This is a genomic window from Paenibacillus sp. LT-B23, assembly GCF_059417685.1.
Genome location: NZ_JBSQBM010000015.1, coordinates 1 through 57,538, shown reverse-complemented (window position 1 = coordinate 57,538; position 57,538 = coordinate 1). Strand labels below are relative to the sequence as shown.

59 protein-coding genes, 3 pseudogenes and 1 riboswitch (1 of these 63 cut by a window edge) are annotated in these 57,538 nt (G+C 47.9%); of the genes and pseudogenes, 16 read left to right on the top strand and 46 right to left on the bottom strand.

All coding sequences use genetic code 11. From position 1 onward, the window contains the following. From ACWXW9_RS18960 to ACWXW9_RS18820, 29 genes are all read right to left on the bottom strand, one after another. Nucleotides 1-415 carry the 5' portion of a THUMP domain-containing class I SAM-dependent methyltransferase gene (locus ACWXW9_RS18960; RefSeq protein ID WP_494930664.1) on the bottom strand. It extends 575 nt beyond the left edge of the window, so only the first 415 of its 990 coding nucleotides appear in the window; the start codon lies at nt 413-415; the stop codon falls past the left edge of the window. A 13-nt stretch (nt 416-428) separates the two neighbouring features. Beyond that, nucleotides 429-1,373, bottom strand: coding sequence for an MsnO8 family LLM class oxidoreductase (locus tag ACWXW9_RS18955; protein WP_494930663.1), 945 nt, complete (start codon nt 1,371-1,373; stop codon nt 429-431). Between the two features lie 70 nt (nt 1,374-1,443). After that, entirely contained in the window at nt 1,444-2,859 is a 1,416-nt protein-coding gene (locus tag ACWXW9_RS18950; RefSeq protein WP_494930662.1) for a deoxyguanosinetriphosphate triphosphohydrolase family protein, read from the bottom strand. A 315-nt stretch (nt 2,860-3,174) separates the two neighbouring features. Next, complete coding sequence (gene nikC / locus ACWXW9_RS18945; RefSeq protein ID WP_494930661.1) at nt 3,175-4,086, bottom strand: nickel transporter permease; 912 nt, start codon at nt 4,084-4,086, stop codon at nt 3,175-3,177. A 35-nt stretch (nt 4,087-4,121) separates the two neighbouring features. Further along, nucleotides 4,122-5,126 carry an ABC transporter permease gene (locus ACWXW9_RS18940; protein ID WP_494930660.1) on the bottom strand — a complete coding sequence of 335 codons (1,005 nt, stop codon included), beginning with the start codon at nt 5,124-5,126 and terminating at the stop codon, nt 4,122-4,124. Between the two features lie 39 nt (nt 5,127-5,165). Further along, entirely contained in the window at nt 5,166-6,821 is a 1,656-nt protein-coding gene (locus ACWXW9_RS18935; RefSeq protein ID WP_494930659.1) for an ABC transporter substrate-binding protein, read from the bottom strand. Nucleotides 6,822-7,570: 749 nt separating this feature from the next. Then, nucleotides 7,571-8,536, bottom strand: a complete 966-nt coding sequence (locus tag ACWXW9_RS18930; RefSeq protein WP_494930658.1) for a glycoside hydrolase family 25 protein — start codon at nt 8,534-8,536, stop codon at nt 7,571-7,573. 134 nt (nt 8,537-8,670) lie between these two features. Continuing rightward, on the bottom strand, nt 8,671-9,117 hold the full coding sequence (locus tag ACWXW9_RS18925) for a phage holin family protein (protein ID WP_494930657.1): 447 nt from the start codon (nt 9,115-9,117) through the stop codon (nt 8,671-8,673). 275 nt (nt 9,118-9,392) lie between these two features. Next, nucleotides 9,393-10,937, bottom strand: coding sequence for a pyocin knob domain-containing protein (locus ACWXW9_RS18920; RefSeq protein ID WP_494930656.1), 1,545 nt, complete (start codon nt 10,935-10,937; stop codon nt 9,393-9,395). Continuing rightward, a complete protein-coding gene (locus tag ACWXW9_RS18915; RefSeq protein WP_494930733.1) occupies nt 10,938-11,513 on the bottom strand; it encodes a YmfQ family protein in 576 nt (191 codons plus the stop codon). It lies immediately after the preceding gene. A gap of 40 nt (nt 11,514-11,553) precedes the next feature. Then, on the bottom strand, nt 11,554-11,682 hold the full coding sequence (locus ACWXW9_RS18910; RefSeq protein WP_494930655.1) for a hypothetical protein: 129 nt from the start codon (nt 11,680-11,682) through the stop codon (nt 11,554-11,556). Nucleotides 11,683-11,724: 42 nt separating this feature from the next. Further along, nucleotides 11,725-11,991 carry a hypothetical protein gene (locus ACWXW9_RS18905; protein ID WP_494930654.1) on the bottom strand — a complete coding sequence of 89 codons (267 nt, stop codon included), beginning with the start codon at nt 11,989-11,991 and terminating at the stop codon, nt 11,725-11,727. A gap of 59 nt (nt 11,992-12,050) precedes the next feature. Next, nucleotides 12,051-12,662: a hypothetical protein gene (locus tag ACWXW9_RS18900; RefSeq protein ID WP_494930653.1), complete on the bottom strand. Its 612-nt coding sequence runs from the start codon at nt 12,660-12,662 to the stop codon at nt 12,051-12,053. Between the two features lie 13 nt (nt 12,663-12,675). After that, nucleotides 12,676-15,285, bottom strand: a complete 2,610-nt coding sequence (locus tag ACWXW9_RS18895) for a hypothetical protein (protein WP_494930652.1) — start codon at nt 15,283-15,285, stop codon at nt 12,676-12,678. 1 nt (nt 15,286) lies between these two features. Next, nucleotides 15,287-15,889, bottom strand: coding sequence for a YmfQ family protein (locus tag ACWXW9_RS18890; protein ID WP_494930732.1), 603 nt, complete (start codon nt 15,887-15,889; stop codon nt 15,287-15,289). 7 nt (nt 15,890-15,896) lie between these two features. After that, the gene (locus tag ACWXW9_RS18885; RefSeq protein WP_494930651.1) at nt 15,897-17,048 is read right to left on the bottom strand and encodes a baseplate J/gp47 family protein; all 1,152 of its coding nucleotides are present in this window, start codon (nt 17,046-17,048) and stop codon (nt 15,897-15,899) included. Next, a complete protein-coding gene (locus tag ACWXW9_RS18880; protein ID WP_494930650.1) occupies nt 17,048-17,506 on the bottom strand; it encodes a DUF2634 domain-containing protein in 459 nt (152 codons plus the stop codon). The genes ACWXW9_RS18885 and ACWXW9_RS18880 overlap by 1 nt, the downstream gene beginning before the upstream one ends. Then, nucleotides 17,499-17,906, bottom strand: coding sequence for a hypothetical protein (locus ACWXW9_RS18875; RefSeq protein WP_494930649.1), 408 nt, complete (start codon nt 17,904-17,906; stop codon nt 17,499-17,501). The genes ACWXW9_RS18880 and ACWXW9_RS18875 overlap by 8 nt, the downstream gene beginning before the upstream one ends. Then, nucleotides 17,899-18,876, bottom strand: coding sequence for an XkdQ/YqbQ family protein (locus tag ACWXW9_RS18870; RefSeq protein WP_494930648.1), 978 nt, complete (start codon nt 18,874-18,876; stop codon nt 17,899-17,901). Before ACWXW9_RS18870 ends, ACWXW9_RS18875 begins: the two co-directional genes overlap by 8 nt. Then, a complete protein-coding gene (locus tag ACWXW9_RS18865; RefSeq protein WP_494930647.1) occupies nt 18,873-19,514 on the bottom strand; it encodes a LysM peptidoglycan-binding domain-containing protein in 642 nt (213 codons plus the stop codon). Before ACWXW9_RS18865 ends, ACWXW9_RS18870 begins: the two co-directional genes overlap by 4 nt. A gap of 37 nt (nt 19,515-19,551) precedes the next feature. Next, nucleotides 19,552-21,318 (bottom strand): glycine zipper domain-containing protein, encoded by a 1,767-nt coding sequence (locus tag ACWXW9_RS18860; protein WP_494930646.1) that lies wholly within the window; start codon nt 21,316-21,318, stop codon nt 19,552-19,554. A 21-nt stretch (nt 21,319-21,339) separates the two neighbouring features. After that, a complete protein-coding gene (locus ACWXW9_RS18855; RefSeq protein ID WP_494930645.1) occupies nt 21,340-21,471 on the bottom strand; it encodes a hypothetical protein in 132 nt (43 codons plus the stop codon). Between the two features lie 23 nt (nt 21,472-21,494). Beyond that, nucleotides 21,495-21,929 (bottom strand): phage tail assembly chaperone, encoded by a 435-nt coding sequence (locus ACWXW9_RS18850; protein WP_007429164.1) that lies wholly within the window; start codon nt 21,927-21,929, stop codon nt 21,495-21,497. A 75-nt stretch (nt 21,930-22,004) separates the two neighbouring features. Next, on the bottom strand, nt 22,005-22,412 hold the full coding sequence (locus ACWXW9_RS18845) for a phage tail tube protein (protein ID WP_014280216.1): 408 nt from the start codon (nt 22,410-22,412) through the stop codon (nt 22,005-22,007). 63 nt (nt 22,413-22,475) lie between these two features. Then, complete coding sequence (locus tag ACWXW9_RS18840; RefSeq protein ID WP_494930644.1) at nt 22,476-23,942, bottom strand: phage tail sheath family protein; 1,467 nt, start codon at nt 23,940-23,942, stop codon at nt 22,476-22,478. Nucleotides 23,943-23,944: 2 nt separating this feature from the next. Further along, a complete protein-coding gene (locus ACWXW9_RS18835; protein ID WP_134910845.1) occupies nt 23,945-24,163 on the bottom strand; it encodes a YqzN/YkzM domain-containing protein in 219 nt (72 codons plus the stop codon). Nucleotides 24,164-24,173: 10 nt separating this feature from the next. Next, nucleotides 24,174-25,037, bottom strand: a complete 864-nt coding sequence (locus tag ACWXW9_RS18830; RefSeq protein ID WP_494930643.1) for a hypothetical protein — start codon at nt 25,035-25,037, stop codon at nt 24,174-24,176. Next, nucleotides 25,034-25,168: a hypothetical protein gene (locus ACWXW9_RS18825; protein WP_494930738.1), complete on the bottom strand. Its 135-nt coding sequence runs from the start codon at nt 25,166-25,168 to the stop codon at nt 25,034-25,036. The genes ACWXW9_RS18830 and ACWXW9_RS18825 overlap by 4 nt, the downstream gene beginning before the upstream one ends. 339 nt (nt 25,169-25,507) lie before the next feature. Further along, on the bottom strand, nt 25,508-25,984 hold the full coding sequence (locus ACWXW9_RS18820) for an ArpU family phage packaging/lysis transcriptional regulator (protein WP_494930642.1): 477 nt from the start codon (nt 25,982-25,984) through the stop codon (nt 25,508-25,510). A gap of 399 nt (nt 25,985-26,383) precedes the next feature. Here ACWXW9_RS18820 and ACWXW9_RS18815 point away from each other — a divergent pair, with 399 nt between their 5' ends. The 4 genes from ACWXW9_RS18815 to ACWXW9_RS18800 all read left to right on the top strand — a co-directional run bounded on the left by ACWXW9_RS18815 (nt 26,384) and on the right by ACWXW9_RS18800 (nt 30,288). Beyond that, nucleotides 26,384-26,854, top strand: a complete 471-nt coding sequence (locus ACWXW9_RS18815; protein WP_404580741.1) for a helix-turn-helix domain-containing protein — start codon at nt 26,384-26,386, stop codon at nt 26,852-26,854. 11 nt (nt 26,855-26,865) lie between these two features. Then, a complete protein-coding gene (locus ACWXW9_RS18810; RefSeq protein ID WP_494930641.1) occupies nt 26,866-27,291 on the top strand; it encodes an ImmA/IrrE family metallo-endopeptidase in 426 nt (141 codons plus the stop codon). Nucleotides 27,292-27,484: 193 nt separating this feature from the next. Next, a complete protein-coding gene (locus tag ACWXW9_RS18805) occupies nt 27,485-29,371 on the top strand; it encodes a 5'-nucleotidase C-terminal domain-containing protein (RefSeq protein WP_494930640.1) in 1,887 nt (628 codons plus the stop codon). Nucleotides 29,372-29,616: 245 nt separating this feature from the next. Further along, on the top strand, nt 29,617-30,288 hold the full coding sequence (locus ACWXW9_RS18800) for a 3'-5' exonuclease (protein ID WP_134910851.1): 672 nt from the start codon (nt 29,617-29,619) through the stop codon (nt 30,286-30,288). A 45-nt stretch (nt 30,289-30,333) separates the two neighbouring features. Here the strand turns inward: ACWXW9_RS18800 and ACWXW9_RS18795 are convergent, their stop codons facing one another. From ACWXW9_RS18795 to ACWXW9_RS18785, 3 genes are all read right to left on the bottom strand, one after another. Continuing rightward, the gene (locus tag ACWXW9_RS18795) at nt 30,334-31,317 is read right to left on the bottom strand and encodes a helix-turn-helix transcriptional regulator (RefSeq protein ID WP_494930639.1); all 984 of its coding nucleotides are present in this window, start codon (nt 31,315-31,317) and stop codon (nt 30,334-30,336) included. 71 nt (nt 31,318-31,388) lie between these two features. After that, nucleotides 31,389-32,156: a hypothetical protein gene (locus tag ACWXW9_RS18790; RefSeq protein WP_494930638.1), complete on the bottom strand. Its 768-nt coding sequence runs from the start codon at nt 32,154-32,156 to the stop codon at nt 31,389-31,391. A 225-nt stretch (nt 32,157-32,381) separates the two neighbouring features. Continuing rightward, nucleotides 32,382-32,537 (bottom strand): hypothetical protein, encoded by a 156-nt coding sequence (locus tag ACWXW9_RS18785; protein ID WP_187644853.1) that lies wholly within the window; start codon nt 32,535-32,537, stop codon nt 32,382-32,384. 304 nt (nt 32,538-32,841) lie between these two features. On the opposite strand from ACWXW9_RS18785, the gene ACWXW9_RS18780 reads away from it, so the two are divergent. From ACWXW9_RS18780 to queF, 6 genes are all read left to right on the top strand, one after another. Continuing rightward, nucleotides 32,842-33,282: an SH3 domain-containing protein gene (locus tag ACWXW9_RS18780; protein WP_494930637.1), complete on the top strand. Its 441-nt coding sequence runs from the start codon at nt 32,842-32,844 to the stop codon at nt 33,280-33,282. Nucleotides 33,283-33,307: 25 nt separating this feature from the next. Continuing rightward, nucleotides 33,308-34,012 (top strand): AIM24 family protein, encoded by a 705-nt coding sequence (locus ACWXW9_RS18775; protein ID WP_494930636.1) that lies wholly within the window; start codon nt 33,308-33,310, stop codon nt 34,010-34,012. 70 nt (nt 34,013-34,082) lie between these two features. Further along, nucleotides 34,083-34,126: riboswitch (PreQ1 riboswitch) on the top strand. A gap of 133 nt (nt 34,127-34,259) precedes the next feature. Further along, on the top strand, nt 34,260-34,943 hold the full coding sequence (gene queC, locus ACWXW9_RS18770; RefSeq protein WP_494930635.1) for a 7-cyano-7-deazaguanine synthase QueC: 684 nt from the start codon (nt 34,260-34,262) through the stop codon (nt 34,941-34,943). Beyond that, nucleotides 34,936-35,427, top strand: coding sequence for a 6-carboxytetrahydropterin synthase QueD (queD, locus tag ACWXW9_RS18765; protein WP_494930634.1), 492 nt, complete (start codon nt 34,936-34,938; stop codon nt 35,425-35,427). Before queC ends, queD begins: the two co-directional genes overlap by 8 nt. Beyond that, the gene (gene queE, locus ACWXW9_RS18760) at nt 35,420-36,298 is read left to right on the top strand and encodes a 7-carboxy-7-deazaguanine synthase QueE (protein WP_494930633.1); all 879 of its coding nucleotides are present in this window, start codon (nt 35,420-35,422) and stop codon (nt 36,296-36,298) included. Before queD ends, queE begins: the two co-directional genes overlap by 8 nt. Before the next feature lie 434 nt (nt 36,299-36,732). Continuing rightward, entirely contained in the window at nt 36,733-37,230 is a 498-nt protein-coding gene (gene queF / locus ACWXW9_RS18755) for a preQ(1) synthase (protein WP_494930632.1), read from the top strand. Nucleotides 37,231-37,399: 169 nt separating this feature from the next. On the opposite strand, the gene ACWXW9_RS18750 is transcribed toward queF, so the two are convergent. Beyond that, a complete protein-coding gene (locus ACWXW9_RS18750; RefSeq protein ID WP_494930631.1) occupies nt 37,400-39,169 on the bottom strand; it encodes an acid phosphatase in 1,770 nt (589 codons plus the stop codon). A 376-nt stretch (nt 39,170-39,545) separates the two neighbouring features. On the opposite strand from ACWXW9_RS18750, the gene ACWXW9_RS18745 reads away from it, so the two are divergent. Further along, complete coding sequence (locus ACWXW9_RS18745; RefSeq protein ID WP_494930630.1) at nt 39,546-40,814, top strand: MFS transporter; 1,269 nt, start codon at nt 39,546-39,548, stop codon at nt 40,812-40,814. A gap of 112 nt (nt 40,815-40,926) precedes the next feature. On the opposite strand, the gene ACWXW9_RS18740 is transcribed toward ACWXW9_RS18745, so the two are convergent. Then, nucleotides 40,927-41,841 carry an EcsC family protein gene (locus ACWXW9_RS18740; protein ID WP_494930629.1) on the bottom strand — a complete coding sequence of 305 codons (915 nt, stop codon included), beginning with the start codon at nt 41,839-41,841 and terminating at the stop codon, nt 40,927-40,929. A gap of 192 nt (nt 41,842-42,033) precedes the next feature. On the opposite strand from ACWXW9_RS18740, the gene ACWXW9_RS18735 reads away from it, so the two are divergent. Then, nucleotides 42,034-42,552 (top strand): GNAT family N-acetyltransferase, encoded by a 519-nt coding sequence (locus ACWXW9_RS18735; protein ID WP_494930628.1) that lies wholly within the window; start codon nt 42,034-42,036, stop codon nt 42,550-42,552. A 55-nt stretch (nt 42,553-42,607) separates the two neighbouring features. Here ACWXW9_RS18735 and ACWXW9_RS18730 read toward each other — a convergent pair whose 3' ends face one another. Beyond that, nucleotides 42,608-43,036 carry an Lrp/AsnC family transcriptional regulator gene (locus tag ACWXW9_RS18730; RefSeq protein ID WP_494930731.1) on the bottom strand — a complete coding sequence of 143 codons (429 nt, stop codon included), beginning with the start codon at nt 43,034-43,036 and terminating at the stop codon, nt 42,608-42,610. A gap of 162 nt (nt 43,037-43,198) precedes the next feature. Between ACWXW9_RS18730 and ACWXW9_RS18725 the strand changes: the two genes are divergently transcribed. Both ACWXW9_RS18725 and ACWXW9_RS18720 read left to right on the top strand, forming a co-directional pair. After that, nucleotides 43,199-43,951 (top strand): MBL fold metallo-hydrolase, encoded by a 753-nt coding sequence (locus ACWXW9_RS18725; RefSeq protein ID WP_494930627.1) that lies wholly within the window; start codon nt 43,199-43,201, stop codon nt 43,949-43,951. A 122-nt stretch (nt 43,952-44,073) separates the two neighbouring features. Continuing rightward, nucleotides 44,074-44,973 (top strand): SDR family oxidoreductase, encoded by a 900-nt coding sequence (locus ACWXW9_RS18720; RefSeq protein ID WP_494930626.1) that lies wholly within the window; start codon nt 44,074-44,076, stop codon nt 44,971-44,973. Between the two features lie 105 nt (nt 44,974-45,078). Here the strand turns inward: ACWXW9_RS18720 and mmsB are convergent, their stop codons facing one another. From mmsB to ACWXW9_RS18700, 4 genes and pseudogenes are all read right to left on the bottom strand, one after another. After that, the gene (gene mmsB / locus ACWXW9_RS18715; protein ID WP_494930625.1) at nt 45,079-46,242 is read right to left on the bottom strand and encodes a multiple monosaccharide ABC transporter permease; all 1,164 of its coding nucleotides are present in this window, start codon (nt 46,240-46,242) and stop codon (nt 45,079-45,081) included. Then, nucleotides 46,226-47,776 carry a multiple monosaccharide ABC transporter ATP-binding protein gene (mmsA, locus tag ACWXW9_RS18710; RefSeq protein WP_494930624.1) on the bottom strand — a complete coding sequence of 517 codons (1,551 nt, stop codon included), beginning with the start codon at nt 47,774-47,776 and terminating at the stop codon, nt 46,226-46,228. The genes mmsB and mmsA overlap by 17 nt, the downstream gene beginning before the upstream one ends. A gap of 34 nt (nt 47,777-47,810) precedes the next feature. Further along, nucleotides 47,811-48,896: a multiple monosaccharide ABC transporter substrate-binding protein gene (gene chvE / locus ACWXW9_RS18705; protein WP_494930623.1), complete on the bottom strand. Its 1,086-nt coding sequence runs from the start codon at nt 48,894-48,896 to the stop codon at nt 47,811-47,813. Nucleotides 48,897-49,285: 389 nt separating this feature from the next. After that, nucleotides 49,286-49,407: pseudogene (locus ACWXW9_RS18700) on the bottom strand (DUF255 domain-containing protein); the annotation flags it as partial. A gap of 250 nt (nt 49,408-49,657) precedes the next feature. On the opposite strand from ACWXW9_RS18700, the gene ACWXW9_RS18695 reads away from it, so the two are divergent. Beyond that, complete coding sequence (locus ACWXW9_RS18695; protein ID WP_494930622.1) at nt 49,658-50,689, top strand: FUSC family protein; 1,032 nt, start codon at nt 49,658-49,660, stop codon at nt 50,687-50,689. Here ACWXW9_RS18695 and ACWXW9_RS18690 read toward each other — a convergent pair. From ACWXW9_RS18690 to ACWXW9_RS18660, 7 genes and pseudogenes are all read right to left on the bottom strand, one after another. Further along, nucleotides 50,647-51,288, bottom strand: a complete 642-nt coding sequence (locus ACWXW9_RS18690; RefSeq protein ID WP_494930621.1) for a nucleotidyltransferase family protein — start codon at nt 51,286-51,288, stop codon at nt 50,647-50,649. The genes ACWXW9_RS18695 and ACWXW9_RS18690 overlap by 43 nt on opposite strands. Further along, on the bottom strand, nt 51,275-52,324 hold the full coding sequence (locus tag ACWXW9_RS18685; RefSeq protein ID WP_494930620.1) for an XdhC family protein: 1,050 nt from the start codon (nt 52,322-52,324) through the stop codon (nt 51,275-51,277). Before ACWXW9_RS18685 ends, ACWXW9_RS18690 begins: the two co-directional genes overlap by 14 nt. Before the next feature lie 15 nt (nt 52,325-52,339). Beyond that, entirely contained in the window at nt 52,340-52,840 is a 501-nt protein-coding gene (locus ACWXW9_RS18680) for a (2Fe-2S)-binding protein (RefSeq protein ID WP_494930619.1), read from the bottom strand. A gap of 3 nt (nt 52,841-52,843) precedes the next feature. Then, on the bottom strand, nt 52,844-53,677 hold the full coding sequence (locus tag ACWXW9_RS18675) for an FAD binding domain-containing protein (protein ID WP_494930618.1): 834 nt from the start codon (nt 53,675-53,677) through the stop codon (nt 52,844-52,846). After that, entirely contained in the window at nt 53,664-55,991 is a 2,328-nt protein-coding gene (locus tag ACWXW9_RS18670) for a xanthine dehydrogenase family protein molybdopterin-binding subunit (protein WP_494930617.1), read from the bottom strand. The genes ACWXW9_RS18675 and ACWXW9_RS18670 overlap by 14 nt, the downstream gene beginning before the upstream one ends. Before the next feature lie 235 nt (nt 55,992-56,226). Beyond that, nucleotides 56,227-56,532: pseudogene (locus ACWXW9_RS18665) on the bottom strand (hypothetical protein); the annotation flags it as partial. Nucleotides 56,533-56,569: 37 nt separating this feature from the next. Next, entirely contained in the window at nt 56,570-56,740 is a 171-nt protein-coding gene (locus ACWXW9_RS18660; protein ID WP_494930616.1) for a DUF255 domain-containing protein, read from the bottom strand. 57 nt (nt 56,741-56,797) lie between these two features. Here ACWXW9_RS18660 and ACWXW9_RS18655 point away from each other — a divergent pair. Further along, nucleotides 56,798-57,538: pseudogene (locus tag ACWXW9_RS18655) on the top strand (IS3 family transposase); the annotation flags it as partial.

Here is a 57,538-nt window from a genome sequence, read left to right as displayed (position 1 = left end):
CCCGTACGACACCCAGGGTGACATCCGGTTCCTTCATTTGCGCCTGCCCCCGAATACGTGCGCCAATGCGTCTTTCTATACCTCGTCGCTCGTCATAGTCGGCCACGTTGTCGCCTTCCTTAAGGCACAGGACCTTGAAGGTCTTCCCTTCTTCAAGTTGAATTGCGGAAGCTGCCTCGCATAGCTCATCCAAAGTACCCGCATCTGCAGTCACATCCAGCCGAAGATGGATGAACGGGCTGATGCCCGGCTCTAACCGCCGATGGGACAGCAGCATGGAATCATGCGCAGGCGGCTGGCCGAACAAGCTTTTCAACTCCAAAAGACACAGCTCTCGCTCGGTTTCATGACACGCGTAGGTATATATGTATCTTTGCATATTCATAGCAGAACTATTTATTTCATGTCGGTTCATGTCAGATCTCTTTTCATTTGGAATCACCGCTAGATTTTATGGCCTCCGCTATAAGACGGTAGGATTGAAGCCGCTGCTCATAATCGGGAATGGGGGTAACCAGCAGAAATTCATCATTATCATACTCAACCTGCAAGCTGTGCAACCGTTCGGCAACATCCGCTGGTGTTCCCACCAGCCAATTAGCCCGCATCGCAGGGTCACCCATCGTAATCTGTGCAGCCCACCGCTGCGCCTGTTCATTCGTTGAGGAACATATGGCCCCTACAGCAACCATCGTCCGGGGCTTGTCCATTCGTTTGGACGGCTGAAAGCCGGAACGGTACATGCTCAGCATTTCTCCCGTATCCTGCTCACTCATAAATTGACCGAACACATAGCCAGTTGAATACCGGGCGGCGTATTCGGCACTTTTACGATTTGTACCCAGCATCCACAGCGCAGGTGGCTGTTCAGGCATTGGACGGGCAAACACGGGCACCTGCTCATACTCGTAGGTACCTTCCAGCAAAGCCAGCAGCGCTTCCATCGTCTGTGGCAGTTCAGCCACATGCTGGAGAAAGTTGCCGCTCAGCGCCATCGACGCATGTGGTCCTCCACCGGGTGCTCTCCCGAGACCCAGCTCGACTCTGCCCGGATATAGAGCCGCCAGCAGATGAAACCATTCTGCGACCTTGACCGGACTATAATGCGGAAGCAAAATAGCGCCTGCCCCCAGCTTGATTTTCCGGGTCACCGCCCCGATGTGAGCCAGCAACACTTCCGGACTGGAGGAAGCCAGCCCCTCCATATCATGATGCTCCGAAGTCCAATAGCGCGTATAGCCCCACGCTTCCGCACGTCTCGCCAGCTCTCCTGCCCATTGAACGGCCTGCTCCGGTCGGTTTCCGGGTAGCAACGGCACCATATCAAGTACCCCCAGCTTCAGTGATTGGGCAGGTATAGACTGAGAACCCATAGATATCCCCCCCTTCTTTTCCATACTTAAAAACCAGTTTCTTCTACTATATGGGGTTCAGCATGAATCGTTAGTCCAGATCATAAATGGAACCCACCTTCAAACCATACAGCTCATTATAGATTTTCTCGGCAAACGCATCGGTCATCCCTGCAATATAATCAATGACCATATGCTCCCAAGTCCAAATCGGTTTTGCCTTGGCCTGATCACGTTCAAAGCGCTGAAGCCAATCACTCGGAATAATGGACTTGGATGTCTCTGGATCGAGAAAAGCCAGCCACAGCCGTCTGAGCATCCATTCACTCCGTTTTTGCAGCCGTTGTACGCGCAGATCACGGATCATCGTGACCCAGGCAAAGCTTTTCAGCACACTCACGGTACGAAGCATATCGAGATCCTCGCTTCCATCCCGCACAAAAGTAACCTTTTTCCAATCACCCACATCAATTACACCCAAGCTGCTGACGAACAGACTGACCCAGTACGCTTTCACCTCACGACGGGTACGGGAATAATCGTGTTCACACATTGGCATCTTGCCATTCCATACCTTCAAAAAATCACTGAGCACAGCCGCCACCTTCTGTTCGATCTGAGCCAGTTGCCAGCCTTGCCAGAAGCTATCCTCCAACGTGGTGATTTTTTCTGTAATCAGACGGATCAAATACGGATCATATAAAAAATGCTCGTGCACCTCAATTTTCCCTGCCTTAATACCGTCCTCCAGATCATGCGCGGAATACGCAATATCGTCGCACAGGTCCATAAGCTGGGCCTCCAGCGTCTTTTGACCATCAGGAATTCCCCAATCCTCGCGGATGGAACGAATGTATTCCCACTCATGCAGATACATCCCTTTTTTGTTCAAAATCCCCGGATACGGATACTTGTTGATCCCCAGTAAAACAGCGTCCGACAAATTCAGACCATCCACGTTCTCACGCTTCTCCAAAAACATAATCAGTCGGAAATTGTGTGCGTTCCCCTCAAAATGCTCGTAGATTCGCCGCTCATGTGCATATGCCTCCAGTCCCTGCTTGGAATCAGGCGTGAAGCCTCCAGCGGCCGCTATCTTTTTCACCTTCGTCTCGATCAACTGATCCAAAATGCCGTCCAGTACCTCTTCGCCCTTGTGCCCGAACGGTGGATGACCAAAATCATGCGCAATAGACGCACATTCCACCACCTCGGGATCAATAATGAGCCCGGCGTTATCCGCCTGCCCCAGCTCCACCTCGGGATGCCGCCGCAGCAAGCTGCGTGCCGCTTCACGTGCAATCTGTGCTACCTCCAGCGAATGCGTCAGCCGTGTGCGATAATAATCGCCCGTGCCTGCGCCAAATACCTGTGATTTGCCTTGCAGCCGACGAAAGGTCGGTGAATGGATCAATCGGGAGTAATCCCGTTCATATGCTGCCCGTGAAGCATCGCTTCGTGTTTGTTCCGGAAACTGCCGATGCTCTCTCTTGTTTTGCCATGTCATAAATCCCACTCCCAACGTACTCAATTGGAGTGATTATACATTTTTTTCACGTCTCAGGAAAGCTGACATGATTTTAAGCTTATAGCTGTACGTAAAAGTTGCTTTTAGCTCCACTGCGCAGTCGGATTGTGCTTCCCATCACCACCGCCCCCGGATTACTTGAATAAGGCAATGGTCAGGGGAGAAATCCGGGGAGGAGATGCTTTAAAAATCTCATATAAAAAAAGTGCTCCTCCAGCCACTAGGATTCTGGCCGGGGAACACCTTTTTATTCTTTTAAATAGAAATATAAGAAAATACCTCACTACTTTTGTTCTAGCGCTTCGCCCTCGGGTCCAGCACATCCCGCAAGCCGTCACCCATCAGGTTAAAGCCCAATACAGTCAGCATAATGGATATACCCGGAAAAATAACAGTCCATGGTGCATTCTGGATGTATTGGCGTGAATCCGACAGCATTTTCCCCCACTCCGGTTGAGGAGGTTGTGCGCCCAAGCCGAGAAATCCAAGCGCCGCCGCTTCAATGATCGCCGTTCCAATTCCCAGCGTGCCCTGTACGATGATCGGTGTCAGGCTGTTCGGCAAAATATACCGGAGTATGATTCGTACATTATTCGCCCCAAGCGCTCTGGCAGAAGTGATATATTCCTCGGTTTTGACACTGAGCACCTTGGAGCGTACCAATCGTCCATACGTTGGCACATTGACAATCGCAATGGCATACAGTGCATTTTCCAATGAAGGTCCTAAAATAGCCACAATGGCAATCGCCAGCAAAATCCCCGGAAACGCCAGTAAAATGTCGAACAGCCGCGAGATGATCATATCTGCCCATTTTCCATAAAATCCCGCAATTAAACCCAAGGCCGTTCCTACGATCATTGAACCAATGACGGACAGAAAACCGACCCACAACGAGATTCTGGCTCCATACAGCGTACGGGTCAGCAAATCCCGGCCGAGATCGTCCGTCCCGAACCAGTGCTCTGCGGAAGGGGGCTGCAAGCGATCCACCAAATTCTGCGCTTTATAGTCAAACGGAGCAATCCACGGAGCGATCAAAGCGATAATGACAAAGAAGATAATAATGCTGAGGCCGACGAGCGCCATTTTATTGTGTTGGAAAGCCCTCCACGCGTCTCTCCAAGGGCCGGAAACGACAGGCACATGCGCCAGCGTATGGCGTGTCGTCGGTATATTGTTGGGTTCCATCGAAAATTGTGACATCGGACAAGCTCCCCCTTGACCCATTGACGACTTGATTACTGATAACGGATACGCCGGTCCAGAACCGCGTACAGCAAATCGACAATCAGATTAATGATGACGAACAGGAACGCAATGATCAGAATCCCGCTTTGAATGACAGGATAGTCACGCGAGCTAATCGCTTCAAAAATGTACCGTCCGATGCCGGGCCATGCAAAAATGGTCTCTGTCAGCACCGCGCCGCCCAGTAGCGAGCCCGTCTGAAGACCGATGACGGTAAGCACGGGGATGGCGGCATTTTTAAGTGCATGCTTGTACACGACTTGAAAAGATGCCAATCCCTTCGCCCGCGCCGTGCGAATATAATCCGAATCCATAACCTCCAGCATGCTGGAACGGGTAATACGCGCAATGACCGCCATCGGGATGGTTCCCAGTGCGATGCTGGGCAAAATCAAATGCTTGATGACCGTCCATACCTGCTCCATACGTCCACCAATCATTGCATCAATAACCGCCAAATGCGTCACCGCCTCCACCGGATCACGGGAATTCATGCGTCCGATAGAAGGAAGCCAATGCAGCTTATTGGCAAAAATCCATTGCTCCATCAAGCCCAGCCAGAAAATGGGCATCGACACCCCGACAAGGGCAATGACCATGCTGACATAATCGAACCATGAATTTCGCTTCCAGGCGCTCACGATACCCGCGTTCATTCCAACAACAACGGCAAAAAACATACTCGCCACCGTCAACTCCAGCGTAGCCGCCAGATAAGGCAGCATTTCCCGGGCAATCGGCTGTCTGGTGCGGATCGAATCACCCAAATCGCCATGGGCCAGCTCCCCCAGGTAAGTTCCATATTGCTGCAACCACGGCTTGTCCAGCCCCAACTGCTCACGTAGTGCCTGTTTGGACTGCTCTGTGGCCTTGTCTCCCAGTATCGTTTCCGCCGGATCCCCCGGAATGGCATGAATAATCGAAAAAACGATAAGCGTCATGCCCAGCAATACCGGAATCAATACGGCCAGTCTTTTTATAATATATGAGTTCATACCAGAATCACCGCCTGCTTGCGTATGTTGCTATTTGGGCTATTCAAAATAAACGTTGCTATACGATTCAATACCTGCCGGAGCAGGCACGAAGCCCTTGAGGTTCACTTTACCTGCCATCAGCGGTGTGCTGTGAACCAGTGGAATCCACGGCGCATCCTGTTTAATAATCACTTGTGCTTGTTTGTACAGCTCAGCACGCTTGTCCTGATCGACCTCAACCTGAGCTTTTACCAATATTTTATGCAGCTCCTCATTGACATAAAAGCTACGGTTATTACCCGGAATCGTATCCTTGTCCAGCAGGGTGTACAGGAAGTTGTCTGGATCGCCATTATCTCCGTTCCAACCCAGCATGTATAAATCATCTTTCTGGCCGGCCTTAACATCATCCAGATAAGTAGCCCATTCCGGCGATTGAATATTTACTTTAACACCTATTTTTTCAAAATCAGCTTGAATGGCTTCCGCTACCTTTTTACCGTCAGGCATATACGGACGAGATACAGGCATCGCGTAAAAGGTTAACGGCTCAGTAAGCCCATTAGGGTAGCCCGCTTCTGCCAGCAAGGATTTAGCCTTGTCCAGATCGTAGGTATAATCCTGAATGCTATCGTTATATCCCCATAATGTAGGCGGCATCGGATTGACCGCAGGCTTGGCCTCTCCCGCAAACAATGCATCAATAATGGCCTGCTTGTTCACCGCATGATTAAGCGCCTGCCGCACCTTGGGATTATTGAATACCTTTTTCTTCAAATTAAATCCGATATACGCCACATTAAAGGATGGGCGTTCGATTTTTTGCAGTTCATTATTGCCTTCCAGTTGCTTCGCATCGTCCGGGTTCAGATCCTCCATCAGATCAATTTCTCCGTTTTGCAGAGCATTAAATCGCGCGGTATTGTCGGGAATAGAACGAACAATGATCTTGGCCAGCTTCGGCTGTCCCTCTTTCCAATAGTTTGGATTTTTCTCCAGCGTGATGGTATCGTTCCGCTTCCATTCCTTAAATACAAAGGGTCCCGTACCGACCGGATTGCTCTTGAAATCAGCCTTTTTCTCCTGAATAGCCTTAGGGCTGGCGATACTAAAGGATGGCATAGCGATATTTTGTAAAAAAGGCGCCTGCGGCTTGGTCAGTGTAAACTGAACAGTGTTCGCATCTACCGCTTTGACCTCCTTAATCACCCGACTCCCTTCTGGGCCGAACATGGAATCATAATAATCATACGAGTCCCCTTCAAATTTGTATGGACTTTTCGGATCAGACCAGCGGTTAAAGTTAAATACAACAGCTTCTGCATTAAAGTCGCTTCCATCATGGAATTTTACACCTTGACGCAGCTTGAACGTATAAATCAGTCCGTCCGGTGATACTTCCCAGCTCTCTGCAAGCCCCGGCTGAATCTCCGTGGTGCTCTCCTTGTATTCCAGCAAGGTATCGAACACCTGCATTCCAATTTTTAGCGATTCACTTTCGGTCACAATCGCCGGGTCCAGCGCCACGGAATCGCCACCGCGTCCATAAATTAATGTATCCTGCGCGCCCCCTCCTGCGCCTCCTGGCGTTTTTCCTGCCTCCGGTTTTGCGCCTTCATTGGAACCTCCACATCCCGAAAGTGCCAGAACAGCCCCCAATGCAAGCACCAGCAGGACGGTCCAGGCTTTGTTTTTTGCATACTTTTTGCTCATGCAGCAGACCCCTTTCACACCTCGTATATTGTTAGTTCGTTGATACCGGATGAATGCCCAGATAACCTCTATGATCTAATGGACACAGCGTCCACATTAAATCTCATGACACACAGATACGTAAGCTTATACAGCAAATAGCTGCCACATATCGTAAGGTATAAGCGAATGATGGAGCTGAACGGCTAAACCGAATAACCCCTTTATATTCAGCAGAAAGAACTGCTTCCGGGTCGCATGTGCATTATTTCGAGTAAGTCTAATGGAATCAAGCTGATTTGAAATCGCTCTTGGGATTGTTGCAAAATGCTCAAGTAGGAGGTGTGTAAGGTAATTTTATATGTAGAAGTAGATATCAACACCTGTGGTTCAATTCAATCGGCCTCCGTGATGTATGCCTAAAGTTTCGTACCCGATGCGAAGGTCTGTGAGGTTATGAGGAAGATTGCTGTCTCCAAGCATTCAGCTTTTGTTGAATCATAGTGAAAAATGTCATATATACTCACAGTATATACAAGCGATTACATGAATGGAGAGTGATTACTGGATACTTTACTATAAAATGAGGTGGTAGACAAGAGCGTTTTCATAGATTTTTTTAAAATTCCCACACGTTTTCGGAAAGCAATGTTAGTTAATGTCACAGGAAAATAACTACAAATATATGAAAAAGAACGCGGCTCTACCATCTGCTCGCGTCCTCTTTGCAAGATCCAATTTCCTCACTTGGCTCCTGTTTCTTCAGTTGTTTACGACGATTTCTTAAACACACCCAGACGGTTCAAGACTACAAGCAGGCGATAAAAATCATAGCTGCTCGGCTGCTTGGCATCCACAATCGGACTCGACGGATTAAAAGCAACGGCTGCGGCTACGGCTTCCTTTGCCCAAGCTGGCACTTGCATCGTCTGGCGCGCCTCCAGGTCACCTACTCGCTGATCCACTTTTTTAATATAAGCGGTCTGTTCGTTCAATGTCTGTTTGAGCACATCCTTACCGTTTTCAAGTGCGGCAACCTGCTGCTGCAAGGCTTTAAATGCTGCTTTTTCCTCTGCTGTCATCGGCTCATCCCCCTCTTCTCCTGCAAAAGCTTGGCGCAGCTCTGCCTCTGTTCCTGCGTATACATTCAGGTCAACGGGCCCTTGAATCCCATCAACTCGTCCGCTGTCGCTGTATTGCCAGAAGTCCCACAGCCTCCATGCTGTGGTATCGTTGGGCACTCGTGTGCTGTAACGCGCGATCCATAGCTTGTAGGCTCCCAGCGGCGCTTTAAAATGGGCCGCAAAAGCGTTTCCCGTATATACCATCGGCTTGCGACCACCTACCCTTTCAAATTCCGTCAAAAACGCCATGGCTACTTCATGGATCGCGGCAGAGCTAAGTCCACCCGGATTGTTCTCATAATCCATGACCGCTGGAAAGTCAAGCGCTTCTGCACCTCCAACCCGATCCAGCACCTCGGCAAAATGTCTGGCCTCCGCTTTGGCCGCGTCAACGCTGGTTGCATCTACAAAATGGTAAGCCCCCAGCAATACCCCTGCTGCCTTGGCGCCTTTTGCGTTAGTGATAAATGTCGGATCGACGTAACGCTGCCCCTGACTCGCTTTAATAAAGGCAAACGATTTGCCATCGGCTCGTACACGTTTCCAATCAATATTTCCCTGGTATCGGGACACGTCAATGCCCTCGGCAGCGTTAGGACTGCGATTTTGCATAAGGCGATCCCTCCTTGTCATTCATAATGTTGTAACCGATGATGTTACTGTTATAACTATGCTTGGACCATTGACGTGGTCCGGGCTTTTCCAACTTGGTGCTGAAAATGGGGCAAAGGTGCATTCTGCTCACCTTATAAAGCTTTATTTCCTTTGTCGGAGGGGTCTGCTTGCTTTTTCTTTTCCCCATTCGACTTGGATTCAAAAATGGCTACCGCATTTCGCAAAATATCCGGCATTGGCACTCCCATTCGGCCCACATTTTCAATAATCGACAATAGCTCGTTCGCCAAATAAAAGAAAACGACGGCATCCCGGAAATAATGTGCATCCCCCAGAATACCGTCGATCAGATGAGCTACCGTAATCATCAAAAACACCGTAACCTTGCGGAAAATACCGTAATAGCCCTCTCGGCTTTTCAATGCTCCGTTAATCCAGGCCGCCGCCCAGCCGGTAAAAAAGTCGATAATGACCATCCATAACAACAACGTCAACATCGTCGTCCACCCTCCGAAAAAATAACCGATCAAGGTCCCCGTGGAAAACCCCAGCCAAATCTGATCGACCTTTTCATGCATGCTTGTTCCCCCTTTTGAACCAAGGTGTAAAATGAATGTCCCCTTGAGGTAATCAAGGGCACAAAAAGACACACTCCGTTGTGAGGCGTATCTGTTATTGTTATATTTTGTTTAGTTGCTAATTTTTTTAAATTTATGGATGCTGAAATCTATGCCCAACATATTGAAAGCTTAATCATCACTATTGCTGCCACTAGCTGGCCACTTCATTGATGGCATATTTAAATATACATTTTAGAAAAAAATCCTATTTTATTATTTGTAATCATTTAAACCTACATATACAGTAGATTGCCTTTCAACGCTGAGCCATAAACCGTTGGAGTGTCTGGATTCCTACTATCAACTGATCCCATAATAGCGCCTGGTAATAAATAAAATTCTTTATTAATATTAAAGTTTCCAGGTACTCCGAAAACCGACACTCTAGGCTCATACCAAACTATTGTAATTTCCCTTGCCCTTGCATCAAATGTCCATGATCTGATTGCTGTTCTAAGTTCATCTTCAGTACCTCCTTTAGCAATTGTTAAGATATCGAATGTAATTCCGTTAGAATCCATCATTCTTATCACTGGGGTTCCCCCATCAAAAGCTCCCGATTTTCTTCGTATAAATTCATATGAGCCTGTCGTATCCGTAGCTGTGAATGAAATCATAGTTGTGTTTGCCGGGAAGGTAAACCATCTCGGACCGTAATACACACTACCTGCTTCTTGCTTTCTATTCGCTATTTCATACGACTGGTTTATACTGGATTTGACTGGGGATATATTTTTTACTGCATCTACAATTTGCCCCCAGTCCATTGCGGTGGATGCACTTCCTCTTTTGGCGTTAATGCTATCCACCACGGACTGTTTCGCATTAGCGCCAGATTGCTTTACCGTTTGTATCGCTTGTTTTAAACTTTCGAAATTACCGTCTGTGTTTTTAAATTGAAAGTCGCCACCTACCAGTCGGGCTGGTACTTGTGAATTTGAGTATAAGTCAATTTGCCCATCAGCAACCCAATCAAAGCCTGTATCGTTATCTCCTATAGGAACTTTCAAGTTAGATGTAGCGCCAAAATTCGTATTTTGAGCAATCCAAACTTGTCCTGTTGTAACCACACGTCCTGCTTGTAAAGTTAACTCTCCTTCCCCTACTTGCTTCGTCCCATTAGATGCGATAATACGTGAGTCAAAATCCACATCATTACCGCTAGTGTGAAAGTCAATATAAGCAGGACCTGCTGTAGTTGCACCCTTACGCATCTCCAAATAGGAGGTATTATTATACATTATTTCATTCCATGGACCCCATCTATTATCGTAGGAGTAGAAACTACGCGTGAAAAGTCTTTGATTGTTGGGAGGAAACGTGGAGAAAAATTGAATAGCTCCTGCGGCAGGACTAACCTTTAAATAAAAAGCTTCTTTTACCGGGATATTGCCCATTGTGGACGCATCGGCACTGATTGGGCAATAATATTCTCCCTCCGACTTGTAATTGTTTAAATCCACATTTGGCGGAATAAGCGTAGCCTTCTTTAAACTACCATTCACAGCGTCCATCACTGATTTTATCGCCTTCGACGTAGCAGCTAATTGCTCCGACGAACTATCCGTAGCATTGCTCAACTGCACTACACCTTTATTAGTAGTGGTCGCATCTGGAATTTCCGGGTCCAGATGTGCAACTTCCTCCTTCAATGCCCCGACTGCACCATCAATTTTATCCCAGTTATCATTCAACATAGTTTGAATATTAAAAGTCTCGTTACCATCAATAACAGGGTCCTTTTTGAGTAGTTTCAAATAGTCTGTATTACTAGCCACTTATTGAACACCTCCTGCAAATTTAGACAATATGGTCTGTTCCATTTCCCTCAAAATCTTCTTCTCATGAATATCTCGAATTAACAAATATCTAAACTCATATTCTACAGACAAATGAGCCGGCTTAATCTCTTCAATTGCTGCTTTAAGATCCTCTAGGTTTGGAGGAATACCAGTAGTATCTATAAATTTGACCGTGAATCCCCATTCAGTGTGTCGAAAGGTAACATTCACGGCGCCACCGTCATACGCCTCAGCTACATTTTTAACAAGTCGACCCGAAAATTTGCCGCTCCCACGAAGCTTCGATTCTACGACCGAACGTCTCTGCTCCAGGGGCTTTTTCAAATCAATAGGAATACCAAGTTCATTCTCCCAGCGATCCAGCGCCCATGTAGAAGTGCGAACAAAAAACTGGGCCAGTGTCTCATCCAATGCAAAATATAGAGCATCCAATTCACTACCCTTTGCGTCCATATCAGCTTGCATAACACGGGAGATTTCGTAATAGGCAGGCAAATAGGAGAATAGCTCGCGTCCCAGCAAACTGCTCCTTTGACTTTTGTTATCCTCCATTACACTCTGGATATCGAGTTGATTATTGTTCAATCCATCACTATACACTGACGATCACCATCCCTAGCACCGTCGCTTGACCAAATTGAATTCTTTTATGCTGATTACTCCATCTATTCATTTTCAGCTCGGAACGTTCAGTCAGGGTCGGATTCATTCTTTTACACATGCTCGTTCCCCCTTTGGGTTCAGGTTGTTTTTGCTCTATTCTTTACACTGTTTTCTTGCGGAAAATAGAGCTATACCATTTAACCGTTTCTCCCCGATTATTCGTAACATCCACAGATGACGAATCTTCTACGTTACCCTTCATCACATCAGAACGTTTGGATAAAATAATCTCCATTACCTTGCCACACTGTTGTTCATCCAAAACATAGCTTCCAATGATCGTAGCTACATTGCCCTCTCCCCGATCATAGCGGGTGATGCAGGCATGAGCACAAATACGCAATTGAGCCTCTGTTAAAGCTGCCATGATGATAACTTCACCTCTTTTATATAGATTTTTGCTACTTATAGAATAGTCAGTACACGTTATTTTCCTGTGTTACCAAACATGAGTTGGGTCAGCGTTACTTCCAGATCTGCAATACGCTGCTTCAATTGGTCTGCCTCGCTTGGCTGTTGGTCCGTTTTTTGTGTCAGCTCCTTGATCGCTTCGCCACTTAATCCTTCACTCCAGAATTTCGTTGGGTCTTTTCGTTCTGGAGTTGTAAAATTTGATGCAGAATATACGGGTTCTTTCCCACGTTCGTTTTCTGGCTCGCTTTGCCATTCATCATGCAGCTTCTGAAATGAAGCATGAGATTCCTTGTTCAACTGCTCGTGCGCGTTCTGTGCTTCAATCAGCTTTTCGCCATATTCTGCCTCATAGGTCAACCAGCCTTGAATGTCAAAACGAGGATGGTATAAACCAGGTGGCACTGGAATACCAACGGTATAGCCAACAGGAATGGTTTTTGAATTCGTTTCATCTATGACACTCGAACTACCGTCAGTAAGCTGATAGGTGTCTAACTGCTTGTCCGTATCAGATATTGTGAGTGAAGATGGATTATAAAAAGGGACGACACCCGAAAAGGCATCGTCCACCAACTCGTCCTCCAGATAGAGCCCGTCTGTATTTACTTTGGGTGCTGATTTCATGTGTTGTCCTCCTTTATTGTTCGGCTAGAAAACTTATTTGATATAGTGACAAATTTCCACCCGAAACTGCGTCCACTGCTACTGTACCATCCAGGTTAACGACAATGGCAGATGTTTTAAGGTTAGTGCCCGCCAAGCTAGAATCGTAGCAAACGAATAAACTTCGCTGTGACGGTCTATACCCTTGAGGTAGCCTGAAAATAGATGTAGTCTGTGCCGTTGCCCCTCCAGTCAGCCAGCCCCTCATATGAATAAAACCTGAACTGTCTTTGTAGTATCCTGCGGTATATGCTTGTAAACCTACTACAGCAGTCCAGCCATTCAGTAGCGTCGGCGTAATCCACGCTGGACTATCTTTCTCCGCTTTCTTATTCTCCAGTACAGACACACGAGCCGTATTCTTTTGCACACTGCCTACCAAGTCCAGTAGCAACGTTTTTTCGTTCGCTGCGTAGGAGCCGACAAAAGAGGCAGCGGGTGAAGTGTCTACGGTAAAGTAAGTAATGCTGTAGGATGATTCCAAGTCTTTACTCGTCGCATAAATCATTTGTGTCAGCGCCCCGGCACTGGTTGTCCATCTCGAACTTTTACGCCATCTTCGGTCCGATAAACCATCCTTGTATACATCCAACAAACGAACGGTACGGTTTTTGAGCAAAGGCGCACCAAAACTAGCATTGTTAATGTTCATGCACCATCCGTATTCGGAGGCAGTCTCGGTATAGATACTTGCTCTCTCTCTCAACACAATGCCCGTACCAATCTCAACCTGATTATCTCCCTCAGTGAACGTAAGCTGTCCCTCGGATAAGATAGGCTCGACGGTAGTCGTGGCAAGTTGGTATACGAGTTGGTATGCTGTCTCGCCATTCAATGTGTACGCCAGAGGCCCCTCAGTCGAAATTCGGTCAATGGCTTTAACTTCTCCGATATAAGTAGGAGTCTTTCTGGCGTATACCTGCTCAACCCATGCCTTTTCACCTATGCCATTATACGTTGAGCTGGCGACCTGACCGGATATTTTCATCTTCCAACCGTTAAAATACGCCTTTATCTCATCTGCTGACGGTGTGTAGCTGTCTCCCCATCCACTATCTGCGCTGGAAATAGATACATCAAATGCATCCTTAGTCGTCTGATTACGGAAATAGGCGTTATCAGCCGCTGTCATTGCTGAATTATGTGTCAGAATCCTCCCATCGTACTTAGCAACATATAGCGAATCATACGCTTTAGCTGGACCTAACCCGGATATTCCTGCAACTTTATAGCCTGGATAGCTACCCGGAAGCGTCCAGACGAACGATCCATCCAGCGTCACATTGTTCCATTTTTTAGCCTTGAAATACTGCCCATCATGCTCTAAAACCGTATCAGCATTTTCACCTGTAATCGGGTCTGCGTACAAGTCCGTCTGCAGGGCAAGCATGGAATCCTCACGTGGCTTAAATGGTTTGTCGGTGCTGCCGATGTTGAGCATGGGATCAGTAAATGTCACAGTACCACTCGCTCCATTGAGTGTGTACATAACTACCCGTATTACAGCCGTACTCGATGGTGCCGTGAATTGGCAAAGGTTATCATTTTTAATTACGGGACTACCCACGCTCACAAGGTTCTTATCGTAGAACTGAATTTCACACGTTGCCGCTTCATCACTATTAACGGTAAATGTGTAAGCCTGCCCACTTACACCCGTAACATCTACATACACGTTTTGCCCTGAGCCTGCGCGTGTGAAAGTCGCATTATATGAGGTGTTAACAATCAGTTTTGCGGTTCCATAACTCCACTCATAGAACGGCGGCAACAAATTTTCACCATACCGAATTGCATACGGATTCCGCACAGGCGTTACACTTTCTACATACGGATACTTCGTCGCCACCTGTTCTAGCGTCATACTGGCAAGTGCTGTGTATTCAGCATCAGAAATCTCATATAATCTAAGTGCGTCTGCATAGCCAACTTGACCGGCTGTTGTAACAGTTAGTCGCGCCATCGCTTGGGTGTTATTAACATCTACTGAAGTTGAAAATGCTACATAAGTGAACTCCCACTGGTTCTTGGAAGTAACCAACGGACTTGAAAAGCTAGTTCCCTGAATAACGATGCGCATGTTACTACCAGATTCGTTGTACAAATTCCCAAGAGCAATATACTTTTTGCCCGCTTTTATTGTAGTGGTTGTATTACCAAAACCATCAGCAATAGCATTGGCAAGTTCCGATGTTATTTTTAAAGAACCGCCTCCTACTATGCTTTTTGTAACATCAATATTCAACGCAGACTGAAAGCGTCCGAACCTCGAAAGGGTTTTCGATGCTCCCCAATCTCTACCCAACAAATTCACCAACGTACGCCCGCTCAGCCCCGTGAGCGAGAACGGTGCGGCCTTTTCCGCATGAACAATCTGCACCCCAGGTTCCAGGGTTACCGCCTTACGCTCCGTCGTATCCAACCGCTTCTTGATCGCATCCACACCATCATTCACATCACCTGCAAAATTATCTACAGCGCGCCAGTTTTGATCCAAATACTTCTCCAAATCAAAATACGTTGTTTTGGGCGATGTACGGTCAATTTGATTTAAGCCCAGATTTGGTGTTTTCTCACTTGCCATGTTATGCGCCACCTCCTAAATATCTATCCTGTGTTGTATGTTCATTTTCATAGATGGTCATAGATTCGACTTCAGCAATGGTCAGGTAGCGTAGTTTATATTCAACCGCCAAATGAGCCGGCTTGATCTCCTCGATGGCTGCTTTAAGATCCTCCACATTGGGCGGAATGCCGATGGTATCTATAAATTTGACCGTGAATCCCCATTCGGCGGGATGAAAAGTAACATCTACCGTACCGCCGTCATATGCTTCAGCTACATTTTTGACAAGTCGGCCTGAAAAAGTCCCTGCTCCGCGCAGCTTCGATTCCACTACCGAACGCCGCTGATCCAGCGGTTTACTGAGATCGGTTGCGATCCCTAGCTCCGTTTCCCAGCGTTCCAATCCCCAGGTAGCGGTACGGACGAAAAACTGAGCCACCGTCGCATCCATCGCCAGATACAAGGAATCCAGTTCACTGCCCTTTGCATCCATATCGGAGCGCATCACACGGGAAATTTCATAGTAGGCGGGTAAATAGGAAAACAGCTCGCGTCCCCGCAAGCTGCCCATGTGCCCCTCTTCACCCAGAGCTAGACGATTCGTTTGATCGTTCATGTTCATTCCATCATTACTCACTGACGCTCACCGTCCCCAGCACCGCCACCTGGCCTGATCCAATCTCAATATTTTGATTGGTCTGTCCGTTGATTTTTAGCTCAGAGAAATCAATAATGATTGGAATGTCCAGCAAAACAGCAGAGATCCGGGTATACCGAACCAACGGGTCTTCCTTGTAAAAAGCAAGCTGCTTCAAATACGTCCGCACTCCGCTTTCGATCAGCTTTTTGATTTCATCCAGGGTGGACGGCTTCTCCTTGGTACGCTGTACCTTGACCGAGATGTTAATTTCCACCTCTGTCGCTGGCATGATCGTCACCACAGGGCCCGCTGGTGCCAGCCCTTCGCCTTGTCCATCCTGGGTCGGATCGATATACTTTTGCACCGCAGCGACGATATCCGGACTGGCAGCACGTTTATCCGTGTCCAGCACATATAAAGCCACCGTACCCGGCCCTTTCCAGAGCGGAACAACCTCCACGCCGCCTACTCCGGCGATTTCATTCGCCCACTGCATATACTGCGCCTTGTTGCCGCTTGTCCCCTGGTTCCGCACCTTGGCATAAAAACGCTCCAGCAACATCTGGTCGCTCTCAATGTCCGTGCCACTTTTCGTTTCCTCCGTATTGATAACGGAGGAAACACCATTGACCGGGCTAGCCATCACCTGAATGACGCCCGCGGGTACGTTACCGCTGCGACCGGGATTGACTGCCCGAATCGCCGCTTCTCCTTTACCCTGCTCATCCAGCGTGGCCGCTGCCGTGGTCGCATACTCAATGGAAGCTTCCCCGGATACATCATCTGCCGGGGTCGCCACCAACGTTCCCGCCGGAACGGTCGTTCCCGCTGTACCCGTGAATGTGACCATACCTGAGGCAGCAACCGCTTCCCTCCGTGTCACTCCATGCTCTGCTGTTCGCAGATCCAGCTCCGGCGAGCGAAAATCCGGGTTGTTGCTGGCTGCCGTGCTGGCAAAGCCCCGGCGCAGCAGCTCCTGCGCCCAGATCGCCGCTTCGGATAGCATAAACGCCACTGGCGCCTGCGCATCCCAAATAAAAGAGCCCTCGGACTTATCAATGTCCGAAGGCACTTTTTCCAGCATACGACTCAAAATTTCCTCTTCCGTCTGGTCTACCAAATACTCCGGCAAGTCTGCCATTAGATCACCACACTTTCTACAATTTCCGTTTCATCCCGCACATTCGTAATCTGGCAGCTAAAATGGCACGCCTCGCCTTCCCAGCTAAACGTAAACTGATCCACACTAGCCGTGCGAGCATCTGCCAGCAACGCTTCGGTGACCATGCGCTTGATTTCACTTTCCTGCACACCATGCCCATAGCTGCTGCCGATCAGCTCCTCCAGCTCGCTACCATAGTCGGGAGAATAGATCACATGACGGTAGCGGGGGGTACGAATTGCTTTTTCACACCACTGCACCCAGGCTTCTTTTTCACCTGTAGTCACGATTTTACGGCTGGGGCTCATAACAAATTCTCCGGCTTCAAAATCAAACCGCCAGCTTCGTCCAAATACCGCCCGGTTATCCTCCAGCACATCCGGATCCGTAATATCCGTCCAAATCATATCATCCGTTTCGGGAAATAAATTAGCCACGTCCACTCACCACCTTGCACACCACAACCACATCGTTGCCGCTGTTCACCCGAACCGCAAGTACGCGATCTCCGGGCTTCAGTCCTTCGTTCAGGCTCAGATTTACATCCTCCAGCTCGTCCTCCCCGATATAAAAGGAAGTTTTCAGCTCCTTGCCCTCCCAATTCTCCGACTCTACTGCGGTTGAGGTTCCTTTGTACATATGACGCGGTACAGACAGCAATCCCGGCAGCTCGGCGATTAGATAATCCTGAAGCTCATGTTTAAAATCGTCCAGCTTGAGTCCCGTGGAGGTAATCGTGCCCAGTACCGCACCTACTCCACTCAGCGCTTGCTTGGTATGCTTGTGAAAAGAGGATTGCAGCGCAGTAGCCAAATGCCCGTAGGGGTCCTTATTCAAGATAAAACCTCCTTTTTACATCGTCATACGTACCCAGCTCCAGCGACATACTGCCGGGGTTCCCTAATTCCCTGCTCACTGAAATCACCAGCAGCTTCATGGAACCCAGCATCACCGCGTCTCCTGCACGAATCGTGTTCATATCTGGCGCATTGACCGATATCGTTTGTTGTATACCTCTCAGCTTACTTTTGGCCAACTCACGTGCCGCCGCACCCGATTTCACCTCGTCATCCTGCACAATCACCTGAAGCGTTCCATATTTGGCAATATCCTTTTCCTCCAGCGCCATCACCTTGGAGGGAACCTCATTGCCTGTTTCACTGGCAGCCGTAGCCAGCACCTTGACTCTTGTGGCCGCGCCTTCGAGTGTACGAGATTGTGTCGTATCGGTCACTCTCTCCAAAACATACACATCTTTGTTCGTTCCCAGCTCGTATAACTCCAAACCGGAGGTAATCATCCGTGGATGGTACAGCTTGCCGCCCGCTTTTGCCGTTTCACGCAGGTCGCCCAGCATCATGGAATAGATGGACTGTGTCCGGTATACGGCGCGTCCCAGCGTCTTTTTCGTATCTGGTAATGAAGCGATTTTCAGCTTCCAGTCCCTGGCATATTTCTGAAAACGCTGAGTAGCCGTCTGCTTGGCAGGGAGCAAATATTCATCCTCCGACTTGTCCAAATACACCGTGCGATCATACAATGTCAGCGTCATACGCTTGAGTCCATTGTTGGAGGTTTCCACTTCCCAAATAACCGCTGGAGACAGCAAGGGGACATAATCTTTTTTGCTATAAGGAATGCCACTAACCCGAATCGACATCCCTGGAGAAATGGGTGGCAAATCCGGCGTAACGACCAGATTTACTGTGCCCTGATAGGCGATTTGCTCCAGTGAATCCCTCAAATTAATGTTCTCCACGAGCGGCGACAAATCATATTTATCCTGTAAAATAACTTTATAGCTCATGACAGCACCAGCTTTTGCCCAGGTTTAATCGCATTCGGATTTTGACCAATGACCTTTTTGTTAAGCTGATAAATACGGCTCCATTGTGAGCTATCCCCCAGCTCCAGCTTGGCAATTTTGGACAAGGAATCCCCCGATTTAACCGTGTAGGTTTTCTTCTTTTCTTTCATATCCGTGCGGGGCTTTTTGTTGACCGTAGCAGACTTCGTGCCACTGCCTGCTTTTTTGGATACCTTCATTTCACTCCAGGTCCGCAGCGAAAGATCAAAATTCACGTCCCCATAATCGCCGCCCCGAAAGGTGGAGTTATGAGACGCTACAATTACGGGTACATTTACAGCCGTCTCTGAAATAATGAAGCGTAATGGCTTTTGGGACAGCAAAAAACCATTCAACGTGTTCATGGCCTCCTGTGGATCGGGAATGTCCTGATATTTACAATACGATTCGTCGTATTCCTTGGGAAAAAAAGAAGAGAAGGAGATTTCCTTCACCTTCTCCCCTTGTGGAAAATCAAACTCCCCATAGGATAAAATCGTTGTCGTATCAAACCCCTTTTGCCGTGAGATCGTCACTTCCTCGGGATTCACCGGAAATATAAACTTAAATCCCTTGCCATCCGTTAAACTAAATTCCATCTCTTTCCTCCTTCCCCGTTACTCCCATCCCACTGCATTACATAGCTCCTCCGCTCGCAGGCTTGGTGTTCTGCGTTGCCCGCAGAATCTCGGCTTTGAGGCGGTAGCCAATTTGCGTAATAAGCCCCTCCACATCCAGTTTGTTTTCATGCACAGTTACCTGTACCGCTCCTGCTGGAAGATTGAATTGGTTCGTAGTTTCCGTCTTAAAATCCTTCAAAAAGCCAGACAATGTCCCCATTTGTTCAGGACTGATCTGAACTACTTGAGGAGTTGGATTGCCATTAACGTTACCTTTAGCTTTTGCTCCGTTGTTCGCATGAGCCGCAGTATTCAATAGTGGATTAGGATTGACCCCTTGGTTAGCGATAGCCATCGGTCCATAAGGATTAGCAGCGCCATTTAAGGCTGGCTGTCCAGGCCCATACATCACTTGAGAGCCGGGCGGTAATCCCGGAAAAGGTGGCATAGGTGTTAACGGTTTGGTAGCCACAGCTACAGCAGGTTGAGGTGGTGTCGCAGGCTTGGGCACTTCGGCTGGCTGCGCTGGGGCTTTCTTAGGCTCATCTTTACCTCCAAAGGAGAAGAAGTTGGAAAAGCTTTTACCAAAATCTCCAGTCTTGTCAGAGATCCAGCTTGTTACCTCGGACGCTTTTTCTCCGAGAAACTTCCCTGCCGATGTAGCCTTATCCATAATAGCTGGTCCATAGTCTGAGACTAGCCCGCCAACTTTACCACCAAAAAAGTCTCCCGCTATACTTCCAAGTTGAGAACCAACCATAGTACCAATACCCGGAAGCAACATTGTGCCTATAGCTCCACCTATCGCAGAACCAGCGGTCCCCCCTACAGTAGAACCAATAGCTTCTGCACGCTCTTTACCGGAGGTAGCCTGCGCGATGTTCACAATATCCATCCCATAGCTTAATGGCCCCAACAATTTTTTCGCGCCGCCTTTTAAAAGGTTCTTAAATAAGCCTGACCCGGCTTCCTCAGCTGCACCAGCAACAGTGCTTGGGTTTACAATACTGGAGGCAGCACTAGAAGCCGCATCTGCGGCGGTACTTCCGCCGCCTTTAAAAACTCCAAACATCCCCTCTCCACCATCAAAGAGATCTGAGAACCCCCCTCCTACTTTTTGCATAAGATCTCCGCTATTTTTACTAAAAGAAAGGGTTTTTTTGGAGACATCTCTAAACTTCTCTTTAAAAGTTGTTCCAACAACCGGTTCCCTAAATAATTTCTTTCCGGCTTTGAAAACTTTGTTAGCTGCTGAAGGTGCTTCAGATAAACTTTTTATCCCCCCACCAATTTTCTTTAGATTACCAAAAAAATCCTTTGTTTTACCCCAAACCGTCTTAGGCTCCTCTTTTTTCTCTGCGGCTGGCGTCACAGAACCCAACTTAGTACTCAAATCCCCAATAGCAGCCGTATTAGCCTCCACAGCAGCAGTATTTGCTTGAAGTACTGAACTAAGATTGTTATCAGCCTTAATTGGACCTGCTTTGCCAGCACCACTATTAGCTGATGAGCTACCTTGAGAGACTGCCTTCACATTGACATTCCCCGAAGCGTTAATAATCTGGGATTTGACCCGGTTAATCTTGTTCAACAGATTATCCAAGCCTTTGGAGGCCATATCGTTCAGCACGATTTCCGGGGCCATGCGAGTGCGACCTATTTTCATAACACGCCCTTGAATCCGCTCAAAATAGCGTTCCATTGCGCGCAATTCTCTGTTCGCCTTAATGACGTTTTTAGGATCAATCACAAGATTCATGCGGTAATTTAATGCTTCTGCCATCTATCATGTTCACCTCCTTGTTTATGCTTTTGAAGCTGCTATGCTATCCAACTCTTCTTCAGCAAACGCCAGCAGCAGCATGCGCTCACCACGGGGAAGCTGCCAAAAGTCTCCGGGGCGGAGGTGGTGCCGGACCCACAAGTGGTACAGCATCGTCGTCATTCCCCCGGAGTTGATTAGTTTTTTAGATCAGCAATTTCCACGCCAAAGCCGGACAGTTCCAGCACTTTGTCGCCTACGGCATCCAATTCGCCTGCCAGCAGCATACGACGGACAGATTGTTCGCCACCGGACAGCTTCAAACGGCTTGTAATCCGGGGATCGCCCCAGCCGTTAAGGGACAAGCCCTTCACTTCCAATTTTCCAGTAGCTTCGGAAATCAACAGAGCATTGAAGGTTTCCGTATCTACCTTCTCATCCACTGCACCCTTCACGGTACGGCGAATGGTACACCGTTCACGAATGCTATCCACTTTGCTGGAGGTGAGACCGTGCAGTACAATTTTCATATCGAGACGCTTGATACGCACCGTTTCCTCCGGCAATTTTTCAGCGGCTTCAAACAGACTGTCCAAAATTTGTTCTTCTGTCATATTTTCATTCAAGCTCATATGTCATTCTCCCTTATTATCAATTTGTATTGAGGAACGGAACACCTTACGGCATCCCATCCCCCCGTATTCATATTAGTTCGCTACAATCGGATCAAGCAGCTCATAACCTTCAAAGGTGAAGGTTGTTTCTTCCTGTACTTCCTCACCTGCTGTCCAGTTGGCAAGCTGGATTTTGTCAGGGGTGCAACGGATAAGACGAATGCTCTCATGTCCAAAGGCTTCAGGATCATCCAATTTAGTGATAATTTCAAAACGACTGAAACCACGACGAATCATATCGGACGTCACCTTGTAGCCACTCATCGTGCCCGTTCCTTTTTTAATACCGCGTTTGTGTACCTTCCAGTCGTTGCCGACGAGATTCAGCTCTCGTTTTTCCATTTCCACACTGGCTTCCAGCTTATTGATATTCGTCTGCCATACCCCGTCCACATGCGCCTGACCATACGTACCTAAAATGACTCTTGAAGCATCCAACATTTATTTTTCCTCCTCAAAATAATCCATAATATAGTTTTGAATTTCTATTTTCCCGCGAAATGCTTATTGCACGTAAAATGTGCCGAACAGCTGCTCCATCACGTCGGTCAGCTTCACATTCCATTGCAGGAACACTTGATCCGGCTCCGGTTTGATGACTGGCGCATCACCATAGTAAGCCGGGTCGAGGATGACATCGTAGCCATCTGCTTCGATAACGTTGCTTAGCGACAGTTGTGCCAAATATTCTTTGATCGCACCGATGAGTGCCAGACGGCCTTCCACAGTGTTGTTGATTTTGCCAATGTAAGTTTCCTCGGCTGCACGCTGCAAGTCAGCGTTAATAGCATCCATAACGCGGATGGAGCGGATTTTCTTCCATGCGTTGTTTTGCCCGGCAGCCGGGTTCACCAAGCTGTTGATACCGCGCAACGCTTTGACCTGACGGCCGTCGAAGAACAGCAGGAAGACACCATTGCGGACAGCCTGCTCCTGTTCGGAACGTGTCCAGCGGCGGGTTACATCCTCAAAAGGCGTCACCGCATAGGTGGCGGATTGATTCAGACGTTGACCTGCAATCAGTCCGGCTACATAAGCAGCCGTTTGAGCGGAGCTGTAGTCCGTACCTGCCAGACGCACGCCAGTACCCACGTTTACGATACCTTCATGGTTGAGCGCCAGGGAACGAGCAGAGGCCAGACTGACAGCGGTTTTCGATACATCATCTGCCGCAGAACCACCAAACACGGCGATAACGCCTTTGCCTTCGCTGCGGACACGCTTGATCCAGGCGGCAAAGCTTTGCAGCAAGGCCAGATCGGCTGCATAATCGAGCGCGAGGACGTTAAATTCCTGTCCTTCAAGCGCTTCCTGCATCGCGATATAATCCGCATTAACCAGCGTGCTATTGCCACTGTTACCGCCTGTGAGATGAACGCCGCTGACATCCACCGGAATACCGCCCTTGCCGACAACTTCCGCCTTCACCCATACGTTTTCGCTGTTCTTGTTAATCGCTTCGGCAATCGAAGCAGCCGTACCGTCACTGCCTTTATACGTACCCAGCAGTTTAGTGCCCTCATAGAGACGTACCTCACGGGCTTGCTCGTCACCCAAGGTTGGCTGTACCGTTACGGCAAAGCCATTACCGCGACTACCTGTGTACAGAGCCTGCAAGCGCAGCACATCGGTTGGTGCCTCACCGCTGCTTTTCAGCGTCACAGATGCTGGTGCAGCCTTGTCATCTGCCAAACGGTAGGCCAACAGTTTTTTCGGTCCACCCAGCAGAGCCAGATATAGTGTAGAATACGCTGTCGCACCATCCAGACTGTCATTCGAAAAGATTTGGCTAATCGCCGTTTCGCTGCCAACTTCTACAAACTCACGTACAGGACCCCAATTGGCTTTAACCGGTACAACGACCGTACCGCGCGAGCCACCTTGAATCGCTGAAGCTGCTGCTGCCTGAAAATTCATATACAAACCCGGCAATACCGGTTTATTCGTGTTTTCCCATGTTCCGCCTGCCATAATTAGTCCACCTTCGCTTTCATAAATTGTTCGATTTTAGTGTGTGCTTCTGCTACCGTGAACAGCTTGTCCTGTGTGCCAAAAAATGCGCCTGCCAGCACTTCTTCCTTCACGGAAAACAATTGTTCCGCGTGCTCCTTAAGCTCCTCCAGTGTATAGCGAGGGCCGCTTGCTTCCTGCCCGGCATTGACCGGGGCCTGCTCGTTGTTTTCCAAGGTCACTCGGACCACCTCATTTCAAAATAGGATGAATTTCCACTCTGCGGATTAACGCCGCTTCCTCAGCCGGACGCATACGCCGCTGTACCAGCGTCAGCCGAAGCTGACCGTCCAAAATCGCATCCGCCTGCAAATCTGCGGAAGCTTCAGCCGTAGACATATAACGGCCCTTCTCCTGATCCAGAGGAAGCTGAATTTGAGCGCCAAAGCCCTCGACCAGCGCGGTAGCCGCGTGGTTCTCTTCAGCAGTGTCTGGGGCAATAACGTGCCCAATGAACCGTTTGCGGAGTTCATACATGGAGGCTCCCGCCATCCTGGTCTCGCAGCCGCTCAGCCGCCATAGCACCGCGTGCCGTCCCGGCTGTGCGGGCCATGCATCGGCGTACACCGACCACGTTTCGCCCAACTGCTTCTGCGTCCAGCGGGTCAGCGCCGCCAGCCATTCATCCGGCTGTGCAACATCGTTTGCCGGAGCGGCCGCCGGACTACCTTCCGTTTCAGGCACATACACGCCAAAACGTAGCGTTCTGTAGGCCTTGCCCGTGACAGTATCCAGCTTTTCCGCATCCCGCACGCCCAAATAGTGCGCGGTAAAAGCCGACGTGTCCTCGCCTTCGCCTGTCACCGGTTCCCGGTGCAGTCCCGCAATCAGGGCGTTCGCCCATACATCGGCCTGTGCCAGACCGGCTTGTCCTGCGTACAGCTTGATGCGGACAACCTGCCGATATCCGGCCCAGGACGACTTCCAAATTTCCTCGCCCAGCGCCATAACCGCGTACGGCTCCTCTGCCGTCTGCGACGGTGGCTGAACATCGTATACGCGCCCTTGAAGCGCTGGAACAATGTCAATGAGTTTTTGTTTAAAGGCTTGTCTCATCCTGCGGCATGCCACCTTTGCGCATCCTGCACTCGCATGTTGTGGCTACTTAGCCAGGCTTTTTTCCACTTCCGTGTTCTCATCCGGCGCAGCCTCAACCTCATCCATTGCAGCATCCATTGCTTAGGCAACACGACTCCTCCTTTCTGTACCACGAATTCCCGGGAATCGACAGGGACGACAACCGCATGAAAAAACCGGCCCTGATGGCCGGCTAACTTTTGACTGTGTGTGTCTTCGGTATGTCCTCTTGTCTTGATTCCCGATGATATAATCTTACACCCTTATAACGAATGCGTTGCCGGGGAAAAGGACGATAAAAGCAGAGACTAGGGATGAAGTTGGGCGGTATTTAGAGAACATATGTTCGTGTTATTAAAAAAGGCCTTGACCCCTGCTATTACAGGAAATCAAAGCCTTTTATGAAACGATATTAAAATAGAAATGCGAACGAATGGATAATTATTACATCATCCCAATTTTCGATCCGCACCCTTCTGTAAGCCTCCCAGATTCAAAACACCCTGATCCGCCAGTGCAAGCGCCATTTTGTAAAAAGCCCGTGTGCGGATTTTCGTGTACGTATCTTTGCTTACTGGCGGGTCGAGTACATAATTGTAAACCTTGTAGTCGAACACATCGTCATCCTTTAAATAGCGCTCACGGATGAGCAACTGTTCGCGTTCATTCAAACGGCCGACTACGGCATCCACCATTTCGCAATAAGCCAAACGAGCCGCAGGAGCATCTACATTATATACGGCTGTCCGTGCCGTTGGATCGCTAGTCACATTCGTCGGGCCGTTCGGGCGATCCGTATAGCCGGCTGTGATAAAACTTTCCCGGTCCATAAAGGTAATGGTTTTATAAATCCGATATTTTTCAAATACCCCCTCCAGTGCGTTCTGCGTTTTGCGTCTGTCCAATTCGGGTAAGTTATTTTTCATGTAAAGCAACACTCCTTATCTTATGCCTTTTGACAATGATGTATTTTTAAATCCAGAATTTCACAAAATTTGATTCCAGTCGCTCCAAAGTGCAATATATAGACGAACTAGACCCTTTCGATCTATATATTGTTCATTGGAAGTCGCTTATTGGATTTTTGCAAAATCCTCAATCGTACAACTCTTACGTTTACATTTTGTTCCCCTTTTGTTCGTATCATGAGTATAACATAGCATTATTTAGGATAGCTATCCATCGGCAAAAAAAGCGATATAGCTTCAAAAACAGGATATTCGCTTTATTTTTCTATACCTTTTGGCATATTACGTGCTTTTACTATTTACCTAATGGTATAATGGAACTAATCTTTTATTCTGTTGCAGAAGGGAGCCGCCATTGTGGAACAACCAGCATTCGGAACATACTTAAAGCAGCAGCGTGAGCACAAGCAATGGAGCATTAACCAATTGGCAGAAGCGGCTGGCATCAGCAATTCACAAATTTCCCGTATTGAAAACGGGCTGCGTGGCGTACCCAAGCCCTCTACTCTCCGCAAAATAGCGGACGCGCTCGGCGTATCGTATACCGAGATGATGAAGAACGCCGGATATTGGGGAGACGATGATTCAGTAGAGCAGCATTCACACGACTCCTATCGTTCCAACGTGCCGGAATGGGCTACTTCCAAGGACCGCCGGGATTTTAAAAAAATGCTGGAGGAAGACGGCGAATTGATGTTCGACGGCATTCCACTGGATAAAGAAGATCGTCAACGGATCAAGGATGTGCTAACTGGTCTGTTCTGGGAAGCCAAACAGATGAACAAGCATAAACCCAAATCGCCCCCAGCGGGCAGTGATCAGGAATAGCAGGTGAGCGCATGAACGAACTCATTCACAAACTCGTCCGAAAATACCGCACGAACTCCCCCTTCGATATTGCGGAAGCTCTGGGTATCCATATCCGTTACTGCGATCTGGGCCCCACAACCAAAGGGCTGTATTACCGCAAGCTGCGCAGAAGATTCATCGTCATCCACAACGGGCTTACACCGGAATGGGAACGATTCGTCTGTGCGCATGAATTGGGGCATGACCGACTTCATAAAGGCGTCAGCCGCTTCTTTATGGAAGAGCATTCCTATTTCTGCCCCGGCAAATTTGAGATGCAAGCCAATCGGTTCGCTGTGCTTTTACTCAGTGAAGGACAACCGCCGCTTACTGACGAAACGCAGGAGCATTATTTATCCCGGATCGGTCTGCCCAAGGAGGCTGTCCTTTTTTTTGACCTTAAAACAGAACGTTAGTTCTCACATATAATTGTTTGTTTATTACTTCCTCTTCAATATAGGTAATTTCATGATGGCTTTAACAACCGATATACAAAAAATTTTCAATGCCCTTATATAAAATAGAAGTTATTTTTACAATCTTCTGATAAAATGTGGACGTAAGCGGTTTCTCTAATTCATTCATTTTATAGGAGGTTGAAAGAACAACATGAACTCATGGAAAAAAATCTCGTCCATCTTGACGACCGCCGCGCTCATGCTCGGATGTCTTGGCACAGCAGCAGCAGACCCGGCAGCCAGTACGGGAGCAGCGGGAAGTACAACTCCTCCGGCCAGCGGTAAACACATCACCATCCTACATACGAACGACACCCATGCCCACGTGGTCGCGAACGACAAGGAAATGGGCTTCGCCAAGCTGGCAGGCATCATTGACCAGTACCGCGCTTCCAATCCCAATACGCTGCTGCTGGATGACGGGGATACAGTTCATGGAACGACCTTCGCTACCTTGGTCAACGGCGAGAGCATCGTGAAAGTAATTAACAAGCTTCGCTATGATGCGATGGTACCAGGCAACCATGAGTTTAATTATGGCTGGAAGCATCTTTTAGAGCTGAGTAAGGAAATTCAATTCCCGGTACTCAGCGCCAACATTAAGCAAACAGACGGTACACGTTTGTTCCAGCCTTATGTCATTAAAGAAGTCGATGGCGTTAAAATTGGTATTATCGGCCTGACTACGCCCGAAACGGCATACAAAACGAATCCTAAAAATGTTGAGGGCATTCAATTCACCGATCCTGCTGTCGAAGCCAAAGCGGCTGTAGATGAAATCCGCAGTAAAGTGGATGTTGTCGTGGTCCTCGGTCATCTGGGACAGGATGCATCCAGCAAAGACACGAGCCTTAAGGTCGTGAAGGAAGTGCCCGGCATTGACATTTTCATTGATGGACACAGTCATACTGTACTGGAAAAAGGCTTGGTCGGTGACAATGGTACACTGATTGCAAGCGCGGGTGAATATACGAAGTATCTGGGCGTTGTTGATTTATGGGTCGACGGCGGTAAGGTTACCCAAAAACAAGCCAAGCTGATTGATTCGACGCAAGCAACCGACATTCAGCCAAATGCTGAGATTACTTCATTGATCGCTTCCATTCAGAAGGAACAGGAGCCTATTCTCAAAGAAGTTGTAGCACAAACGAGTGTGAACCTGGAAGGAGCGCGTGAAAAGGTACGTGCAGGTGAAACGAATCTCGGCGATCTGCTCACCGATGCCATGCGTGATATTTCGGGGGCAGATGTGGCCCTGACCAACGGCGGCGGCATTCGGGCGTCCATCAAAACGGGAACGGTAACCAAGGGAGACATCATCACTGTGCTGCCATTCGGCAACCAGATTGTTACCCTGAAAGTGAAAGGCTCCGACATTCAGGCAGCACTTGAAAATGGCACTGCCTCCTATCCGGAGCCAAGTGGCGGTTTTCCACAGGTATCGGGGATCTCTTTTAAAATAGATACATCGGCAGCCAAGGGGAGCCGCGTCCATTCCATCCTGATTGGCGGAAAAACGCTTGATCCTGATGCCACGTACACACTGGCAACCAATGACTTTACGGCTGTAGGTGGAGATCAGTATACAATGTTCGCCAAATATTCGCAGGCAGGTATGTTCGGATCGCTTGATGAGGCGCTGATTCGCTACATGCAAAAGGTTGGCTCCGCCAGCCTGCAAGTACAAGCAGACGGCCGCATTCAAGAAGCCAAAGCAGACGGCAAGACTTCCGTTCCTGCTGCGCAGCCTGTACCATCTGCTCCAACCGCAACACCGGCACCCGTGCAGGAAGAACCGCAAGTGGTCTCTACCCCATCTGCGAAACCTGCACCAGCCAAAGCTCAACCAACGAAGCCACAGCAGACACCGGCTTCTGCGCAAGCTGCAAATAGCCATGTGTATATTGTAAAGTCCGGGGATACACTGTATGACATTTCCCGCCAATACGGTATCACCTGGCAACAGCTCCAAAAGCTGAACAAGCTGAAAAATCCTCACCGCATTTATCCGGGACAAAAGCTTGACCTTCCGGCCTAATTCAATATGCTTGTAAAGGCAGCGTCCGGAATCCCAGTGGTTTCGGACGCTGCTGTATGTCAGGAGGTTATTTTTATGCGTTAGTCCAAACTCATTTGGACATCGCATATTTTTTTTCAAAAGCCAGCCTTTTAGACGCTGACAAGTTGTGAACCGAGAGGTATGATGGAGAAGAGCCATTCGGGCAGAAAACATCCATCTCGTTCTCCAACGGGATCAGTTATATGTGTGGAAGGAGCACAAAAATGCAATACATTATTTATGATCTTGAGTTTACCGTTAGCCGTAACGCCAGATATTCCTCCGAAATCATTGATATCGGTGCCGTCAAAGTCATGCAGGGAGACGATGGCTTGTACGTTGCGGACACGTTTCACAGCTTTGTCAGACCCTCGAATCGGCCTGTGCTGTCTACGGATACCGTGCAGTTTACCGGTATTACTCAACGGGACATTGATGCGGCCCCGCTCTTCCCCGAAGCTGTGAAGCAATTTATCGCATGGCTCGGAACAGACTCAACCTATTACTTGTGTGCATGGGGGCCAGATGACCGTCAGAAGCTCGTATCCCATTGCCGCACCCATCATGTGGACCTCAATTGGATTCATAATACGAATGATATACAAAAGCAAATCTCCCGTCTGTTCGGCTCCAACGGTAAGTACCGCCAGCTGAGCTTGTCCCAGGCGCTGGAACTGTGCAACATTGACTTTGACGGTCAACAGCACCGTGCGCTGGATGATGCAGTGAACACCGCTCAGGTTTTCATGCACCATTTTGATCGTATTACATTAACCCATAACGCTTCTGACGATGAGGAAAGCCGGGGCTCAAAGCTCGTATACTCTACACCAGAAGAAGAGCAGGAGCAGTACAGTCCATTTGGCAATCTCGCCAACCTGTTTAAGGACCGTTAGGCGGATAGCACCCCGGCCCATTCCGGGGGATCTATCACCCCCTTGTCATTCTTGGTTCCCTGCCTTTTTATCGGAATAAAATGCCCCCCAGGTTCGCAGCATTTCCTGCATTCGCTTGCGGTATCGCAATGGCTCCAGGATTTCCGCCTCCGCTCCATATTGAGTGAGCCAGTCCAGAAATTCACCATCATGATTAACCGTTACCTCAAACAATAGACTTCCATCCGGCAAATCCTTGAGAAAAGGCTTGATGAACAGCTCCTCTTCTTTGACCCGATATACAGATCCAGCAGAAAATCTTACTACAAACCGGATATTCTGGTCCCCCTTGGTAACTGACCAGGTTCCCTTAAAAAACATTTCCATTTCATAAGTATTCTTCTGAAACGTATACGGCAAAATCCTCATATTTCGAAAGCGGCTGATCCGAAAGGTTCTCATGGCGGATTGCTTGTGACAAAAACCAAGCATATAAAAACGCCGATCCTGTGGAACCAGACAATAAGGATCAATCTGAATCAATGATACATCTTCATTTTGAGGCGAACTGTATTCCGCTTCAATGGTCTGCTGCGTCAGACTTGCCAAAACAATCAGCCTGAGCAGATAAGGCTGGTTTTCCCGCTCAAGTGTCGAGCCGAGCCGGACAATATTTTTCATTTCCTGCGCGAAGCTTGTCTGGTCCATCTTTTTTTTCTGACTGGAGGCCATCACTTTCTCATAAGCACTCTCAAAAGCTGGTGGTAAAAGAGGCTTTACGGTTTCCATGACATCCCCCAGCTTGGCAAAAGCATGTGCCTCTTCTTCCGTCCAATTGAGAGGATACAAGGCGAAGTTACTAATAAATATGTATCCTTTGCCATGCCCCATATTGGCTATTGGAATATGCATTGCGCTTAGAGCCTCCATATCTCGGTAAATGGTGCGTTCTGATGTTTCACAACGTTCGGCAAGCTCTCTTGCCAATATCCCCGGATTTGCCTGAACAATAGTAATAATCCGCATTAACCGTATCAACCGATCAGTCAAGGAAGTCTCTCCTTTACAAAAAGATAGTAAATTAGACTCACTACATTACATAAATAAACTAGCATAATTGCCTACTTTAAAATATTAATTTCGGTGAAGCGAACATCCTCTACAGATATCCCTTTATCAACAAAGACTTTTGAACTATACGTTTGGAATAATCTAAAAGTCCCATTCCATTTATTGCGTACGGAAAAGAGCAATTCGGCTTCCTCCAGATACTCCATGTCTCCTGTTCTCGCCGCCCGTATAAGCAGTTCATCTGCTTGTCTGGTAAGCACAAACGCCCCTCGCTCATGTTCCCCCTTCTCGTATATACGCAATGCTTTCTTCACAATTGGAGCTGTCTCATTCAGCTTTATGTATTTTTCCACCTTTGGGTTGGATGGAATGCTCAGCAGCCCAAGATGATGCGTGTAATGGATATAGAGCTGGTCCGTTCGAATCAGCGTTCGTTTTTCCTGAGTAGGCTTGCGCCAGCTCCACTCCATCATTCCAATGGTATGTCTTCCGGAAGAGCGGGCCGGTATAGAAAAGGACAGAATAGCCTGCTTATACTTCCCCCTCCGCATATCACCACAGTGAACAAGCATGCACTCTCCGTCTTCCGAGCGATTGAAGTTGAGCCTGGCCCCATCCACTTTTAATAGATTTACCCCACTCTCTGAAATGAACCGGAGTTGCAGGTCACATCCAACTGTTTTCGGCATTAAAGTCCCTTTTCTTTTACGTATAGCCCCATGGCCCCATTCTATCAGCAGATTTACTTGCTCGGACCCATTCGCAGATATAGACTCTTTGTCCCATGTGTACGTTACGTTAACTATTGACTTCACCACTGGTAAATTCCCCCTAAAAGAACATGTAACTCTAAATTAACAGTGTTATCTGACACTATATTGTCAGGGAACATATGTTCGTCACCGAAAATTATACATGGTAATCTATAGGAAAGAGGGAGTACATCAATAAATAGCATTTTAACCCATTAAAATTGCATGATTACGCAAAAAACAGCCCGGCGTAAGCCGGGCTGCATTATAGTCTTGTTTCATAATATGAAGTTAAGAAATCGTAGTTTCTGTCACAGAAACATTCGCTTTTGTGCAAATATCGGACACAGGCGCAAAAGTAATGCTGTCCACCACCAGTTCCTTCGACAAAGGCTTTCCGTTTACAGTTATTTTTAACGTTTTATAGGTTTGTTCTTTTTCGTTCATCGTTCATTTCTCCTTCTATATTCTTGCTTAATATATTTATACTCATTTCTGTTCTTCATCATATAGGGTTGACTTTTGTACATGCTCGCCAGAAAAATACCGGAATGTTGCTGCTTTCTTGATATACCCGTTTTGAGGTACACTTAAACTAAAATATCGACTTTTTTTGTAAATATTTCTCCCGGATTTGTCATCCTGTTATTCTAAACTTTGAATCCTAATCATTACACTATACGTAACCATAAGATATGGGTAATTATGCTTATCATTTAACATCTTGATGCATCAAAAGGAGGATGATCTCTTGGCACGACAAATTTCTCGCTTTATTTTCTACCGCCGTGTCGTCTGCGCTGCTATAGCGCTTCTGTTTGTTTTTGGCGCAACTGGTGTTCCGGGAGCGCATGCCGCTTACTGGGATGATGTATACCAGGGCTTTGAGCAATTTTCCCGGCTGCCTGGGGATGTATACCAGCTCAAGGAAAGCTACCGGCAAACGCAGGAGGAACTGCAAAAGGCCCGTAGTAGCGTTGAGGCATATCAGGAGCAAAATGTCCAACTATTGGAGCAAAATCGCAAGCTGGCAGACACCGTTACCGAGCTGAAAAATCTTCAGTTTCAGCGCGATCAGGCTTCACACCGTAACAAGATGCTGATCCTCACAGCTGTCATTCTGCTGGCTGGTTATTTTATCGGTATCCGCCTGTTGCGTTACGGGATGCGTCGACGTTCGGGAAGATACTAACCGCCTGAGAGGATGAAAGGTCAGAATGGACATACAAGCAGGACAACACCATGATGAAAGCGTCGGTTCCGTCGTCACGCTTGATCTGGCAGAGGGCGAAAAACTGCATGTTCTTCACCCGCAGCAAATCATCGCGTACCGCGGACACAGTTCAGGCCGCAGTGACAAGCTGATGAATATTAAAGGCATGTACCGCAAGCACAAGCTGATTCAAGCCGATTTTACAGGAGCTTGCCGTCTCATTGCCGCACTTCCCCCCGGCTTCAGTCTGAAAATGATTGAGTTGGAAGGAAGCGACGATCTGCTATACGATTTTCGCAACCTGTTCTGGTACAGCTCTGGTATCCATATGCGCACCAAGCTGCTGAGTATGAAAAACATGTTGTTCAGCCGCGATGTCATTAAAATGAAATTCGACGGCATCGGGCAGATCGGTCTATTGACTCAGGGACTGGTATGTCAGGAACAGCTTCATCCGACAGAGCCGATGTATGTCGATGCAAGCAGCGTCATTGCCTATCCCGAGAACGCCAAGCTTGAGCTGACGGTGTACGGCAACCATTTGGCCAGCCAGCATATGAATTATCATTTTAAAATGACCGGACACGGTACTGTGCTTTTTCATGCGGGTGAGCATCATCGACGGCTCCAGCAGGATATGAACGACGATGGCGTGATCAAACGCTTTTTAAGGGAAGTCATTCCATTTGGTGGAGTGTTTATCAAATAGCTCTGCCATGCTATAATGAAGGCGTCTGTCCTCTGTCAGACACCAAATGAAGAAAGTCCATGCTCCATGCATGGGAGAGGTTCGCGAACTCCCTCTATAAAAAACTAACGATGCTTTGTCCTCCGCATGAAAAAATAATCGCGGGGCAAGGCCTGTTTTTTGTTGAAGTCGGTTCAAGAACTCTCCTTCTTCCATGTGACAAGACCCTGTGTCTTACACCATTCCAAGAAGATCGAGAGGTTTTTTTATGTTTACCAACGAAAAAGCAGTCGTTGTATTCAGCGGCGGCCAAGACAGCACGACCTGTTTATTTTGGGCGAAAAAACATTTTGCCGAAGTAGAAACGGTGACGTTCGATTACGGTCAACGCCACAAGCAGGAAATCGAAGTAGCGGCCGGGATTGCCCACGAGCTGGGTGTTCCACAATCGGTACTGGATATGAGCCTGCTCAATCAATTAGCCCCCAATGCACTTACACGCACTGACATTGACATTACTCAGCAGGAAGGCGAGCTGCCCAGCACCTTTGTAGACGGCCGCAATCTGCTCTTCCTCAGCTTCGCAGCGGTGCTCGCCAAGCAAAAAGGAGCCCGCCATATCATTACAGGCGTATGCGAGACGGATTTTAGTGGCTATCCCGATTGCCGTGATTCGTTTATTAAGTCACTGAACGTCACTTTAAATCTTTCCATGGACTATCCATTTGTCATTCATACCCCGCTCATGTGGTTGAATAAAGCCGAAACCTGGCAAATGGCCGATGAGCTGGAGGCTTTTGAATTTGTAAGAACACGTACACTAACATGCTATAACGGCATAATTGGAGATGGCTGTGGCGAATGCCCTGCCTGCAAACTGCGCCGCGCCGGGCTGGAACAGTATCTGGCTGTACGCGAAGCTTCGTCGCAAGGAGTTGAAGGCCATGCGTGAGCCGGGCACCTTTCGTATCGTCGACAAGCTCCAGCAGTTCGGGACGGACATTGAACGCTCCCAGCTACGTTATCATCGCAAACGTGTACTGGTCAGCAAGCAATTTACGTTCGATGCGGCACACCATCTGCACTGCTACGAAGGCAAATGCAAAAATCTGCACGGACATACTTATATCGTCGTTTTCGGCATTAGCGGTATACCGGGTGAAACTGGTCTGGCCCTTGATTTTGGTGATATCAAAACAATCTGGAAAGAGCGGATTGAACCTTATCTGGATCACCGCTACCTGAATGAGACACTACCTCCGATGAATACAACGGCGGAAAATATGGTCGTCTGGATCTTCGAACAAATGGAATCCGCCCTGACCTCGGAAGCTTACCGCAATCGTGTGGAAGGCGGACGCACTGAATTTGTGCGGTTGTTCGAAACACCTACCAGCTACGCCGAATTCCGACGGGAGTGGATGCTGGATGAGTAATACCACGGCGACTCACCAAACAGCCGTACCTTCCCGGGGAACGAAAACAGCCCCTATCCCTGTACTGGAGGTGTTTGGTCCTACCGTTCAGGGCGAAGGCATGGTTATTGGGCGTAAAACGATGTTTGTACGTACCGCAGGCTGCGATTACCACTGCTCATGGTGCGATTCCGCCTTTACCTGGGATGGCAGCGCCAAGGATCAGATCCGTCGTCTCAGCGCCGCAGACATTTGGCAGGAGCTTCAAGCCATCGGTGGCACACGGTTTTCACATGTAACCCTTTCCGGGGGCAACCCGGCCCTGCTGCCGCAGCTTGGAGAGCTGATTACCCTGCTGCGAAGCCAAGGCATTGCTACCGCCGTCGAAACTCAAGGCTCCCGCTGGCAGGAATGGCTGTATGATATCGACGAGGTAACCCTGTCGCCCAAGCCGCCCAGCTCTGGTATGTCGACCAATTGGGACGTGCTGGATGACATCGTAGCCCGCCTGTCGAATCGGAAGATTACTGACTGGAAGGCGGCTGAAGAGGCCTCGTCAGCGTCCAACTTCTCTACAGCAACGTGCTCGAAGGAAGCCGCTAATGAATCAGTGAGGTTCTACCACGGAGCATGCAGCTTGAAGGTTGTCATATTCGATGACATTGATCTCGCATATGCACGCACCGTTCACGAGCGCTATCCACATGTACCACTGTTCCTCCAGACTGGCAATCCAGATGTGAACACAGAGAACACCGGACAGATCGCGGAGTCTCTTTTACATCGTTATGAATGGCTTATTGACCGTGTCATGGACGATTCACGTCTGAACGACGTACGGGTACTCCCGCAACTCCACACCCTCGTATGGGGCAACAAACGCGGCGTATAGCACTGATAAGTAATATATTCCGTAGGGACTGGATGTGATCCACAAGCACACCAAATTTATACGAAGTACACTTTCGACAACCAAAGTTATAAATCAAGAGAAACCCTCGTCCGTGAGGACGGGGTTTCTCAACAAGAATTCGCTCCTTTCATCAAGGAGCGAACACTATTCACTTCTGCCCAACCTACATGTAAAACGAGTAGGGACTTTATGGTGTTGACGGCGGTCAGCAGCGGAGCGGAGGATTTGAAGCTGGAGAAGCGTTAGCGTTCGCCTTTGAAATGGGTTTCTAACCTATATATCTTTCACATGATCAGAAAGAATCCCATTTCAACAGCGATCGGAAGCTCAAATCCTTCGCGGAGCGTCACCTAACCGAACCTCCATAACTCCCTACCCCTTTTACCAAACTAAACTTAAGGAGCCTCACCACTATGACCGGAAGAACACCCGAAGAAATGACCGACGTTACTCTGCTTGGCAATCAAGGCACACAATACACCTTTACCTATGATCCCGCCATTCTTGAAAGCTTTGATAATAAGCATCCGTACCGCGATTATTTTGTAAAGTTCAATTGCCCGGAGTTCACCAGCCTGTGTCCAATTACAGGACAGCCGGATTTTGCCACCATCTACATCAGCTACATTCCCGATATTAAAATGGTCGAAAGCAAGTCCCTCAAGCTATACCTGTTCAGCTTCCGCAACCACGGCGATTTCCATGAGGACTGCGTAAACATCATCATGAACGACCTGATCAAGCTGATGGACCCGCGTTATATCGAAGTGTGGGGCAAGTTTACGCCGCGCGGTGGCATCTCCATTGATCCATACACAAACTACGGCAAACCGGGAACCAAATATGAGGAGATAGCCGAGCACCGTATGATGAACCATGATATGTACCCAGAGACGGTAGATAATCGTTAACACTTTACGCAATTTCACTTATCAATGATTTGCTATTGTAAAGATACTTAAAACCTAATTATACACCTCATTAAACAGTGAAGTGCATCCTTAGAATAGACATGGGAATAACCCTTCCGTTATCCGATGAATTCTAAAGGTGCACTTCAATTGTTATATACCTAGTTTGTTACTTTGCAACTTTTAACTGAATGCTGTCAGCTTTATAGACAACCTTCACTTTGTACTTGCTTGGCAAGCCTGTGGTTTCAATGGAAGTAAATGCTCCATTTCGTTTACCATAAGTCAGGATGGTGACGCCGTTAGCCGGTACATATTTGTTTGAGAAATTCAGACGTAATTTTCCGTTGGATATGGCAGTGCCTTTAATTTTGAGCAAATCATTTTCACTCTGAAGGTTAAGTTCAAGTGTGCCCTTGGCAGATTGTTTGTAATTTCCGCCGATGACCAGCTTTCCAGAAACATTTTTACGGAGGGTGCCTCCATTATTCGTAACATCCCCACTTCCGAAAGCCGTCCCCGAATTCCCCTCAAGTGTACCTTGGTCGATCTGTGTACCGCCAGAATACGTATTGTTGCCCATCAGCTTCAACGTACCTGTACCCTTTTTGGTCAGCGTTCCAACGCCGGAAATATTATTGCGCCAGCGATCCAATGCATTGAAACCACCTTTGGAAGCGTCCATGGTCACGGTAACGTTATTGGCGAATGCACCATAACCATCTGCGGCGGCAAAGAGATTAAGCCGTCCCCATCCCTCAGCATCATCCAGTACGGGATAACCGGAAGGAAGACCCGTCGTGGCCAAAATCCAGCGACGTTGCATGCTATCCAGATAAGGCAGACGTGTTTCCAGCAGCACTTCGGCTCCCTTAGGCACCGTCATTGGAGTCGTGGTTGGGTTAATTGGACTGAATCCGTATGTCAGTCGTTGAGTATAATTTTTTTTGTTTGTAGCGTAATTGCTAAACCGATCTGGCGCTGTACCTGTTTTCGTCAGCAGCTGTTTATGAGCATCCTCATAAGCCGCTTTCTTCAAACTGCTATTGGCTGGATCAGACAGAATGGCAGCAGCCGTCGCCGTCGCCATGACACGTCCTCCCATGACATCAAGCGGTGAATGCATACCAGCAACAATACGGTTGTTGCCCAGCTCCGAAGCTCGCGTCAGCAGTTCCTGGTAACGCTCTGGCACGGCATAGGCCATAGCAATAGAACTGAGATACGCGGCATTGGTATGACCGCTAGGAAAGCCGCCATCATTAGCAGCATCAGATTTGAGAGCGGGAATAAGGCTCGGGACAACCACTGAATTATTGCTCCAGCGAAACGGGCGAGGATAACTAAAGTAAGACTTAGCCGGGTTCGTCGTAGAGTAATCCCCACGCAAGGTATTTACCAGATTTACGATGTTGCCAAGACTGGAGCTCGTACTCCCTGCATTGGTTCCATCATCTTCATATTTTTTAGTTGAGGCATCTGCCGGAATGTCATTGATCGTGGTAGTTGCCCCTGCATTTTTTCGATATACATCGGTAAGCGAACCCAGGCCGTCGATCACGCTGTAGCTCTGGTTTCTGCGATCATCCAAATAAGCCGCATCGGCCTCACTGGAAGTACGGCGAGCAGCAATATCAATAACTTTTTGAATATTGGCGTCCAGTACGCTACTATTCAGCTTGGTACCTGTATCCCAGGTAGTGCCGGGAGTCCAAAGCTTATTAAATCCGGAAAGCAACCCGAGTGTCGGATTTGAACTTTCCGTCTTATTATCAGAATTATTATTTTTGTAATGATCTACGAAATACCCCCAGGACGGCTCTGACGAAGCTACCGTTGTGGGTAGAGTTGCTGCACTCGCATAACTTCCTCCCAGGGAACCTAAAAGTAAGGGTACAGATAATAAAGCAACTGATAATGGTTTCTTTAACAATTTCATTCTCAAATCATATCCTCTCTTGTGCTCTTCATGCGTTCTCTACGAAGCTATTCATCTATACAACAGGTTGTATGATATAAAGAATCATATCTTAAGTTTGTTAAATGAAGAGCAGGGTTTTGTTAAAAGAAAAAAGGGCATCCCCAGAGCCGCACATACGGAATCTTGAGACACCCTTGTTTAGTCTGTTATAGAAAAGCTAGTTTGAATTTCCATGTGATGTGTGGAAAATCCAACTAAGTCAAGCAATTGCGAGTATGCAGCAGGATGGGAAAGAACCACCGAGTAAAGGTGGCCTTTATGCCCCTTTCAGACATTTGCTGCAAACGGATCGCTTCCTATATCTTAAAATATACATACATAATCGGAGGTTGCCATGACTACTAAATCTGCTACAAAAAAAGAAGCGGGCCAATCGCTCCCTTTGCCGGGACCTCAAGCGAAGGGCACCGTTTTTGCGATTCTGATTGCCATCAGCTTCGTCCATCTGTTCAATGACTCGATTCAATCGGTCATTCCTGCGATCTTTCCGATCTTAAAAGAATCCATGAACCTCAGCTACACGCAGATCGGCTGGATTTCATTCGCCATCAATTTTACAGCTTCGATCATGCAGCCGGTCATTGGTTTATTTTCGGACAAACGACCTACGCCCGCGATCCTTCCCATCGGCATGGGCTTTACGCTGACCGGCATGCTGCTGCTGGCCTATGCTGCCGATTATAAAGCGGTGCTGATCGCAGTCATCTTCGTGGGTCTGGGCTCGGCTGCTTTTCACCCGGAGGGCTCGCGGGTATCCCATATGGCGGCCGGACCACGCCGGGGGCTGGCTCAATCCATTTTCCAGGTCGGCGGTAATGCAGGCCAATCGCTGGCACCGATGCTCACGAGCTGGATTTTTATCCCGTTGGGACAATTTGGCGCCATCTGGTTCACAGGTATTGCTGCAGCGGGTATCGTCGTCCAATCGTTCATCGCCCGCTGGTATGGTAACGTCCTGCGCACCGAAGGCTATGCACGTAAAAAAGCGGCGGCACGCCGCATGAAGCCCGAAGTACGCAACCGTATTATGTTTGCCATGGTTGTTCTCATTTTACTGGTATTCGTCCGTTCCTGGTATTCGACCTCGGTCGGAAGCTACTATTCGTTTTACCTGATGGAAGTATTTAAAATGCCATTGGCTGATGCTCAGCTGTACATTTTCCTGTTCCTCGGAGCTGGAGCGCTTGGCACCTTCTTTGGCGGCCCGCTGGCGGACCGTTTTGGTAAACGTAATATGATTTTCCTGTCCATGGTATTGGCCGCACCTCTTGCACTGTTGCTGCCTTACGCCAACCAATTCTGGACCGCTATCCTGCTGCCGATCATCGGATTTATTATGCTGTCGAGCTTTTCGATTACGGTCGTATATGCGCAAATGCTCGTTCCCGGCAAAATCGGAACCGTCTCCGGTCTGATCACGGGCCTCGCTTTCGGCCTTGGCGGTGTAGGTGCGCTCGTGCTCGGTAACTGGATTGATAAGGTCGGCATCACCAATATCATGTTCCTGTGCGGCTTTTTGCCTCTGCTCGGCATTTTGACATTCCTGCTTCCTACAGATAAAACCTTAAACCGCTGGGCGGAAGAAAACGGAGCCGAAGTGTAACAGGTAACCGTGTGGCGGCCATCCCGGCCGCTTCACACCTTCGTAGTTGCCTAACCTGATTTCCCCACCAGCAAGCCAAAAAACATACCCTCTTCTATCCCGAATAATCCAGTCAGCTCTCTTCTTCCACCAAACGTATCAAAATACGGCGCTTCCTGTATAGCATTTTACCCGCTTCAGCTACATCACTTATAGCACTTCGGTTGGCAATGGAGCCGAACAAAATGCCCGCAATCGGGATCATCTGAAGCAGCTTTTTCCATCCAAACTGGTCGCGATAGGTGTTAATGACTTCTCTCCACCCTTGCATTTGGGAAAAGACCTGTGCCTGGCGTGAAGGATCATCAAACAAGGCCAGTTCCTCCAGCACAGCCTTTTTACCGACAATATCAGATGAAGCAAATTGCATACATTTAATTATAAAAATGCGTTCCTGCTTCTCATCAGGATTGAAGCCGTAGCATAAGGCCATTTCCTGAAGCACTTTGAGCGACAATCCGAGCAAAATAGGAATATCCGCCGCAATGGTAAACACACCGCCGATCCCCGTTGTTGCTCCCTGAGCGGTGGCAAAGGTGATGCGGCCTGATGTAATATCATCAGCGGTCTGATCCATGATCGTTAGCGGTAGCTCAGCCGCCTGCTTCAATCCCCATGTCGGTTCAGGGCTAACGTCCGAATCCGCGTTTTCCCTATCATGAAGCCGATCCTGCGTATCAGAAGTGGAGTCCGCACCATTTTGCCGAATCACATATTCACGGGCCGTCTGTTTCAGCTTGTTCAGAACCGTTTCTTCCTTCACCAGATATTTACCGCCGTTTTGAATGAAGCTTCCCAACTCGTTAAGCAGCTGTTCCAGCTTGTCCTTAATCATTTTGGGCGTCAGCCGATCCAGCAGCATAAAAGGCCATCTGCCGAGCTTTTCCCAGAAAAAAATATCCTTTTGCGCCTTCTCCCACGCCTCAATGGTCTTCAATTCATGACGCAATCGTTCCTGACTTTCCCGATATGCTGTAACCTGCTTCATAGAAGTACACGTCTCCTTTAAACCATGCTTATTTATGTAATGGGTAATACGTAAGTAAGATGAGTTCTGGTTTCTTTTTTAGCGAATTAGATGTTAACATTGTTTTAGCCAATTGCAGGCTTGACCGAAGCTTTGTTTTACGTAACAATAATTCCTAATATGTACAAAATACATACAGATCGGAGTCTACCCATGAACAAACCTGCAATCACCTCACAGCCTTCCTCTACTACTGACGTGGAGCTTGTCTCTTACCATTGTGAGCATGACGCAGTTTTACATACCTTTTATTTACCTGAGGATCAGCAGCAGTTTACAGGAATGCCGGATGAAATGCTGGCACTGGCCAAGCAAGACCCGCACCGCCATCCTGTCGTGATTACTGCTGCCGGGAGACCGGTGGGATTTTTCATTTTGTACGATGGAGATGAGCTAACGGACTATACGAATACTTCCGAGGCTTTGTTGCTGCGTGCCTTCTCTATTCATTACACTGATCAGGGACAAGGATACGCCAAAAAAGGGATGCTTCTACTGCCCCCATATATCTCCGAGTATTTCTCTCATGTTCGTGAAGTCGTGCTGGGTGTCAACGCCCGTAATCTACCTGCTCAAAGTCTGTATCTCAAATGCGGCTTTAAGGATGAGGGCAACACCAGGATGGGGTCGCACGGCTTGCAACATATTTTAAAAATGAGCCTGCATAGCTAATCCCTATGCGTCCTCTCTAACAAAAAGCTCCCGGCACCAGCACCGGGAGCTTTTATCATTTTATTTCTCCTAACGAAAAGCTTAGCTTGTAATTGCCGTACTGCGTCAGTTCATCAAGCATGGTATTTAGCTCTTCCTGTGACGACATGCGCAAGCGCATCCAGTAACAGCCCTCCCCACTAACCCGATGAATCTCAACGATATAAGGATGTTCTCGTGCAAAAGCCTGAAAAGCACTGTGAACGGTTCCCGAATTCAAAAACACCGTAATAAAGGCATGAATGGTCTGCCCCATTTTTTCAGGGTTCCAGCGTAGCGTGTAGCCCTCGATGACGCCCGCATCTTGCATTTTTCGAACACGCGCTCCTACCGCTTGGCCCGTAAGATGTACAAGCAGACCAATCTCCTTGTGCGATAAAGAGCTGTCCTCAATCAGATGATGAAGGATGCGCAGGTCGATCTCATCAGGTACGAATAGTTCCATAGCCATTTTTCCTTTCATGATGAAACGAGAATTCTTGTTTTCCTTTCAGCAGGCCGTAGCCTGTACCTTCTTGCATCAGATATGATTGTAACAGAAACAAACAACTGCCGAAAATATTCGGGATAAAAAATGAATTAACCAATATAAAAGGAGATTCCAAATATGAAAATCACACTAATCCGCAATGCAACCCTATGGCTGGAGTTCGCCGGAGTAAAATTCCTGATCGACCCGATGCTGAGCGAGCCCGGCGCAAATCCGCCTATTCCCAATACGGAAAATGACCGCCGTAATCCGCTGGTTCCATTGCCGCCGCAATGGGAAACGCTTGGACAACCTGACGTTGTTATCGTTACGCATTTGCACCCGGATCACTGGGACCCGGCAGCAGTGCAATGGCTGGACAAACAGCTTCCTGTCCTCTGCCAGCCCGGAAATGAAGAGCAGATCGCTGCTGACGGTTTTAAGCAGGTAACTCCGGTTTGGGAGGTTGGTTCTGTGGGAGATATTGAGATTATCCGTACAACCGGGCATCATGGTACTGGAGAAATCGGGGAAATGATGGGCCCCGTATCGGGCTTTGTATTTCAGGCTCCAGGCGAGCCTGTTGTCTATTTGGCCGGGGACACAATCTGGTGCAGTGAAGTATCAGAAGCACTCGACAAGTACCATCCGGAGTGGACGATTGTGAATGCCGGAGGAGCACGGTTCACGGTTGGTGATCCAATTACGATGACTGCACAGGATGTGACGACGGTTGCGCAACACGCCCCCTATACTCAAGTAGTGGCTGTCCACATGGAATCAATCAACCATTGTCTGCTCACCCGCTTTGAGCTTACGGAACATATTAACCGCGAAGGACTGAATGATCGTGTGCATATTCCGATAGATGGAGCGAGTATTTCGGGATAATGTCTGAATACGGCTTGCCGGAAACGGATGATGCCTATCTAGCAGCGGACAAGTCGTAAGTCACCGTTTACGCCCATTTCGAATATATTGGATTTCAAAACCGCCTAAAGAAGGGATTAATCATGAATTGGCCATATCCTTATTACGGTACAGAAACCCAATGTAAAGAAGTTCCGATCGCCTTTCCTCCTCAACATCAATATAGACAGCCGGGATTGGAATATCTGATGGTTCCCCGTCCTATTTTTGACAATCCGAAGTATATTGGCACCGGGAAGCTTCAGGACCGGGTTGCCATCGTTAGCGGCGGGGACAGTGGAATCGGACGTGCGGTTGCTGTCGCTTTTGCCAAAGAAGGAGCCGATCTGGTCATTGCTTATCTCGATGAGCATCGGGATGCCATGGAAACACGTGACGTCATTCATAAGCTCGGCAGACACTGTTTGTTAATTCCGGGGGATTTGAGGCAAAAAAGCAACTGTGGTCTGGTTGTTCAAAAAGCGATAGAAACCTTTGGACGTATTGACATCCTCATTAATAATCTTGGTGTTCAGTTTGTGCGTGAATCGTATCTGGATATCAGCGAGCAGCAGCTTCGTGACACGTTTGATACGAATATTATTTCCTTCTTCCATATGACAACGGCAGCGCTGCCTTATATGCGGGCTGGGGCCAGTATCGTCAATACGGCTTCGATTACAGCGTATGTGGGTCAAAAGAATCTGATCGACTATTCAGCTACCAAAGGGGCGATTGTCAGCTTTACCCGCGCTCTGGCTAATAATCTGGTCGATCAGGGCATTCGTGTGAACGCTATTGCTCCCGGTCCAATCTGGACTCCGCTGAATGCCGCCACACAATCGCCGGAAGCGATCCGCACCTTCGGAACCAATACGCCGATGAAGCGTGCCGGGCAGCCTTATGAGCTGGCCCCTGCTTATGTGCTGCTGGCTTCGGATGACGGCTCCTATATTACAGGCCAAACGCTGCATGTAAACGGCGGACAAATGGTGACGACTTAAATACGCAGGATTGATAGCGGCAAGGCCCAACCAACAAGGAACCTCCAGCATCCACATTTTAAGTGGGACTGGAGGTTCCTTTTATACGACAATGGAATATGAAGTTTAAGCCGATCTTTTGTTTTTGTTGTAAATATCGAAGGCTACCGCCAGCAGCAGCACCAAGCCCTTGATGCCTTGCTGCCAGTCAATGCCCAGACCGATCAGGGACATGCCGTTATTCAGTACGCCCATAACCAGACCACCGATAATCGCTCCGAAAACCGTCCCGATACCGCCGGATGCCGAAGCCCCACCGATAAAGCAAGCTGCGATGGCATCCAGCTCAAAGTTCGTACCTGCTCTCGGCGTAGCCGCGTTCAGACGTGCAGCGAAGATCAGACCGGAAATGGCGGCCAGCACGCCCATGTTGACGAATACCCAGAACGTTACTTTTTTCGTTTTGACACCGGACAGACCCGCCGCCTTTTCATTTCCACCCAGCGCATACACATGACGGCCCATAATCGTGCGGTTCATCACGAAGGAGTATACGACGATCAGAATAAACAGCAGAACGAGAATGTTCGGGATTCCCGCGTAGCTCGCGAGCATAAAGGTGAACAGATTGATGACAGCAGCCACCACAATCAGCTTGAGTACAAATAAAGTCTGTGACGGAACCTCGAAACCGTATTTATGCTGGGAACGGCGCTCGCGAAGCTCATTGACGATAAACCATACCGTGAGCGCGATGCCGACAATGATGGATACCAGATTATAACCGGAAGAAGCGAAATCCGGCAGGAAGCCTGAACTGATTTTCTGGAAGCCACCCGGAAAAGGAGAGATAGATTGACCTTCCAGTACGATCATGGTCAAGCCACGAAAGAGCAGCATCCCCGCCAACGTCACGATAAAGGCCGGAATCCGCACATAGGCGACCCAGAACCCTTGCCATGCGCCGATCAGCGCTCCGACTACCAAGGATGCAATCACGGCGATCCACGCCGGAAGCTGCCAATCCACCATCATGATGGCGGCCACTGCTCCGACAAAAGCGGCGATCGAGCCGACAGACAAATCAATATGTCCCGTGATGATGACCAGCACCATCCCGATAGCGAGCACGAGAATGTAGCTGTTTTGCAGAATCAGATTTGTAATATTAATCGGCTTCAACAGCAGGCCGCCCGTCAGCACCTCGAACAGGATCATAATGACGACCAGCGCAATCATCATGCCATATTGGCGGATGTTATTTTTAAATAATTTAGTTATGGTTTCCATGCTTCACGCCTCCCGACTTGGTCATATATCTCATCAATGTTTCCTGCGACGCGTCCTCACGGCTAACCTCTCCCGTAATCCGCCCGGCGTTCATGACGTAAATCCGGTCACACAAGCCCAGTACCTCTGGCAGCTCGGACGAAATAACCAGCACACCCTTGCCTTCGGCGGCAAGTCGATGAATAATCGTATAAATTTCATATTTGGCGCCCACATCAATGCCCCGCGTCGGCTCATCCAGAATCAGAATGTCCGGCCCGGCAAAAATCCATTTGCTCAGCACCACCTTCTGCTGATTGCCGCCACTCAGATTACCCGTTTTCTGTAAAATGCTCGGCGCTTTGATGTTCATACTTTTTTTCATTTCCTCTGCAACGACGACTTCCTCCTGCTCATTGACGACAGCACCCTTTGTCAGCTTGTTCAGGCCAGTCAGCGAAATATTACGCTTGATATCATCCATTAGAATGAGGCCATACTCCTTGCGATCCTCTGTCACATAGGCAAAGCCATTGTTGATCGCGTCCGTTACGGTGTTGTTTTGAATCAGCTTGCCGTCTTTGATCAGTTGACCGGAAATGTTGCGTCCGTACGATTTGCCGAAAATACTCATCGCCAGCTCGGTCCGTCCCGCCCCCATCAGCCCGGCAATACCAACAATTTCACCGCGACGAATGTTCAAATTCACCTGATCCAGCACCTTGCGCTCCGCATGATGCTCGTGATACACCGTCCAATCCTTCACTTCCAAAACGACTTTGCCAATCTCGGCATGGCGCTCTGGATAACGGCTGGTCAGATCACGTCCAACCATCCCGCTAATAATCCGATCCTCCGTAACCTCATCCTTTTTCATATCCAGTGTCTCAATCGTCTTCCCGTCCCGCAAAATCGTGATCGAATCCGATACCTTGGCGACCTCATTCAGCTTGTGGGAGATGAGAATGCAGGAAATGCCCTGTCTTTTAAATTCCAGCATCAGATTAAGCAGGTTTTCGCTGTCATCCTCATTCAACGCCGCTGTCGGTTCATCGAGAATGAGCAGCTTTACCTTTTTAGAGAGCGCTTTCGCAATTTCAACCAGTTGTTGCTTCCCGACCCCGATGTTCGTAACTAATGTATTGGGATTTTCGCTTAAGCCGACCTTGGACAGCAGCTCGCGTGTGCCGACAATAGTCTCTTTCCAATCAATCACGCCGCCGCTGGCGCGTTCGTTGCCCAGATAAATATTTTCCGCAATCGAGAGATACGGGATCAGTGCCAGCTCCTGATGGATAATGACAATACCCAATTCCTCGCTCTGCTTGATATCCTTGAACTCGCACGTTTTACCCTGGAAAACAATATCCCCTTCGTAGGTTCCATGCGGATATACACCGCTCAGTACCTTCATCAGCGTCGATTTGCCCGCACCGTTCTCACCGCACAGGGAATGGATTTCGCCTTCCTTGACCTTGAGATTTACATTTTCCAACGCCTTCACGCCGGGAAAGGTCTTGGTAATTCCCTTCATTTCCAAAATGATTCCAGTCATGGGATACGCTCCTTTCGGTTTGAATAGCCTGCTCTTATTTCAGTCCGATTTGCTCCTTGGTGTAATAATGACTGCCGACAATATCCTTCTCGACATTCGTCCGATCCACCGAGATCGGATCAAGCAAATAAGCAGGAACTACTTTTATTCCGTTGTTATACGATTTGGCATCATTCACTTCCGCTTGCTTGCCCTGTAAAATGCTGTTGGCCATCACTACCGTTTGCTCAGCCAGCTTGCGGGTATCCTTGAACACGGTTTGCGTCTGCTCCCCGGCCACAATCGACTTGATCGAAGCCAGCTCCGCATCCTGCCCCGTAATGATCGGCAGCGGCTTGTTCGCTGTTCCGTAGCCAACCCCTTTGAGGGATGAAATAATGCCTATGCTGATTCCGTCATATGGAGATAACACCGCGTCCAGATTCGCTCCCGAATAGTAGGCGCTCAGCAGATTATCCATTCGCGACTGGGCCAAAGCTCCATCCCACCGCAGCGTAGCGATCTGCGCCATCGTCATTTGCTTGCTGCGCACAACCAGTTTTCCGGAATCGATGTATGGCTTGAGGACAGACATCGCGCCGTTAAAGAAGAAATACGCGTTGTTGTCATCCGGCGAACCGCCGAACAGCTCTACATTGAAGGGGCCTTTGCCTTCTTTGAGTCCCAGCTTTTTCTCAATATATGACGCCTGTAACACGCCCACCTTAAAATTGTCGAAGGTCGCATAATACGTCAGATACGGCGTGTTCCGAATCAGACGGTCATAGGAAATGACCTGAATCCTCCGGTCGTGCGCCTTCTGGATTACATCCGTCAGTGTGTTCCCATCCACGGATGCAACCACCATGACATTCACGCCCTTGGTAATCATATTTTCAATTTGGGCAATCTGGTTTTCCACCACGTCCTCGGCGTACTGTAAATCTGTTTTATAGCCTTGCTCTTGAAACAGCCGGACCATATTCTCTCCGTCCCCTACCCAACGCTCGGACGATTTGGTCGGCATGGAAATGCCCACATAACCTTTTTCCTTGCTGCCCGTTCCACTCTCCGCCAAATTACAGGCCGAAAGCATCAAGGCCAAAACCAGAAGCCAGACGACAACAGCTCCTTTTTTCATATGAAGTTCCCCTTTCCTCATGTGATGCGGGTCATTTTGAAGGTAAGTGCTGATTAGAGTAGAGATGAGATAGCGCTTACATAAGTGAGGCAACGAGTGCCTCTCCTTTTTTTATGTGCAACCACATGGTATCATTCCAAGCCGGGAAAGGTCTTTGCTGGTTTTGAACTTTTTTTATAAAATTTTAACCTTTGTGTGGGGGGGAGTGATTTGAGGAGGAATAAAGATTGTCGGGAGATCGCTCATATATTTTGAAAACACAAAAAGACTTTAGCCTGCTCACGATTGGCAAAGTCTCAATTTGTAGAACCATTAAATCCGCTATCTAAAGAGTTCACACTTTTATTGACAATTCACCAATGACAGGTTCGTGTGGGTCAATAATGTTAGTTATACCTATTAGATAAGAAAATTGGCTTATTTTCTCGTCTTGCGGTGTCAAATTCCAGGCGTACCAGTTGACTGGATTATGAGCGTGTTGAAGCAAGTATGGCGATTTCTCAGTGATGATGTGGAAATATTATTACAGTTCTGATTTTTAATTTATCTCTTCTTTAATCAATTCCGTCTAGCATCCCTCATTTTTGTTTCTTTTTTTCAAAGAGCTTAACTTGTTAATTACATTATTTGAACCTCATGTTTTGAATAGTTCCACATCGCGTTGGAAATAATGAGTGAATTCCTTAATAAAAGAGACAGGAATTTCCGTTTAATCAGTGGTAATAATAACCTAAACCAATAATAAATGGGGTTAAAGCAACGTGAAGAGTAAAATCATTGTTTTCCTTAATAATAATGCGGTTGTATGGAAAACCCCATTAGCTGCAGCACTGTCATGGGAGTTCGCGAAATGGGCTGGATCTAGCCATCCTTACTTGGCTCCGCTTACGGTCATATTGTCCATCCAAATGACGGTTAGCAAGTCCATGCAATTTGCTTGGCAGCGTATCATAGGTACGATTGCTGGCGTCCTTTTCACAGTGACTATAGCTCCCTATGTTGGCTTAAGCGGTTGGAGCATCGGGTTACTGCTCTTTGTTGGGGCTATCATTGTTGCACGGTTGAAATTAGATCATGCTATTATGATCCAGGTTGCGCTTAGCATTTTATTAGTAATGTACTTTCAAAGCAAGATGCCCAGCTATCCGTTTGACCGCATCCGAGATACTATTATCGGAGCTGCCGTCGCGGTACTGATCCAGATGCTGATTTTCCCTCCCGACTCCATTAATAAAGCCAAAAAAAAGATGATCCATTTCGCGGACCATTTAACCAAGCATTTATTTAACACCGCACAATGGGTAGAACGCGGTTGCTCCTCGAGTGAAGCTCTAACGATGAAAGAAGAATTGCAAACCTTATTCCAAGAACTTCATCAAGCGACAACTGAATTGGATAAGGCGAACCAAAGTTTGAATTACAACCCGCTCGCTCAAAAAAAGGTCAGTACGTTGAATCAGTTGACCCTGCAAATGGATCAGCTCCGGTTAGGCTATGCGAATCTTTCTGACATGATACGAGTTTTTATGAAATGGTCCGAAAGCGGCAATTTTGTGAAAGAAGATCAACGGATTTGGGCCGATCACTTGAATAAAATAGCGGCGCTTGTAAAGGAGTGGAAAAAAATACTGGATGCTCCAGACACGCTCCTCCTTGATCCGAATGCTTTCACCCTGCAAATCAAAGCGCCTTCTCATTTGAAGAATTATCAGTACCCGCTTGCTTTATATATGAATGCCGAACAAGTCGTTCAAGATTTCAAAAAGCCTATTTTCTCCAATAAAGATATATAATCTTCTTCTGTATCCACATCCATGAACAAGTCCGGGTTTTCGAAGTCGATACAAATTCCCGATCTGTCCTGACGAATCAATTGTCTGGCCCCCTGGTCTCCTTGTAATCGCAAGAGGTCCGGATACATTTGATGCCCAAAGATAACCGGCGGCCTTGGCAAACCATCGTAACTCGAAGCCACGTAATCAACACTGCTGTCGTTCGCCTGATCCGTTTTATAACGTTTAAGCAGTTCATTGATCATTTCGGTAGTGATTAAAGGTTGATCCGCCAAAAAAAACATCACGGCTGTAGTTTCCATCGAAATTGCAGCCTGTATACCGCACCGCAGGGAATATGCCTGCCCCAAACGGGCTTCAGGGCAGTAAATCACGGACCATTTTTGATTGATCGGCTCCTCGTAGAATGCGCTATCCATCCAATCCGCTTCAGCATCACCAGATATGATCCAAACATAATCCAACCAGGAATTCAAAGCCGCAGCCAATGCATAACTCCCTAAACTCATAGGACCCAGCGTTAGTCGGAGTTTATCCGAACCCATTCGGGTACTTTGACCTGCAGCTAAATAGACGCCAATAATACTATTCTGTCTCATGGGTAACAGCTTGTCGTCTCCTATTTTTTCTATACGTATATATTAAATCTGCGAGAATGCTCACTGCGATTTCCATCGGTCCTTCCGCGCCAATCGCGATTCCTACGGGAGAGTGCAAATTCACCGGAATCGGATCGCCGTTTAGTAAGCGTTCCATTCTATGTTTCGAACCCAAAACACCGAGATAACAAAGCTGCCGCTCAGAAAGAAAACGAATCAGTTGCTGATCTCTCCTAAAATTATGGGTCATCACAACTGCATAATCGTTAGATGTAGAATGTATCATCGATACCGTTTCCTCCGGAAACCCCAATAAAAGAGTTTCCACATCCGGGAAATAACTTCGATCGCACAAAACGGGTCTCCAGTCGAAGACGATGACAGAAAAACCAGTATCTGCCGCAAATGCTGCAAGTGGTCTGGCATCCGGTCCCGCACCAAAAATCAGCAAACGCGGTTTAGGATAATAAGTATGGACGAAAACATTCGATTGCATGGAAGAAACAACCTTCATACCGCTCCTACGCGATTCCTCGGACGCTGTCAAATCCAATAGAACCTGTGGAAATCCTCCCCTCCATTCTCCGAATAGCTGCCGATTCCCGGTCACAAAAACATAATCGGAAACCGACCGATCCGAGCTGATTTTTTTGATGAGCATGACCTCGGTCTGGTGATCCAGATAATCCTTTAAAGTACATAGATGATCCAAGAATACATCATCTACGGGTTCCATCGTCACATGAATAACGCCGCCGCACCCCGGTTCTTCCCCCCAGGATAGCGGGTCTGATGATTGCATGTCGAACACAAAGCCGCAAGAAACGCCTGTCTCCAAAATTTCCGGTACACGGGCCGCAAGATCCACCTCCAAGCAGCCTGCACTTAGTACCCCTATTTGCAAACCGTCTTCAAAAAATAGCATGGAGGTTCCTTCTTTACGGTAGGCGCTCCCTTCCACATGAGTAATCGTTGCGAGCACGCTTCGTTGGTCGTTACATTGGATGGCTTCTAGAATACGATGAATTTCTTCCAAGCCTGCCCTCCTCCTTTAACTCCCATAGGATGTCGGTTCCGCAGCGTTATTCGACGTAAAGACAGTCTTCACTGCTTCGTGAATTTCTTCATAGGACATGCACCTGCAAATGTTGGATTCTAACCATATCCTGATTGTTTCTTCATTCGCATCCGGATGAACATTCAACAAACCATGACAGTTCATAATAAAGCCGGGTGTACAGTAGCCGCATTGGAACGCCTGTTTTTGAACAAAGGCTTTCAGCACCGGTGAATGGATCAAACCTTCGATCGTTGTTATATGCTGTCCATCGGCTTCCACGGCGAGCATGATACATGATTTTATAGGCAGCCTGTTTACTAATATGGTACAAGATCCGCAATCGCCATTGTCACAACCGGATTTGCTTCCCGTTAACCCGAGACTTTCTCGAAGAACATATAAGAGTGTATCCGCAGCCCTAACCCTAATCGTTCTCCGTTCACCGTTAACTAGGAATTCTACCGGATAAAGAGTGGTATCAAAAGATGGCATGCTTCACCTTCCTTCCAACATGCTTACAACTTCAATCATCGTTTGTTTGAGCACAAATTCCCGATAAGCGGCGGATCCTTCCGTATTAGTCAGAACCGGAGCCGGAAGCTTACCGATTGCCTCTTCGATTTTTACCTCTAGGGATAACGTTGGGTTGTTCAACACTTGTTCGATTTCAATGGATCGGAAAGGAAATGCACAAACGCCGCTATATGCAGTGCGTATCTGATTATCTTTCTTAAGAGCAGACAACGTGACGAGGGGATAGCCAACGTTACCGATCTGCCGTTTTTTTAAATGAACGAACGGCAACGATAAATATTCGCGGTCTGTAATGATTTGCACAAGAAATTCTCCGCTTTCTAGTCTGATCTGTTCTAAGAAAACCTGATGAATAGAAACCTCTTTCATCCCTTCCAGTCCTGCTATAATCATGCGACTATTTGCCAACAATAGCGGGAGTACGGCCTCCCTGTAATAAATTTTGCCGCAAATGTTCCCCCCGATCGTGATTTTATTTCGAGCCGTTTGGTCGGCAACTCCTTGTGACGTTTCGCTGAGCAGCGGAAACGGATTTATCTCGGATAAAGCCGATAACGTGACGCAAGATCCAATAACCAGGTTATTCTTATGGAAGTCAATTACGTTGCACTCCGGAATGGACTTCAAATCAACAACGGCTCGCGGTTGAATGGAGTTCATTCGGGCCCATGTGATTATTTCCGTTCCACCGGAAAAATACATCGGTCTCTTCCCTTGTGTAAGCAGATGTCGGAATAATTCCACAGCCTCCAGAACGGAAGATGGTTTATAATATTCAAAATCAAACGGAATCATGAACCGTCCTCCAGATCGATTCCGGCGTTAGAGGCAGCTGATTGAATCCTACGCCGGCAGCGGTCGACAAACTGTTCGCCAATGCCGCAGGCATGCCAATCACGCCATGCTCACCGATTCCGCGCAATCCGTAAGGCGCTTCCAAATGCGGCGTCTCGATGAAATCAACGAAGTACTCCGGTTGCTCCCCATACCGAATCAGCTTATATGTTCGCAGTTGCGGATTTAATAGGATACCTCTATGATCGAACAGAAAAACCTCCCGACTAGCAAGACCCAACCCCATGCTCATGCCCCCTGTAATCTGACTACGGGCGAATTCTGGGTTAATCACCTTTCCGGCATCAATGACCGTCGCCGCTTTAACGATTTTATATGTGTAATCCCTTGTATTCAATTCCACTTCAACCGCCTGTGCGCCTACTGTCCATTCCGGACCGGGATTCCCTTTACCGGTTTCAGGATCCAGCTTTGTTAGATTACGCATCGTGTAGCTCCCGCGTCCGATCACCTGACCTCCGATTGTATTCCCGTTCGGGAACTTGTACCCGCTGGCGATTTTTTCAACTTCTATCCCGATATCGGAACGATTCTTTAAGTAAACCCTTCCACCTCCGACATCCAACTCGGCCGGCGAGCACTCCAGCGCAATTGAAGCTGTGTTTTTTAGCTGTTCGATGGCATCATCAGCCGCCTTCAGAATTGCATTGCCAACTAAAAAGGTGCTGCGGCTCGCCACCGTTTTCCAATGCTGGGGATCGGTTTCAGTATTCACTTCCGTTGAAATATGGATCATCCGGTCATCCATACGCAACCGTTCGGCCAACAATTGAGTAAGCGCCGTCCTCGTACCTTGACCGATTTCCACTGCACCGCAAAGTAGATTAACGCTTCCGTCGGAATTAAATATAACAATGGCTCCCGCCCCGGCGTCTGTTGGCGTATTCGAATTTTTCCAGAAACAGCATACTCCTTTTGCCTTGATCAGGTGGCCATTGATTTCTATGATGGGCCGGTCGTCCCAATGGATTAACGTTTTCAATTTTGCAATACACATGGGCAAATCACCCACATTGCTTCTATCCAGCAAAGTTTGTGTCGGGGTCGTATCCCCCGGCCCAATCGCATTATGAAAACGAAACTCCAAAGGATCCATGTGCACTTGATTCGCTAATAAATCCATGGCTCTTTCGATAGCGAACGTCAACTCCGGGTGACCGAATCCTCGAAATGAAGTTGAATAAGGGTGATTCGTATACATACATAATGAGTCGCAATGAACGTTATCGATTCGATAAGGCCCTGTGCAATCAGTGGCTCCCGCCCGGCTCATAACCACTCCCCGATCCGAATAGGCTCCACCATCAAACAAATGTAGAATTTCCACGGCGGTAATTTTCCCTTCATCGGTACATCCAAGTTTGATTCTGGCATCCAACCCAATATGGACCGGTGAAGAGATCATATCCTGCTCCCTGGAATTAACTAATTTCACTGCCATCCCACCAACGGCACTGGAAGCCAAAAAAGTAAGAAATTCCATTTGAATGGCGGCTTTTCCGCCAAAACTTCCTCCGACCAAAGGAGTATGGACAATGACTTTATGAAGCGGAATTTGAAAAGACTGACTGATTGCCCTTCGGATAATATAGGGTGATTGTGAAGCGGAATAGATGATCACTTTTCCGTCTGGTAAAATCTCCGCTTTACTGCACCGTAATTCCATCGCGGCGTGATCCGATTGCGGTAAAGTTACATGGACTTCAATGGTATGATCGCTATTCTTCCATCCTTCCTCCATATTCCCTTTGCGAATTTTGGTTCGGTTAGCGATGTTTGTTCCCGGCTCTGGGTAAACCTCTTCGTGCCGCTTGTACGCGGCAAGATGTTCGTGAATGATCGGAGCATCTTTCTGATAGGCTTCAATTGGGGAATGGACAACTGGTAAAAGCTCATATTCTACCTTGATCCGAAGAGATGCCATCTCTGCAATATATTCCTGTTCCGCGACAACAAGGGCGACAGGTTCACCATAATATCTCACTTTGTCAATTGCGATTGGTGGCCGGTCTTCCAACGGTGACCCCGTCAAAACCGGAAAATATTCTCCGGTTATGACCGCTCGTACGCCCGGTATTTTCCAGGCCTCTGACGAATCAATCGATTTTATTTTGGCGTGAGCATGAGGACTTACCGCTATTTTGGCATGTAAAAGACCCGGGCTTGAGGTATCATCCACATATTTAGCAGTCCCTGTAACTTTTTCCCATATTTCTTTTCTCGGAATGCTTTTTCCAACCGCTAGACCGATCATGGGCCCCTCCTTTGTTTTCGAATTGCCCTGCAGCGTTTCGTCTAGTCAGGGTGGGACAAGGGATTTTTATACACGAGAGGCTATTCGAATTTTTATTTATTCAATTTCCCCATATCCTATATATATCCAGGACTTCTTGTCCTTATTATCAAAAGTTAGTTTTACCCATTGAAAGGTAAAAAGACACTAACGAGGGGTTAGTGTCTTAGTGGTATGAACCACGAATATATTTAGCCTACGACAGTGCCAACATCGCGTTCATATCCTCTTCGGCGGTAGTAATCAACTTTAATCCAAAAAGCTCTACCAACGCATCCAGCACGCCGGACGAGAAGAATTCGGGCGGCTTCGGTCCGATGCGAATGTCCTGAATGCCGAGACTGAACAAGCCCAGCAGGATGGCGACCGCTTTTTGCTCAAACCAAGACAGCACGATTTCACTTATTTGACTGTTCAAGGCGAAGACAACGTAGGATAAACGAAGTTTGAGGGATTGAGATTGAAGGGAATCGGAAATAATTTCAGCAATAACATGAGTAGAATTCACCGACGTGTCACCAATGAAACATGGTATTATTTTACACAAAATAGCAATATCCAATAGATAGGAAGACAGGCTTGTTATCACGCTTCGCGATTTCAAAAGCCTCTTCTGACCACGGAAACCAGTTCACCGGATTATGTGCATGCTGCAGCAAATAAGGCGACTTTTCCTTGGCTAATCTATTGGATACTTTTTGAGTTGTCATGGGGCATCACCTCTTTTCGTGCTGGGTTTGGGTAAAGAGATTTTTGTTTGGAAGTTCTCTCAAATAAATATCATCCAGAATAACCGTGATAAATACTCGGTATCAGCAATGTGTGACGTCCTGCAAATCGCAAGAAGTACGTTTTACTATGAAGCATGCGAACCGTCGCCGGAAGACGAGGTGACCACAGCCATTGTGGACATTTTTCGGAAAAATCGAAAAGCATACGGCACCCGAAAAATCAAAGCGAAGCTTCATGAGCGAGAACTCATCGTTTCCAGACGTCGAATCGGCCGTGTCATGAAAGAACAGGGACTGGTTTCAACCTACACCGTAGCACAGTATAAGCCGCATAAAACCGCTTGTAATGAAGCGGCCACCACCAATACACTGAATCGCAAGTTAACCAGACGGAGAGTAAACGAGTAGTGGTCAGTGATCTAACCTCTGTGAAGGTTCGCAACGAATGGCACTATATATGCGTGCTGATTGATCTGTACAATCGAGAAATTATTGGTCATAGTGCTGGCCCCCATAAGGATGCAGCGCTGGTTTCCCGTGCCTTTGCGACCGTGGAAGGCGATCTGCGTCAGATTCAGTGGTTTCATACTGACCGTGGCAGCGAGTTTAAAAATCAAAGGATGGACGAGCTGTTAGAGACGTTTGAAATCGGTCGATCGCTAAGTGCGAAAGGGTGTCCGTATGACAACGCCGTGGCCGAAGCCACTTATAAGATCATGAAAACAGAGTTCGTGAACCATATGAACTTTCAGAGTCTCTGTCACTTGGAGTTAGAGC

What these genes read in the sequence shown, in the direction of transcription:
- ACWXW9_RS18955 (WP_494930663.1), bottom strand. Translation starts at nt 1,373, where the DNA reads ATGGGTTCTCAGTCTATACCTGCCCAATCACTGAAGCTGGGGGTACTT.
- ACWXW9_RS18895 (WP_494930652.1), bottom strand. Translation starts at nt 15,285, where the DNA reads ATGGCAAGTGAGAAAACACCAAATCTGGGCTTAAATCAAATTGACCGT.
- ACWXW9_RS18750 (WP_494930631.1), bottom strand. Translation starts at nt 39,169, where the DNA reads ATGAAATTGTTAAAGAAACCATTATCAGTTGCTTTATTATCTGTACCC.
- ACWXW9_RS18810 (WP_494930641.1), top strand. Translation starts at nt 26,866, where the DNA reads ATGAACGAACTCATTCACAAACTCGTCCGAAAATACCGCACGAACTCC.
- ACWXW9_RS18735 (WP_494930628.1), top strand. Translation starts at nt 42,034, where the DNA reads ATGAACAAACCTGCAATCACCTCACAGCCTTCCTCTACTACTGACGTG.
- ACWXW9_RS18905 (WP_494930654.1), bottom strand. Translation starts at nt 11,991, where the DNA reads ATGGCAGCTTTAACAGAGGCTCAATTGCGTATTTGTGCTCATGCCTGC.
- ACWXW9_RS18870 (WP_494930648.1), bottom strand. Translation starts at nt 18,876, where the DNA reads ATGAGCTATAAAGTTATTTTACAGGATAAATATGATTTGTCGCCGCTC.
- queF (WP_494930632.1), top strand. Translation starts at nt 36,733, where the DNA reads ATGACCGGAAGAACACCCGAAGAAATGACCGACGTTACTCTGCTTGGC.
- ACWXW9_RS18850 (WP_007429164.1), bottom strand. Translation starts at nt 21,929, where the DNA reads ATGAGCTTGAATGAAAATATGACAGAAGAACAAATTTTGGACAGTCTG.
- ACWXW9_RS18745 (WP_494930630.1), top strand. Translation starts at nt 39,546, where the DNA reads ATGACTACTAAATCTGCTACAAAAAAAGAAGCGGGCCAATCGCTCCCT.
- ACWXW9_RS18680 (WP_494930619.1), bottom strand. Translation starts at nt 52,840, where the DNA reads ATGCCATCTTTTGATACCACTCTTTATCCGGTAGAATTCCTAGTTAAC.
- ACWXW9_RS18805 (WP_494930640.1), top strand. Translation starts at nt 27,485, where the DNA reads ATGAACTCATGGAAAAAAATCTCGTCCATCTTGACGACCGCCGCGCTC.
- ACWXW9_RS18720 (WP_494930626.1), top strand. Translation starts at nt 44,074, where the DNA reads ATGAATTGGCCATATCCTTATTACGGTACAGAAACCCAATGTAAAGAA.
- queD (WP_494930634.1), top strand. Translation starts at nt 34,936, where the DNA reads ATGCGTGAGCCGGGCACCTTTCGTATCGTCGACAAGCTCCAGCAGTTC.
- ACWXW9_RS18670 (WP_494930617.1), bottom strand. Translation starts at nt 55,991, where the DNA reads ATGATCGGTCTAGCGGTTGGAAAAAGCATTCCGAGAAAAGAAATATGG.
- ACWXW9_RS18660 (WP_494930616.1), bottom strand. Translation starts at nt 56,740, where the DNA reads ATGACAACTCAAAAAGTATCCAATAGATTAGCCAAGGAAAAGTCGCCT.
- mmsA (WP_494930624.1), bottom strand. Translation starts at nt 47,776, where the DNA reads ATGACTGGAATCATTTTGGAAATGAAGGGAATTACCAAGACCTTTCCC.
- ACWXW9_RS18845 (WP_014280216.1), bottom strand. Translation starts at nt 22,412, where the DNA reads ATGTTGGATGCTTCAAGAGTCATTTTAGGTACGTATGGTCAGGCGCAT.
- ACWXW9_RS18800 (WP_134910851.1), top strand. Translation starts at nt 29,617, where the DNA reads ATGCAATACATTATTTATGATCTTGAGTTTACCGTTAGCCGTAACGCC.
- ACWXW9_RS18860 (WP_494930646.1), bottom strand. Translation starts at nt 21,318, where the DNA reads ATGGCAGAAGCATTAAATTACCGCATGAATCTTGTGATTGATCCTAAA.
- ACWXW9_RS18935 (WP_494930659.1), bottom strand. Translation starts at nt 6,821, where the DNA reads ATGAGCAAAAAGTATGCAAAAAACAAAGCCTGGACCGTCCTGCTGGTG.
- ACWXW9_RS18690 (WP_494930621.1), bottom strand. Translation starts at nt 51,288, where the DNA reads ATGAGACAGAATAGTATTATTGGCGTCTATTTAGCTGCAGGTCAAAGT.
- ACWXW9_RS18915 (WP_494930733.1), bottom strand. Translation starts at nt 11,513, where the DNA reads ATGGAGGATAACAAAAGTCAAAGGAGCAGTTTGCTGGGACGCGAGCTA.
- ACWXW9_RS18775 (WP_494930636.1), top strand. Translation starts at nt 33,308, where the DNA reads ATGGACATACAAGCAGGACAACACCATGATGAAAGCGTCGGTTCCGTC.
- mmsB (WP_494930625.1), bottom strand. Translation starts at nt 46,242, where the DNA reads ATGGAAACCATAACTAAATTATTTAAAAATAACATCCGCCAATATGGC.
- chvE (WP_494930623.1), bottom strand. Translation starts at nt 48,896, where the DNA reads ATGAAAAAAGGAGCTGTTGTCGTCTGGCTTCTGGTTTTGGCCTTGATG.
- ACWXW9_RS18940 (WP_494930660.1), bottom strand. Translation starts at nt 5,126, where the DNA reads ATGAACTCATATATTATAAAAAGACTGGCCGTATTGATTCCGGTATTG.
- ACWXW9_RS18890 (WP_494930732.1), bottom strand. Translation starts at nt 15,889, where the DNA reads ATGAACATGAACGATCAAACGAATCGTCTAGCTCTGGGTGAAGAGGGG.
- ACWXW9_RS18885 (WP_494930651.1), bottom strand. Translation starts at nt 17,048, where the DNA reads ATGGCAGACTTGCCGGAGTATTTGGTAGACCAGACGGAAGAGGAAATT.
- ACWXW9_RS18855 (WP_494930645.1), bottom strand. Translation starts at nt 21,471, where the DNA reads ATGCTGTACCACTTGTGGGTCCGGCACCACCTCCGCCCCGGAGACTTT.
- ACWXW9_RS18830 (WP_494930643.1), bottom strand. Translation starts at nt 25,037, where the DNA reads ATGAGACAAGCCTTTAAACAAAAACTCATTGACATTGTTCCAGCGCTT.
- ACWXW9_RS18910 (WP_494930655.1), bottom strand. Translation starts at nt 11,682, where the DNA reads ATGTGTAAAAGAATGAATCCGACCCTGACTGAACGTTCCGAGCTGAAA.
- ACWXW9_RS18900 (WP_494930653.1), bottom strand. Translation starts at nt 12,662, where the DNA reads ATGAAATCAGCACCCAAAGTAAATACAGACGGGCTCTATCTGGAGGAC.
- ACWXW9_RS18820 (WP_494930642.1), bottom strand. Translation starts at nt 25,984, where the DNA reads ATGAAAAATAACTTACCCGAATTGGACAGACGCAAAACGCAGAACGCA.
- ACWXW9_RS18675 (WP_494930618.1), bottom strand. Translation starts at nt 53,677, where the DNA reads ATGATTCCGTTTGATTTTGAATATTATAAACCATCTTCCGTTCTGGAG.
- ACWXW9_RS18730 (WP_494930731.1), bottom strand. Translation starts at nt 43,036, where the DNA reads ATGGAACTATTCGTACCTGATGAGATCGACCTGCGCATCCTTCATCAT.
- ACWXW9_RS18725 (WP_494930627.1), top strand. Translation starts at nt 43,199, where the DNA reads ATGAAAATCACACTAATCCGCAATGCAACCCTATGGCTGGAGTTCGCC.
- ACWXW9_RS18785 (WP_187644853.1), bottom strand. Translation starts at nt 32,537, where the DNA reads ATGAACGAAAAAGAACAAACCTATAAAACGTTAAAAATAACTGTAAAC.
- ACWXW9_RS18925 (WP_494930657.1), bottom strand. Translation starts at nt 9,117, where the DNA reads ATGCATGAAAAGGTCGATCAGATTTGGCTGGGGTTTTCCACGGGGACC.
- queC (WP_494930635.1), top strand. Translation starts at nt 34,260, where the DNA reads ATGTTTACCAACGAAAAAGCAGTCGTTGTATTCAGCGGCGGCCAAGAC.
- queE (WP_494930633.1), top strand. Translation starts at nt 35,420, where the DNA reads ATGAGTAATACCACGGCGACTCACCAAACAGCCGTACCTTCCCGGGGA.
- ACWXW9_RS18840 (WP_494930644.1), bottom strand. Translation starts at nt 23,942, where the DNA reads ATGGCAGGCGGAACATGGGAAAACACGAATAAACCGGTATTGCCGGGT.
- ACWXW9_RS18950 (WP_494930662.1), bottom strand. Translation starts at nt 2,859, where the DNA reads ATGACATGGCAAAACAAGAGAGAGCATCGGCAGTTTCCGGAACAAACA.
- ACWXW9_RS18930 (WP_494930658.1), bottom strand. Translation starts at nt 8,536, where the DNA reads ATGCAAAATCGCAGTCCTAACGCTGCCGAGGGCATTGACGTGTCCCGA.
- nikC (WP_494930661.1), bottom strand. Translation starts at nt 4,086, where the DNA reads ATGTCACAATTTTCGATGGAACCCAACAATATACCGACGACACGCCAT.
- ACWXW9_RS18865 (WP_494930647.1), bottom strand. Translation starts at nt 19,514, where the DNA reads ATGGAATTTAGTTTAACGGATGGCAAGGGATTTAAGTTTATATTTCCG.
- ACWXW9_RS18740 (WP_494930629.1), bottom strand. Translation starts at nt 41,841, where the DNA reads ATGAAGCAGGTTACAGCATATCGGGAAAGTCAGGAACGATTGCGTCAT.